The organism is Mesorhizobium sp. INR15 (assembly GCF_015500075.1).
In the GTDB taxonomy this organism is placed as follows: domain Bacteria; phylum Pseudomonadota; class Alphaproteobacteria; order Rhizobiales; family Rhizobiaceae; genus Mesorhizobium.
The window spans coordinates 6482312-6537223 of record NZ_CP045496.1 but is presented as its reverse complement, the minus strand read 5'-3'; the positions used below and the strand labels follow the sequence as shown (position 1 = coordinate 6537223).

Here is a 54912-nt window from a genome sequence, read left to right as displayed (position 1 = left end):
TGCGGGATATCTCATTCTTGCTCGTCCCCATCTGCGATCATGCTTTTTTTGAGCAGGCGGTTTTCCAGCGTCAGGTCGGCAACGCATTCCTTCAACGCGCTGGCTTCGCGGCGCAGGTCCTTGACCTCATCGCTGGTGGCAGCACGCGCCGTATCGCCAGCCAGGCGGCGCTTGCCGGCCTCCATGAACTCTTTCGACCAGGTGTAATACAGGCTCTGCGCGATGCCTTCCTTGCGGCACAGCTCGGCGATGCTGTCTTCGCCGCGCAAACCGTCCAGCACGATCCGGATCTTGTCTTCCGCTGAAAAGTGCCGTCGGGTCGCCCGGCGGATGTCCTTCACAACCTGCTCGGCAGGCTTTTTGGCACTTGAGGATCTAGGGTTCATCTTGGTTCCTTCGTCAGCTGACGAGACCAAAACCCTCCTTAATTCACAACCTCAAATCTGGGACACAGGTGCTGACGGGGAACACCTGAAAGCAAACTGCGGGTGGAACGCGTCATCAAGGACTACAGATGTGGTGCATCGCCTGTGCGGGAGGCTCTCAATAGATTGGCTGCCGAAGGACTCCTCGAGCGGTACGACCAACGAGGTTTTTCGATCAGATCGGTTAGTGCCAAGGAACTCGAAGAATTGACGCGCACCCGCTGCTGGCTTGAAGAACGTGCGCTGAGCGAGTCCATAACTAACCGCACAACCGCTTGGGAAGAACGGCTCGTTTTGGCGTTGCATAAATTGTCCCGCGCCTCGCGGCACGTACAAGAAAAACCATCCTCGAGAGACCCAGAATGGGAGAAGGTCCACCTGGACTTCCATCAGGCGCTCATATCGGCATGCAGATCAAATTTTCTGATTACGTTCTGCAATCAAATAGCCGATCAGATGCACCGCTACAGGGTGCTGACTATCTCAGAGGATGCCCAACGTGATTGCATGGAAGAGCACCGGCTTATCGCCGAAGCGGCTTTGGATGGCGACATCGGTAAGGCGGTAGCGGCGTTGATCGCCCACTACAACAAGTCGGCCGAGCTCTGCCAAGCAAAACTCGGATAGCGACCGATCGGCTCAAACTGCCAACAATCGCTCGGTTCGTCTTCATCGCCCCATTCCGCCATGAAGTCGGCCCACCGCTAACTAGAGGATGGGTCAGCCGCCAAAAGTAGCTCAAACATCTTGTCGCGCGTGATCCGTTAAACCGCCATCACATAATCCTCGCGCAATCGATCTACATCCGCAACTCCGGGAATGCCAAATGGTCCTCACCCAACCTTCTGACGCAAGATCAACATGAGCCGATACGATATGACCGACTTCGAGTGGCGTAGAGGCGCCAGCCTCGGTAAGTTGCTCTCGCGCGAACTGGAGCAGTTCCGACAGGCAAGCTAATCGCTTTTGCGATTATCGCCGCTCGGGATCTTCGCAAGCTGCCGTTCAGCCGTCAGACAAGCAACGCTTAGCAGCGTGTCCACCTCCAGCACTTCAAGCGTGTCTCCAGCCTCGGCAATTCGCCTACGTAACGTTTTAAGCGTTCCGACTACCAGCCGCAGCGCCGGGTTCTCAGGAATCATCTGAAAAGGTCTTTGTGGCGAGCCTTTAACAGTTTGGAAGCGAGTGGTTTCCGGGTGGCACGCGTCCCCGGTGGTAGGTAAGCGCAACTACCTCGGCTCGTTTGTCATGCTGAGGTATGTCGGGTCGAACTCGGCAACCGCCGCGAGCCGATCCCAGTCCAGGATCGAGATTGTGTGATTGGCCCAGCTGATGAGGCCTGTCTTACGCAATGCCCCGATAACTCGATTCATATGTACAATCGACAATCCCATGACATCAGCCATTTCCGCCTGCGAAAGAGGAAACCGGAAGCTCGTCCCATCGGTGTGTTTGACGACCTGCAGCCGAATATATAGTTCGCAGATCAGATGGGCGAGATGCGACGTCTTGGACCGGCGTCCCATAGCGACAATCCATTCGCGGTGGATCGCACCGTCGACGAGTGTGTCCAGCCACAAGAGGCGCGTCAGGTGAGGCGCTTTTTCGGTGATGGTACGCAGCTTGCCGTGGTCGGCAAACATGACCCGGCATGGCGAAAGGGCTATTATGCCGTGATCCATGGTCTTGAGCAGAAAGGCATGGAGGTCGACAAAATCGCCAGGCACCTGAAAGGCGGTGAACTGCCTGCCACCGTCCTCCAGCACCTTGTAACGGGCCGCCAGCCCCTCGACGACCACCGTGCTGTAGAGAGGCCGGGAGCCGGCCACGACCAGATCCTGTCCCACGGCAAAATCTTTCCCTGTTACAATCACTTCAGCCAGCATGGCCCGCTCGATGTCAGAGAGAGCGTCATGTTGTAGAAGCTGCAGGTAAAGCGGTTCAAGCATCTCTGGCATCGACCTAGGGCGTCCACCCGTATTGCCGATGCTCACAGGCTGGGCGGATGACGGGTGTGGAACCGCAATTCTTGCGTTGTTCCCTTTTAGTTGTCAGCGGAACTAACGTCAAACCGGCGGATTATGCTCCGAGATAGGACACCGGCCGAGCCATGCATCGTTACTTTTTCGATGTCTACAACACGGAGAGTCAGGTTCTTGACGACGATGGGCAACTCCTGGAATCGCGAGAGCGGGCTCGCCAGGAAGCACTGCGTATCCTTCATGATGTCGCCTACGAGGAAATGCCAGATCGCGAGCTTGTCAAACTCACCGTCAAAGTGCGTGGCGAGACAGGAGCGCAGATGTTCGAGGCATCGCTGATACTAACGTCGGGGTGGAGCGCGTGAGCGATTATGCGTGGGAACCCGCATCGCTGGGAGCAGCCGGCGCGTTGTTCAGTAGGGTCGAGAGGGCTGTAGTGATTTGCGCGACGACAAAAGGCTTCTGGATCATGACGCTGTCCGGCACCCCGCGCGCATGCCATGCCGGGGCGCTGTCGCCACTCATATAAACCACCGGCATCGTGGGACCGGCCTCCCTGACATGTCGGGCAATGTCCCATCCCGACTGGCCCTCGCCCAAGCGAATGTCTGTCACCAACTCCTTGAACCGGCCCGGATCAGTATCGAACTGCGCCAACGCGCCTTCGCCAGTTTTCGCAGTCACGACGTCGAAACCTGCGTCGGTGAGGGCGCTCTCTACGTCGAACAGGATCAGGGCTTCGTCCTCGACGATTAGAATCGACTGTTTAAGCATACCAATGCCCCGGCCAGATTTTCCCTAGCGGGGGGCATAAGTCCGTAGAACGATTTTGGTTCCATCTCAGCGACGACTCAGCGCCTGGGCGCGACCATTCTGTGGTACGGTTGTCTAAAGCCGCGTCAACGAGGCACTGAGAGTGCGCGTGCGCAGCGACGTCATCGGTTGCTCTAGTGCGCGCGGATCAGATCGGCATTGACGCTGTCACTCAGTGAATGACGTATTGTTTTGCGGGAGTGAAGCCATAGAGGCATCGACGTCGAACGGAACAAGTGAAGCAATCGCCCTGACGCAAGGCGCTTGGCAATTGACGGCAGTTGAGAGGCGAGGCGAGGTCAATACTCCGAACACTTTACATGAACAACTACTTTAGCTGCCCACCATCTAATAGTCCCCATTGACCTCAATCCAGTAGCCATCGGGATCCTGTAGATAGACGGATGGCTGCCCGTCCGCCCTCACGTGCTCCTTGCCGATCTCGCCGGCAAGGTTGCAGAACGGAATACCCTTGCTTCTTAAATGCTGCAAAGCCTGCGCGAAATCGGTGGTGGAGATGCAAAAATGCGTCGACATCGTCACGAAGGTCTTGCCGAAATCACCTTCTATCAGATGAAGCGACTGTCCATCGCCAAGGCCGAACCAGCGGATGTTTGGCTTTCCTGCGCCACAAGCAATTTCGGGCAGTTGGAGTGCATTCTGATAGAACTTCGCGCTGGCTGCCAGATCGCGGACGCGGAGGGAAACATGATTTAGGCGCAGTGCCACCGCGACAGTCTCCTTAAGCCACCGAAAGTGGGATCGTGCGTTGGTCGAGCCTTTGCGTCAATAGGGTCATGGAGTCTCGGCACGCCAGACAATCGTGCCGCTGGCGCTTTCGCTCGATGGGATTTCAAGTGTTTGATGTCAATCAGAATGACATAATTATTGTTGCTGACGAATTTAATCAACGCAAGCCGAATGAAGGATTTGATGGCACTTATGGTGGCTCTGCTGATCTTTCCGACATGCTCACTGGTCTCCCGGTTCTAGCTACAATCGGTATTCGCGGGATTCGCAACACTATAAAGCCACCACCCACACTTTGACGCCGTCGCGGGTTTCACAGCCCTTGCAGCAGGTCAGGTAGACTGCTTGGTTGTTATCCACGAAGACCCGGCTCTGGGCCAACAATATTGGCCACTCCAACGCGGCCGTTCGCCGCGACATTCGGGATCGTGATTCTCCTACGCTGCGGTGCGCATCGCCATCGCTTACGGTCTGCGGTTGGCCCAGCGATGTGCGCCATGCGGTGGGCTTGCACGGCGCTTTGGAACAGTACTGTCAGCTCCCGATCTTGTCGTTTTGATCGTTGCGGCGTCGGCCCGATAACGGGAAACGATAGGAATGGGAGGCTTTCGTCACCCTCCCGCCACGGACCCTCTCAGGCGATCGGCGAGTCAAGAACACCAAAATCGACCGATCGCGCCCGCTGCTCTCCGCTGGGACCGCGCACATCTCGACCTAGCCGGAGCAATTCCCTGACAGCGTCCGAGCGGCTCGGTATTCTGTTTTCAAAGCGCCAAGCATCAACGACCGCAACCTCCTGGGCATTGAGCATGATCTGCAAACGGTAGGTGCGCTTTGGAATTGTCATCGTCTTCTGTCATCCCGAAAGGTCCACCGGCTGACATATCTGTGCCAGCCGGTGCGACGAAGTATCAGCAACAAATCAGGCATTAACGAGTTCCGGGCGGGCCATAGCACCGATTCCGCCCGGCGCGCGAGGGCGCGGCGCGATTATTGCCGGACACGGCGGAGGGTCGTCATCATCATCGGGCCTGAAAGACTGCCCCTGCCGCCGCCATGCTCTCAGAATGTCACGGCCGCGCGAATATGGTGGCCGGGATGACGCGCGCGTTGAATGGCCGTGCGCACGGTCGGGCATGTTGTCCAGCGCTTTCAAGGCTTTTAAAGTTTGCTCGACCGGAATTACCTTCCCATTGTCCAGCCGGCGCAGAGCCGGTTGATTTTCCACCGCAAAGGCATCAGACGCCCACGAGGCGAGTAAGGCCCGCTTCTCGTTCCGGCCCAAATGTGGATGTGTGACGACTTCGTCGGGATCGTCCAGCAGGCAAAAAACTGCTTCGAGCTTCGGCGAAGGTCGATGCGTCTTGAAAGGTATCGGATTCTGTTTGCTCATCTCCATTCTCCGCAATCTGGGCCTCCCGGCGAGGAGCCGGGAGGCGGACCGCAGTCAAAGGTGAAATTGGCCCTCAGGCCGCCTTGCGGGTGCGTTCCGTATCCTGCGCGATCTGCTTGCCGACCGCCGCCGCATCGCTAGAGCCGATGCTGATATGGCGCGGCTTCAGCTCCTCGGGGATTTCACGGACGATGTCGATGGTGAGCAGGCCGTTCTCGAGGTTTGCCCCAGCGATCTTCATGTGGTCGGCTAGTTTGAACGTCTGCCGGAAACTGCGGTAGGCAATGCCTTGATGGAGCAGTTGGCCTCCACTCTGATCATCGGCCTTCTGTCCGACGACGACCAGCTCCGGACCATGCTGGGTAAGCTCGACCTCATCTGGGCTGAATCCCGCGATTGCCATGGCAATGCGATAGTCGTTCTCGCCGACTTTTTCGATGTTGTAAGGGGGCCAGTCGGTGCGGGTGCCGCTATCGAGCATATCGAAAAGACGGTCGAAGCCGACGGTGGTGCGAAAAAGAGAGTCGAAGGTTTTCATCGCCATATTCTCCTTGAAGCAACATGGGTAGAAGGCACGCCGCCCCATGCGGCGCCGCCAAGTTTTGCCGAGCGCATTGGCCTCGACGCAAAATGAATTAGGAGGCGTCCAAAATGGGTTCAAGAGCCCGCTTCAAAAAATTTTAGAACGCGCGATGGGTTATTGTGAAACTTCCTCTCGCAGTGCGCTATCCTATTGAACCATATTGGGAAATTCCTACTTTCAATGCGTTAGGTGAGGCGTCTGCAGACGATATTGGATCACGCTCGCTCATCGCCGTTCAATTATAGTTTGTATTGCGGGAACTGTTTATCGTTCTGGTTGTTGTGAATTGTCCCGAGGCGAAGCAGACTTGCCGATGGCGAATTAGGGGCACGGCTGGCGGACGTCCGGGTGACGGCAACGGCGCTCGTCCAGCACGGTGTGATCGTCGCTTTCCAATGCCCATCGCAACCTCCTCGTTGTCCACGAAACCGGCAGCAGGCCAGATCGCCCGCATGGAGGGGAAGGGGGGATCGTCGCGAACGACCGGGTGCCCTGATCTTCCGGATGCGGACCGGTATTCGCACTCTCGTCGGAATCCCGCCGTCCCGCGCGGAGGCTCTATCGCCTCAAGTCTTCGCGCCCCATGGAAGGGGCGTTGCGACGGGACCCGCCACTCCCGGCCTCAAGGTCTTCGATCCCAGCGTGGGCTTCGGCCGACGACGTAGCGTTGCCAAGGCATTCCCGATAGGCAGGCTGGCGAAGCAGGCGGACGGATCGCGACAGTGCGGGAACGGATCCTTCCTTGCTGTCGCGAGGCCATAGGAGGCCGAGAAGCAGATCGACGTTTTTGTCGTCGGGCGCGTTGAACGAAATCGAGTGCGTCAGTGTTAGGATGACCGCTGCCGGCTCCGATATGCCTTCGAGCATTGTGTGGGGAACAGCAACACCGTCACCCGTCGCCGTCGACCAAGCCGCTCGCGGCGCAGGAGCACGTTCAGAACCGCCCCTTCGCTACGTCCCGTTCTGCCGGCGAGCGTCGCCGTGACCGCCTTGAGGGCAGAACGCTTCTCCCTGACGGCACGCCTAGCACGAAACCATTCTCTCCGAGGAGTTCGCTGAGTTTCATGATTGCCTCGGCATCATGTCGCGTCCGCGCAGGTGGCGATGCGGGGCGGGGTGATCGAGCAGCGTCGCCGGCACGAGGACGGAATCGATGCACCACGGGCAACGGGACGCCGCCCGAGGCAGCGGACGGCTGCAGGAAAGGCAAACTCGCTTCGACCGGAATATTCTCATGTCACGCTCCATCGATGCGGCGCGGGAGTGCCGCGGAATGAACCCCATTGTCGAGAGTCCCGGAGCAGGCTTTTTTGCGGGAATAGAGGGTGGGGTGCCTGCGCCGGGAAGGGATTCGGCCTTTCCCGGCAAGCCTCGATATCCTGTTGAACGTTTCAATGCGCATGGTGGCGTCTACCTAACTTAGCCTGGCTCTCGGGACGGCGCGCCATCGCCGGCGGGGCACTTCGTTCAGATCACCAGGAAAGCGATGATCATCATGCTGAGGAGGCCAACGGCCACGATCGTCTTGGTCGTCATATCCATTTCAGTCTCCATCACTGGTATCGGGCGGCCCCAAGGAGCCTTGCGGCATCCGCCGAGATCCGGGAATCCTGTGTTGAGGTCTCGATGTTCGGAGGGGCGAGACCTGCGACGACGTGAGGGATGTCGTTCCGCGAGATGCCGATGTCTTCCAGCTGCCTGTCGTCGAGGCGATGAAGCGCGGCGGCCGCCTGGCTGCGGTGCCGGCGTTCCATCGTGCGGGGGACGATACCCGCAAATGTCGCACGAAAACCCGATCGCGGGCCTGGTGTGGGACGGGTTCCTGATTGTTTGAATTCGGACGTGATTGCCGCTCCATTGACGATGTTGATTGAGCCGCGCGAGCAAGAATGCGCTGGCGGCGTGCATGGCGTCTGGTGCGCTCCCGTTGGGAAGCGCGCGATCGCGTTGTGCATGATTGTCGTGTTGGGATCCCCGAGGCGGCGAACGCGTGCGTTCCAGCCGCTCGGGGCTAGAAGCGGGTCAGGGATGGCGCTACAAAAGCGAACCAGCTATTCTTATGAATGACGTCTAACATAGAATAGATATAACAATTTCAGGAGGATGTTTCAAGCTGAAAAACTTAAGTGCGGCCTTGCGTCGCTGCTTGGGGCGCGCCCATTATGTTTGACTTTATTCTAATCTTGGCCATGATGCATGCCATGAATAGAATTCCATCATACGGACTTTCCTTCCGGCGGCGGCCCAAAGCAGGCCTCTAGCCCTGGTCCGCGGCGAGCGCCCCGGACCAGGGGTGCCCGTTCGATAGTTCGAAGCTTTCCCATCCAGGCGTCTGGCGCGCTCGCACGCGGCCGGCTCGATGGGCATTGGAAGAAGGAAGACCGAAAATGGCCACCAGAAAAGGCAATCGCGAAGGCCGCAAGCCGAAGCAGCCCAAGGAAAAGCAGGTTCAAGCTCCGTCGACAGTGTCGGCGATCGCCAAGCCCGGACTTGGAGGGAAGCGGCGCTGATACCCGCATTCTGCGCGACGGCGTCCCTCTCCTGAGGGCGCCGTCGCTGCTTCCATCCTGCTACAGGGCCTTGCCTGGCACGGCGAGTCTCGTGCGCGAAGGTGCGGTCGCGTCCATCTCCGCACAGTCGGGATAGAGCGCCGCCCGCGCAAGCAACATCAGGGTGACCAGAGTGGTGACGGTGACAAACACACCGATCAGGAGTTCATGAGCGGCCAGCCTGGAATCCAGCGCCGAAAAGAAGACGATCGCGGCGAAAACGGTCGCGCCCGTCCCCAGCTGGTCCCGAGGGTCGGTGCGTGGATATGCCCTATGATCAGAACACCCCCGAGAAGCGCCAGACCGCCGACGCCCGGTACGGTCAGCGACATACGCGCACCGTCGCGCGCCGTTTGGTTGTGGTGCCAATAGCCGATGAGCAAGAAGGAGGTGATGCTGGTCAATTCCCAGAACACGACCAGGACGATGAGGTTGCCTGACAGGATGACGCCCAGCATCGAGCCCGTGAATAGCAAGAAGAACAGTAGAATCGCCGCACCGGATCTTCGGGCGAAATAGAGCAGCGGGTGTATATGACGACAAGGAAACCGATGGCGCTTACCAGAAAGGCGAAGATCCAGGCGAACCATCCATCCTAAGGGTTAATTCGACCCCCAGCGATAGCATCCATGCAGTCGTGTGATGGACGGTGCCGCCATCGCTGACTGATGGATAGAGCGACAGCGTCAACGCGAGACATGCGAAGGTCGTCGCCCCGGCAAGCCATGTGGCAGGAGCGCTCGAATCTGACGGAAGGAGCAACGCCGCGAGCCCTGCCAGAAAGGGCAGGGCTACGATCAGAAGTAGCTGACAGTTCTCCATTTCGCCCCTTGAAACAGATCAATTGCGGCACTCTACGTGATCCGCCTGTCGCCGCCAACGACCGCGCTCGACTACAGGCGCCCGAACACTTGTTCATTGTCTGCCTTCGTTGAGCGCGGCGCTGCCGTCAAGCAGCCGAAGGGCCGGGATCGTCGAAACCGACGGGGGAGACTGGGACGAGCGGCGCTCGGTCGTAAAACGCGCCGCGTATCAATTTCAGTGAAGGTTTGCCGGGAGCTTGTCCCATTGAGTATCTCTCCAGAGCTTCCTTTTCACGCCTCGCGGACTCCGGCTGGTAGTGGACCTTCTCGAGCAGGATCCGCTCCTCCACGCCGTCGCTGTTCGTAAAGATGAAGTGCTCACCCTCAGCAAGGCCGAGAAGCGCCAGCCCGCGCAAGGTAGTGACGGGCAGGAACATGCCGATCGGAGACGTCATCCGGTCGTGCGAGATGATCCTGGTATTGGGATCGCGACCGTCCACGCTGAAAGTGACACGGCTGCTCATGGTGGCGACATCGTCCGGAACGTCATCGCGGAACATAACGATGGCGGATTCGATCTTCCGTTTGAGGATCGGAGCGAGCAGATAGTCCTGGCCAAGGCAACGGTCGCGCATGACTTCGACGATCGTGAAGTCCTTTGTGGTGAGGATGCAGGTTTCTTTTGACATCGTAGTTCTCCATTGCTCCGCCTGGGAGCGGTGAGTCGGGTCGAGGTGGAGAACCCCTGGCCGCATGTGTGCGGCACAGGGGGCTACGATCCTGCGATGATGAATCCTCCGTAAATCGAGAGGCGGCTGGGGGCATCGACATGGTCATGCCGTCCGCAGTTCGGGCTGCGGCCGAGCAGGCCGTGCGACATCGTTCTGTTCGACGTGCTCGACGGTTAGCCTGTGGACGCGGCCATCGCGCGACGTCCAATCGATCGACTGCGAGGCGGACAGGCCGATCAACGCCGCGCCGATAGGCGTCAGGACCGACACCTTGCCCCTTGCGATGTCAGCCTCTCCGGGGAATACCAGCGTGACGGTCCGGTCCTCGCCCGCGTCGGTAGTGAACCGCAGCGTCGAGCCCATGCGTACAACATCGGCCGCGATGCGCCTGTCTTCCACGACGCGAGCGCGGTCGAGTTCGGTAAGCAACTGCTCGGACATATCCGGATCCCTCGCAGCGCGGGATTCGGCAAGCCGCGACAGGCTGTAATGGTCGGAGCGGGTTATGGTGATGGCAGGCTTGCGCCCGCCCGTGGTGGTGGCCATTTTCAAAACTCTTCCAAATTGATCAAACCGCGGGCGCGACAAGGGCGCCAACGGCTGAAGGACTGTCTGTGTGGATTGGTTTGTCGCCGGTCCTACAGAGCCGCGTATCGCAGGGCGTGTAGGCATATGCCCCGCGGCCGGGACGCGACGCGACCGAGCCGGGGGTTAGGTGCCCGCGATGGGGAACGCCCGTTCAAGCGGGACGATGCAGCGATCAGTCGACATGCCGCAGAACGTGGGATACCCCAGACGCAAAGTCAAGCCGGGCGAATTTTTGCTCCAGCATCCGACGGGGAGGATGCCCGACGCTGCCGCCACGGCTGCTTGACAAGCATGCCCATAACTCCCACCTGTGGGGGATGACCAGCGTCTTCCCCCTCAACGGAATTCTCTTCAGGGTGTGCCCCATCGCGGGCAACTAGCCCCGGCCGGGACGCGTTGCGCCCGCCGGTGGGGCACAATGCTGGTGGCGGTCGATCGACGCCGCGCAGTCAATCTCCTTTTAAACACGATGATCGGGACCGTCGACGCGCCTTGGGCGCGGGGCGGTCATCCCACGACTTAGGCCGGAAACGGACCCGTCCCGACAAGTGGCTCAAGCCGCTGATCGCGCCGACGCGCGCAGAAAGATTGGACAGTCTCATGAACAACAACGAATGGCCGGTTCACGGCAGGATTACGGGACCCCTCGTCATGATCGGTTTCGGCTCGATCGGCAAAGGCATGGTGCATCTGCTGGAGCGCCATTTCGAGTTCGATCGCTCTCGCTTCGTCGTCATCGATCCGAACGACGCGGACCGCGCGCTCCTGGACGCAAATGGCGTTCGCTTCGTCCATGCGGCGGTTACCCGAGACGGCTACCGTGACCTCCTGACACCGCTCCTCACCGATGGCGGTGGCCAAGGTTTTTGCGTCAACGTGTCGGTCGACGTCTCGTCGCGCGCCGTCATGGAGCTCTGCCGCGAAGTCGGGGCGCTCTACATCGATACCGTCGCCGAGCCCTGGGCAGGCTTCTACCTTGACGAAAGCGCCGGGCCCGAGGCACGCACCAACTACGCCCTGCGCGAGATCATCCTGGAGGCGCAGGCGGAAAACCCCGGTGGCCCGACAGCCGTGAACTGCTGCGGCGCAAATCCTGGCCTGGTGTCATGGCTGGTCAAGCAGGCCCTGCTGAACCTCGCAACGGACACGGGCATCGAAGGTCCGGATCCGAAGACGCGAGAGGAATGGGCCGCGCTGATGCAGCGTGTCGGCGTCAAGGGTATCCATATCGCCGAGCGCGACACCCAGCGTTCGCTGTCGCCGAAAACGATCGGGACATTCGTCAACACCTGGTCCGTCGAAGGATTCATCGCCGAAGGCCTGCAGCCGGCCGAACTCGGCTGGGGCACGCACGAGACCTGGATGCCGGAGAACGGCCGCAGGCATGGGAAGGGCTCCCAGTCCGCGATCTACCTTCTCCAGCCCGGCGCCGACACGCGCGTTCGATCCTGGACCCCGATCGCCGGAGCCCAGCACGCTTTCCTCGTCACCCACAACGAGGCGATCACTTTGTCGGACTATTTCACCGTGCGCGACCAGCACGGAACGGCTGCCTATCGCCCGACGTGCCACTACGCCTATCATCCGTGTGATGACGCCGTGCTGTCGTTGCATGAAATTTTTGGCAAGGCTGGTATGCCGCAGGAGACCTTCCACATCCTCGGCGAGGACGAGATCGCCGATGGCGTCGACGAATTGGGCGTGCTGCTCTACGGCCACGGCAAGAATGCCTATTGGTATGGCTCTACGCTTTCCATTGAAGAGGCGCGCGCGCTTGCCCCTCACCACAATGCCACGGGGCTTCAGGTGACATCCGCGATCCTCGCCGGAATGGTGTGGGCACTCGAAAACCCGTCGGCAGGCATCGTCGAAGTCGAGGAGCTCGACTTCCGCCGCTGCCTCGAAATCCAGACGCCCTATCTCGGGAAGGTTTCCGGGACCTACACCGACTGGACGCCGCTCGACGGTCGGCCCGGGTTCTTCCCGGAAAACATCGACGCATCGCAGCCGTGGCAGTTCCGCAACGTGCTCGTCGGCTGACGGTTGGTTTCCGATGATCGGCTACCGCGGCAAGGGTACTACTCGCCGTAGCCTACAGGCGACCGTCGCCACTGCTGCCTGATCGAGATAGAATAGCCTCGGTCGACACTTTTTTGTGTCGTTGGAGGAAGCAATGGACCGCCTCGAATGCGACCGGATGTTCATCGCGGTGATGGAAACCGGGGGGTTCGCCAGCGCTTCGGCACGGCTGAAGACCAGTTCCGGACAGGCATCAAAACTCGTTTCGAGGTTGGAGGCGAACCTCGGCGTAAGGCTCCTAAACCGGACAACCCGCTCGGTTTCGCCGACCGAAGCCGGGCAGGCCTACTACGAGCGGCTACGCCCTCTAATCGACGATCTCGAGACCCTCGACCTCGACATCCGCAATATCTCCCAGTCACCGCGCGGGCGGCTTCGCCTCACGGCTCCACTTACCTTCGGCACCACCGAACTCGCCCCTGCGCTCAATGAGTTCGCGAGCAGGCATCCCGACATCGAGCTCGACGTCAGCTTCACCGATCGGGTGGTGAACCTGGTGGACGAGGGCTTTGACATGGCAGTGCGTGTCGGGCGCCCCGTTGACTCGAGCCTAACCATCCGCAGGCTGTGCGCCGTCCGCATAGTCGTCGTCGCAGCTCCGGCCTATGTCGAGGACCACAACCCGGTCGAAAAACCCGAGGACCTGACACGCCACGCCTGCATCATCGACACCAACTTCCGCGAACCCGAGAAATGGCCCTTCAGGCATCCCTCCGGAAAGGCTTACACGGCGGGCGTGAGGGGGCGCATCCGCTACTCCAATACGGAAGCCTGTCTGCAGGCAGCGGAAGAGGGCCTGGGCATTGCCTGCCTTCCAGGCTTCGTTGCCGGGGAAGCCATCCGGTCCGGGCGGGTGGTCCGCCTCCTGCGGGATTTCGAGAGCGAACCCTACGACGTTCACGTTCTCTATCCTCACAACCGACATCTCGCAGCCAAGGTACGACTGCTCGTCGACGCCCTCGTCGAGCGCTACCGAGGTGTTCCGGCATGGGAGGCGGGCTGGTGACATTGCTTCCATTCTGGATGCAATCATCTTCCTATGAGCCGGATTATCATACCACGTGATCTCCCCCATCTTCAGGTGACCGCGCCAGGAAGGCGCTTTCGCAAGGAGAACGAAGATGGACATCTCGATCATTGGAGCCGGCAACATGGGCAAGGGCCTTGCCGCCCTCTTCGCTAAGGGCGGACATCGCGTCACACTCGCCGCTCGTGATGTTGCCAAGGCGGAAGCGGCCGCCCGCGATGTCGGCAACGGAGTAGCCTCAGCGGCCGTTTCCGACGCTGCACGAGCCGATATCGTCGTGCTCGCCGTTCCCTATGAACGAGCTGCCGAGGCGATCGACGCCGCAGGCGGACTGTCCGGCAAGGTTTTGGTCGACATCACCAACCCGATGAAAGCCGACTTCTCCGGCCTCAGCATCGGCCACACGACCAGCGCCGCCGAAGAACTCCAGAAGCATGCGCCCCAGGCGCGGGTGGTGAAGGCCTTCAACACGATCTTCGCGCAGGTGCTCCAGAACGGAGGGAAGGCCGGTGGCCGTGCCGCCACTACCTTCGTGGCCTCGGACGATGCCGACGCCCGGTCCGTGGTCATCGAGCTGGCAAGTAGCGCCGGGTTCGAAGCGACCGACACGGGAAGCCTCGTCACGGCTCGTTTTCTGGAGCCTGTCGCGGCGCTGAACATCACGCTCGGCTACGGCCTCGGCCACGGAACCGACATGGCCCCCACCTGGCAGCGCGCTGCCTGATCATCTTAGACACAAGGAACACGACCATGACCTACGCAACTATTCAGAATTCCACCCGGCCGACCCTCATCGATGGTGTGAGCAATGCCGATCTCGCCGCGACGATCCTGCGGGTTTCGATGGGCGTCCTATTTCTCGCCCACGTCTGGCTGAAGCTGATGATCTTCACCCCGGCTGGCACCGTGGGATTCTTCGAAAGCCTCGGCTTTCCAGGTTTCCTCGCTTACATTGTCATCGCGGCGGAACTTGCCGGCGGCATCGCCCTGATCGTTGGCGTCGCCACCCGTTGGGTGTCACTTGCGCTGGTGCCAGTACTGCTCGGCTCGATCTACGCTCCCCATGGCGACGCCGGCTTCTTCTTCACGAATGAAGGCGGCGGTTGGGAATTTCCCGCATTTTGGACGGTCACCCTTATTGTCCAGGCGTTGCTTGGAAACGGCACGTTCTCACTGAATCGTACCAAGGCCTGATCTCGCCTCAATGGCCACGGCATGAGCCGCGGCCCATCTCGCTGGAGCACCATCATGACCGACACATCTGAATTCTTCGACATGAACGCCGCGCCCATGCGCATCGGCACCGTCACCCTCAAGGTGCGCGACCTGGATGCGGTTTCGAGCTTCTACCAACGCGTTCTTGGCCTGACCCCCGTCGCCGAAAGCAAGGGAAGCGCCACGCTGGGCACGAATGGAACGCCGATGGTCACCTTGCACGGCGACCCCGCCCTCAGCCGTGGCGATCCGCGACAGGCAGGGCTGTTTCACACGGCCTTCCTCATGCCCTCCCGTGCGGACCTCGGCCGCTGGCTGTCCTTTGTGAGATCCGCGGGAATACGGCTTCAGGGTGCTTCAGACCATATCGTGAGTGAAGCCCTTTATCTCAGCGATCCAGAAGGGAACGGAATCGAGGTCTACGCGGATCGACCCGTTTCAAGGTGGCGCGATCAGGACGGCAACATCCAGATGACGACGGAACGCCTCGACGTCGAGGACCTGCTGAAGGCATCAGGGGGAACGGACTGGGTGGGCTTCCCAGAAGGCGGCAGCATCGGACACGTCCATCTCCAGGTCGGGGACACGGCTGTGGCGGACCGCTTCTATCGCGATGTGCTCGGGTTCGACGTGGCCGTCGATTATCCCGGCGCAACCTTCTATGGCAGCGGCGGCTACCATCATCAGCTCGCGGGCAACGTCTGGAACAGTCGCGGGGTCGCGGGCCGCCCATCCGGAACGGCCGGGCTAGAGGAGGTGGAGATCATTGCACGGGACGCCGATGTGTTGGCAAGCCTAGTCGCCCGGGCAGAAGGAATGGCAATCGCCCACACGAACGAGAGGAGTGCGGTGAGATTCTCTGACCCTTGGGGCACCGCAATTAAAATCCGGAAGTGAAAAGCGGCCATGCGTTGAGTCTTAAAGGACAGCTCGTGATCGGCTGCCGCCGCATGGCGGCGGCTAAGGATCGCGAGCCGGGCGGGGTGGCCGGCTTCGCGCCTTTCCCTCGGTCAAAACGGAATTCCGAGCGTCGAGCAAAGGACGTACAACGGAGGGACTTCGCTCTGCTTATTGGCAAAATGTAAGAGGTGGAAATCCCTGAGCTGCGGTTCGTCATAAGTGTAAGTGACCGCGAACGGCCTGTTGTCAGGGTACCTGGGATAGTCCGGAAAGTCGGACCACCCTGACCCATCCCCATACCGTCATCTTGCCGGACCGGGAAACGACAGCGCGAACGGTTGAGAACAGTGCGTCCGGGGTCTTCAGCGCGACGAGAAGGTTGGACTTGATCCGATGTTTTTCTGCATCCGAGAGGTCGTGCGGCGTGCTTTTGGCGCGGTGACACATCCAGTCAAGAAGATAAGCAATCCTACCGAAATCAGCATAGTTAAGCGCATTTCCGTCCTTCTAACCTAAGGCCGAGGTGGCTGCAAAAAGGGTGATGTAAGAGCGGTGATGTCCGTAGCCGTTCCATAGTCGTACTCAGACAAGCCGGCAGATTTCGTACCACTTGCCGAGACAGGGGTAGATCGAGCTAAGGGATTGCATTCACACCTGTCTTTGACATCGCTCTCTCCGTTCAAGATTGCACAATGCGACAGACGCCTACGGGTCCACTTCAGTCGGCGGCCCTCTCCTTGCGTTGCCATGCCTTGATTTGGACTTTTCCTTTTTTGCTGGCGATTGTGGGCTGCCCGGTTGTGCTGGAGCGCCGCGATGGTTGCGTTGAGATGCTGGAGCAACTCGCCGGGACCGGCTTTCGAAAAACGTCACACCACGCTTGGCCCATGCCTCACGCTTTGCTGTGTCTTTCGTTTCCGCGATCGCGACCAGCGCTCCGGCCAGTTCGTCTCTGCTGAGCTGATCGGCGCCGGTGGCGATCACCAGCTCGCCAAGTTGCTGAACCTTTCGGTTTTTGAGCTGTCGCGCCTTGTGAGCCCGCTTCCGATTCTATCGAGGAGCAACCACCTTCACCATCCGCCGTCCCGACGGAATAGATCGTGAGTCGCGCCGCGATTAGCCCATGTTTACGCATGGCTGTCTCCATCTGATGTCGATGCGGCAATGATAGGGGAGCGTCTTCCGGAAGGCTTCAGGGTTGCCGAGACAGCCCGGGACGGGCTGGTCCATCCAGAGAATTTTTCGAGGGAGGGCGCGCTTATACGTCGTGCCGACGTGTGGTTTGACGTGCAAATGATCCTGTCGCGATGGCGATCTATCATCTTCACGTCAAGGTCATTGGCCGCAAGGCTGGAAGCAGCGCTGTGGCATCCGCCGCCTACCGCTCGGCCTCGCGACTGCGTGATGAGCGCATCGAACGTGTCCAAGACTTCTCGGCCAAGCGCGGTGTTGTCCATTCCGAGGTCTTGCTTCCAGAGAATGCACCGGAAGCCTGGAGCGACCGCGAACGGCTGTGGAACGATGTCGAGGCGTTCGAGGTGCGCAAGGACGCGCAGCTTGCCCGCGAGGTGGAGTTTGCCCTTCCACGCGAACTGAGCCAGGCGCAAGGCATCGAGTTGGCGCGCGACTTTGTACAAGTCGAGTTTGTCAGCAAAGGCATGGTCGCCGATCTCAATGTTCATTGGGACAGGGCAGAGGATGGCAGTCCCAAACCGCATGCCCATGTCATGCTCACCATGCGGTCGGTGGACGAGAACGGTTTTGGTGCGAAAGTGCGAGACTGGAACCAGACCGAGCTGGTCGAGCGCTGGCGCGAGCGATGGGCGGAGCTTGCCAATGAGCGGCTTGCCGAACTCGACATCGACGCCCGCATCGATCATCGCAGTATGGAAGCGCAAGGCATTGCGCTGGAGCCGCAGACCCAGATTGGAGCGCCGGCGCAACGCATCGAGGGTGCGGGCTTTGACGCTGGCGGCATTGAAGCAGATCGCGCTGAACTGCATCGCGAGATCGCGCGCGACAATGGCGCGCGGATTATCGCGAATCCATCCGTGGCGCTCGATGCCATCACGCATCAGCAATCGACCTTCACCCGAAAGGACATTGCAAAATTCTCGCATCGACACAGCGACGGTATTGAGCAGTTCGATGCGGTCATGGCAGCCATCGGCAACGCGCCCTATCTGGTCGAACTCGGCAAGGACGGACGCGGAGAAGATCGCTTTACCACCCGGCAGATGATCGAGACGGAACAGCGTCTGCATCGCGCGGCGCAACGCATCGATTTGGACGAGCGACATGCGGTGAGTGACGCACATCGTGAGGCAGCGCTGGAGCGGGCTGCGCAACGCGGGCTTGTCCTTTCAGGCGAGCAGACCGATGCGCTGGATCACATCACCGATGGGCGCGGCCTTGGTGTCGTTGTCGGCTTTGCCGGAACAGGCAAGAGTGCAATGCTGGGCGTTGCCCGCCAGGCTTGGGCAGCAGCAGGCTACGACGTTCGAGGCGCGGCACTCTCCGGCATTGCCGCCGAGAATCTGGAAGGCGGATCAGGCATCCCGTCGCGCACTATCGCCAGTATGGAACATGGTTGGGGACAGGGCCGCGATCTGCTCACCGCGAGCGATGTCCTGGTGATCGACGAAGCCGGCATGGTCGGCACGCGCCAGTTGGAGCGCGTGCTTTCCCATGCGGCGGACGTTGGCGCAAAAGTCGTCCTCGTCGGCGATCCGCAGCAGCTACAGGCGATCGAAGCCGGCGCTGCATTCCGCTCCCTCCACGAGCACCACGGCGGCGTCGAGATTGGCCAGGTGCGCCGGCAGCGCGAGGACTGGCAGCGTGATGCGACGCGTGATCTGGCAACTGGCAGGATCGGCGCTGCGATCAGCGCGTATGACGACAAAGGCATGGTGCATCAGGCCGCGACGCGTGACGAGGCGCGCAGCGATCTGGTCGAGCGTTGGGATCGTGACAGGCAGGCGCAGCCAGAGGCAAGCCGGATCATTCTCACCCACACAAACGACGAGGTGCGTGCGCTCAACAAGGCAGCGCGCGACCGGATGCGCGCTGCCGGCGATCTCGGCGACGATGTTCAGATCACAGTCGAACGCGGCGTAAGGAACTTCGCAAGCGGCGACCGCGTCATGTTCCTGCGCAACGAGCGTGGACTCGGCGTCAAGAACGGCACGCTTGGTGTGATTGAGGAGGTCAGCACACAGAGCATGGCCGTGCGCACCGACGACGGCAGGTCGGTGCGCTTCAATCTCAAAGACTATGCCCACATCGACCACGGCTATGCCGCGACCATTCACAAGGCGCAGGGCATGACGGTTGACCGTACCCACGTTCTGGCAACACCGGGTATGGACGTCCATGGCAGCTATGTCGCCCTGTCGCGGCATAGAGATGGCACTGATCTGCACTACGGCAGCGACGACTTTGCCACACGCGACCGGCTCATCCGCACGCTGTCACGCGACCGCGCCAAGGACATGGCATCCGACTATGAACAAGCCGATCCAGCGCGGATCTATGCCGAGCGGCGCGGCATCACGTTCCGCGAGCGCGTGGTCGAGATAGTGCGCCGGATCGTTCCGGAGAAGCTGCGCGACAGGATCGCCCGGTCGCTCGACGGATTGCGCTCGCCCGCAGACGCCGAGCCCAGCCAGGACCGTGGGCACGGGCCGGGAAGAGAAAATGTTGGAGCGCAAATTGCAGAGGCCGGTCCCGCGCCTGAAAGAGAAGCTTCCGCCAGGGGAGCGCAACGCGAAACGGATTTGCAGGTCGACCCAGAAGCGGCGTTGCGCCGCGCGCGCACGAACGCGCTTGTTCGTCACGCGCGCGCACTCGATGTTGTTATCCAAACCGGAAATGCGCACGGTCAGGGCACTCCCGAGCAGATGCGCGAATTGAGGGACGCCCGCGGCGCGTTCGAGAAGGTTCGGCCGCATGGTTGGCGCGATGCCGAAGCGGCCTACGCGAAAAATCCCGAGCTTGTCCGTGAGGCGGCGACCGGTCGGGTCAACCGCATCGTGCTCGCTCTCCAGCTTGAGACGGAAATCCGCACCGGACTGGATACCGACCCGGGCCGCCGCGCCGACCGTTTCGTGGAACGTTGGCAGAAGCTCGACCGCACGGGCCAGCATCAATACCAGGCCGGCGACATGTCCGGCTACAAGTCAACGCGCTCGGCCATGTCCGACATGGCAAAAAGCCTCGAACGCGATCCGCAGCTTGAATCCCTCCTTGCCAACCGCAAGCACGATCTTGGCATTCATACCGATTCCGGCCGTAACCTCGCCTCGGAACTCGCATTCAGCCATGGCATCGGTAGGGGCCGTGGCATTGGGATCTGAACACGTCCGATTTGTCGCCGTTTCCACCCCGCAGGCGGATGGCATGACAAACCTGATTGCGTCCAGCATCAGTCCGTCCTGTCTGTCTCAGCGGATACCAGCAACAACCAGTGAGAAGCAGGTGCGCTATGTCCGGGCCGGATCGCATCTTACGGCTCCGAACCGTCCTTGACCGGACTGGCCTGTCCCGTTCAGCGCTCTATCGCAAGATCGCCGAAGGTACGTTCCCGGCTCAGATCAGGATCAGCATAAACGGCGCTGGCTGGCATAAATCCGATATCAACCGGTGGGTTGAGCGTCCCACCGGCTGGTGGGCTCGGATGGAATAGCACGCCACTACTGTCCGAAGCCGACCACCGCTGGGCGCCAATAGGCTTGATTGCCAAGGCATCGGCGAACTGTCTTGCGTCGGCGTAGCTCTGACAATTGCTGCTTCACGGCGTAGTGACTACGCCAAAACCACAGGCCCCAAAAGCTCAAGTGGAGTTTGCTGGACGTCTACCTTCAAGAATTGGTAGGCGCAGCCAGATCCGAAATCGCGCGTCGAATTACTCCTTCCACCATCGCTCGTTCGTCATCAGTGATCGGGAGGCGTGGCTTTCAGACATGCTCCGGGGCGCCGTACACCAGATGCTCGGCAAGTTTTATGTACTGGACAAACTTGGCGTCGGTATCGAGATGGAACGCCGGCGTCAGCAGCCGGTACAAAGGAAGTGCCGCCGCGAAGTCACCGCCGCGTGCCGTGTTGAACAGGGATACGCACTCGGCTGCCCATGCATTCGTCATGCCGGAGACCCAGCCAATGGCACCCAGCGCCAGGCTTTCAAGGAGCAGATCGTCCACGCCACAAAAGATATCGAAGCGATCGCCGAAGGCGTTAAACAGGTCGGTGACCCTGCGGATGTCACCGGTTTCTTCCTTGACGGCCACGATGCCGGGTACGTCGACCAGTGCCTTCAGCGTTTCGACATCAACGTCAACTTTGTAGGCAATGGGGTTGTTTTAGATCATGACCGGCAGATCGCTCGCCTCGGCCACCGTTTTGCACCAGGCGACGGTCTCCTGGCGGTCGGTGCGACAGGGAAGGTCATCAGGCCTTCGGCTCCAAGCTTCTGGTAGTTGCGAGCCGCAGCCGATGCATTGTCGGTGGACAGCTCCGGAAGGCCCGACAGCAGCGGCTGCGGCTCGCGACGACTTCTTTCGCGGCGCGAACGACTGTGTCGCGTTCCGACTGAGTGAGCGTGGCATTTTCGCCAAGCATCGGCAGCACGATCACGCCGGAGATGCCATTTTCAATGAGCCTATCGATGCTGTTCTGGGTAGCTTCGATATCGATCGCTTCAGATGCCTGCATCTTCGTGGCGACAGCGGGAAATACGCCTGTCCAAGTCATATTCAGATCCCCAGTTTTTGCAGGCACCTTATCCGGCATTGTGTGTTGAACGTCAGGTTGAAGTGTCGTCGCCGTCTGCCTTTGGCTCTGCCTCAAATCCATAGTCGGCCATGGCGCGCGCCGGTGAGATCTTTCCGTTGGCCAGGTCGGTCGCGATGGAGTCTCGGCCGCGACTTGTCGGGTCGCCCCAACCACCGCCGCCAGCCTGTTCATGGCGGATCACGGTGTCCTTGCCTATCTCCAGCGTCACCTTTGCCGGCAGCACGCGCCATTCGCCGTCTTGTTTCAGCAGATTCTTTGAACTCGCCGCTGCCTGTCCGCCGAACAGCCCATAGGGCGAATGCTCGTGACGGTCGGCGCGCAATTGCAGGACCGCCGTGTCCGCCAGCAGGCGATATTGCCGCACCAGTCCTAGCCCGCCACGAAATTGCCCAGCGCCGCCGGAATCTTCTCGCAGCGCATACTCCTCCATCATCACGGGGTAGCGCGCCTCGATCGTCTCGATCGGCAGGTTCGACATGTTCTGGCTGGGATTGGTGATACCTTCGATGCCGTCCTTGTCGGACCGACCGCCCCAGGCACCGTTGATCATATCCACCAGGATAAAAGGTTTGCGCTCAGGCCCGTGATAGCCGCCGATGGCGACCACCGTGTTGCCGCCTTCGCCTGCCGCCATCAGCCGCTTCGGCGCGATCTGTGCCAAAGCCCCCATCACCGTGTCGACGACGCGGTAGCCAGTCAGCGCCCGCGCCGCCACCGGAGCCGGCATGTTCGGATTGAGGATCGATCCCTCCGGCGCCGTCACGGTGATGCAGCGATAGACGCCGGCATTGTTGGGAACGTCGTGGTCGAGGGCGCAGCGTATGGTCAGATAGGTCGAGGACTTGACGAATGAGAGCGTGGAATTGATCGCACCCTTCACCTGTGGCGATGAGCCGGCGAAGTCGACCCACAGATGGTCGCCCTTCACCGTGATCCGACAGACGATCGGGATCGGCGCGGACGAGAAGCCATCGCCATCGATGTAATCGGTGAAGGCGTACTCGCCATCCGGCCAGCCGGCGATCGCCTTGCGCGTCAGTTCCTCGCCGTAGTCGATCAGCCGGTCGAAATAGGCTTCCAGTTCTTCGCCGTACCGCTCGAACAGCCGCAACATCTCGCGCTCGCCGATGTTGCAAGTGGCGTATTGGGCATCGAGATCGCCGAGCACAAGAGCCGGCAGCCGCACGTTCTTCTCGATGATCTTGAACAACGTCCTGTTGGGCAGGCCGCGTTCATAGAGCTTCATCGGCGCGATGCGCAGGCCTTCCTGGAAAATCTCCGTGGAATCCGACGCATTCGAGCCCGGCACCCGGCCACCGACATCGCAATGATGGGCGATCACGACGGAAAATCCGAGCAATCGTTTGCTGGAAAAGATCGGCTTGAACATGAAGATATCTGGCAGGTGCATGCCCCCGTCATAGGGATCGTTGAGCACGATCACGTCGCCGGGGAACATGTCGTCGCGGAAGCGCTCGACGATCACGTCCATCGCGTCCGGCACGGCGCCCAAGTGCAGGGCGACAGTCTTTGCCTGGCTGAGGATCCGCCCGCTGGCATCGCAGAGCGTCACCGAATAATCGAGAACATCACGCACGATCGGCGAGCGGGCAGTGCGCATCACCGCGTAGGCCATGTCGTCGACGATGGTGTCGAGCCCCGACTTGATGACCGCGAACGTGATGGGATCGATGGCTGTCATCAAGCAGACTCCGGCGTCGCGATCAGGCTGCCGGTCGCATTTGGTTCGACCCGCATTCCGGGCGGGATGACAATCGTGGTGTCCGCGCCCTCGATGATCACCGGTCCGGAGAGCGCCGATACCACTGACGCACGTGGTACGATCGTCGTCTCGATCGCCGCGTCGCGGGTGAAGTGCACCATGCGCCTCTCGTCCCGCGCACCGACATCGGTCCGTGCGGCCTTGAGGGCGGTGAAATCGAGCGGCTCCGATATCCGCGCGTGGGCATGTAGCCGCAGCGCCACCGCTTCCACCGCGTCGTTTGGCGTGTAGCCGTAGGTGTCGCGATAGGCCGCGATGAACGCCGGCCGCAGGGATGCTGCGTCGAACGCACCGGAGAACGGTATGGACAGCGACCCGTCCTGTCCCTCGAGGCGCAGATCGATCGCCTCGCTGAAGCCGACCGTCTCGCCCGCATAGCCCTGTCTTGTCAGCGCCATGGTAGCGGCCGCGCGCATCTCGCGCCGCAACCTTTCAACCACTTCATACCCCAGCAGATCGAGCCTCGCTTGCGCCGACCGCAACTCGTGATGTTCGATGCTGCCGGCCAGCATGCCCATTGCCGTGAACACCCCTGGCGACGGCGGAAACACAACCCGTGTGATGCCGAGCGTTCTGGCGAGATCGCAGGCGTGCACCGGACCCGAACCGCCGAAGGCAAGCAGCGTGAGGTCGCGCGGATCGAGACCCCGCTCGACCGTCACGGCACGGATGGCGCGAACCATGTTGGCATTGGCGATCTCCCGGATCCCGCAGGCCGCTGCTGCGGCGGAGAGCCCGAGGGGGCTTCCCAGCATCTTGTCGATCGCTAGGCGCGCCGCCTCGACGTCCAGCCTCAGCGTACCGCCAGCCAGTCGCGGCGGCAGATAGCCAAGCACGACATTGGCGTCCGTTACCGTCGGCCGTGCGCCACCCAGCCCATAGCAGATGGGACCGGGATCGGCGCCCGCCGAAATCGGGCCGACAGTGAGCAGGCCGGCGGCATCGATCGCGGCGATGGAACCGGCGCCGTTGCCAACCTCGGCCACATCCACGGTCGGCACCCGCATCATGTAGCCACCCGCCTTGATGAAGCGCGACGGCACCGACATGCCGGCGCGGAACTCGTATTCGTGCGTGCGGCTCAGCACGCCACGGTGGACGAGTGCCGCTGATGCCGTCGTTCCACCCATGTCGAAGGCAACGAGATTGGGTTCGCCCAGAGCCGCACCGAGGCGTGCGGCGCCGACGGCGCCCGAAGAACGACCTGACGAGATGAAAAAAACCGGCTTGCTCTGCGCGGTGGCGGACGCAGACAGGCCGCCATTGGAATTGCCGATCAACAGCGGCGCGGTGACACCTGCCGACCGCAATTTATGCTCGAGACGGTCGAGATACCCCTTGAGCGGCGGCAGCACGTAAGCGTTCACGGCTACCGTCGAGGTGCGCTCGTATTCTCCCGCCTCAGGCAGCACGTCGACGGAGGCCGTCACCGCGATCCCGGCGAAAGCCTGCGAGAAGATTTGCGCCGCGCTGCGTTCATTCTCTGGGTTCTTGTAGGAATTGAGAAAGCAGATGGCGACGGACTGAATGCCTTCGTCACGAAAGAAGGCGCCTGCCCTGAGCACGTCCCCTGCGTTGACCGGCGTTTGAATGGTGCCGTCCGCCAGGGTCCTCTCGGCCACTTCCAGCCGGTAGCGCCTGGCAACCAGCGGTTCCGGCTTGTCCCAGGTCAGGTCGAACATACCGGGCGTGCGCAGCCGGCCGATTTCCAGCACGTCGCGAAAACCCTTGGTCGTGATCAGCCCCGTGCGGGCGCCAAGTTTCTGCAGCAGCGTGTTCGAACCGACCGTCGTCCCGTGCAAAACCTCAGTGAGGGCCGCGGCAGGGATGTCGGCCGCAGCCAGCACTTCGGCCATGCCCGATATGACGGCGTCCTCGGGGGCAGCCGGCGTCGAGCTGACCTTGGCCGAGAAGGTGAGGCCGTCATTTCTGAGCAGCACCAGATCGGTGAACGTGCCACCGATATCGACGCTGAGCCGGGCAGACTGCATCATCGGCACGCTATTTGTCGGACGAGAGCTTGCCGGCCACTGCCCAATCGTGCTTCTCGACATCCTCGAAAATGATGTCGATCACGTCAGGTCCGCATTTGAGGATGCGCGCCGCCTCGCGCGTCACGACCTCGACGAATTCGCGTTTCTGATCGATGCTGCGTCCCTTGAGCAGCCTGACGCTGATTGTCGGCATGGTGTCCCTCCGAAGTCCTGGCCTATAGCCAGGCGTTGACATGCCATGGCGCGAACTCGTCGTCGCCATAGCCGAGCAGTTCGCTCTTGGTGGCTTTGCCCGAAGCGGTGGCGATCATCTCGCGAAAAATCGCTTCGCCCATCTCGTCGATCGAGCTGTCGCCATCGAGGATCGATCCGCAATTAATGTCCATGTCCTCTTCCATGCGGGCATACATTTCGGAATTGGTCGCGAGCTTGATCGAGGGTGCCGGCCGGCAGCCGAAGCAGGAGCCGCGCCCGGTGGTGAATGCGATCAAATTGGCGCCGCACGCGACCTGGCCGGTCGCCGACATCGGATCGAAACCGGGCGAGTCCATGAACACCAGGCCGCGCTTGTCGATCGGCCGGCCATAGCCGTAGACCTCGACGAGGTTGGTGGTGCCGCCCTTGGCCACCGCGCCCAGCGATTTCTCGAGGATGGTGGTCAATCCGCCTGCCTTGTTGCCTGGCGAAGGGTTGTTGTCGAAACCTTGCGGTTCGCGGCTGGTGTAGTCGTCCCACCATTCGAGCAGCCCGATCAGCCGCTCGCCGACTTCCTTGCTCACGGCGCGTTCCAGCAAGAGGTTCTCGGCACCGTAAATCTCCGGTGTCTCCGCCAGGATCGCCGTACCGCCGCAGGCGACGAGACGGTCCACCGCGGCACCAAGTGCGGGATTGGCGGAAATTCCCGAGAAGCTGTCCGAGCCGCCACATTGCAACCCGACCACGATCTCGCTCGCCGGGACCTTCTGGCGTTGCTTCTTCGCCGCCTTTTCCAGCATGGCTTCGACCATCTCGATGCCACGTGAAATGCTCGAACGGGTTCCGCCGGTTTCCTGCATCACCAGCTTGGCCAGGTCGTCGCCGAGTTCGAGCTGCTCTTCGTCGATCAATTGGTCGATCTGATTGTCCTCGCAGCCAAGCCCGACAAGCAGCACGCCGGAAAAGTTCGGATGCTGTGCGTAACCCGCGAGCGTCCGCCGCAGCATTTTCATCGACATCGAACCATCGGCGACGCTGCAACCTGACTTGTGGGTCAACGCCACGACCCCGTCGACACCGGGATAGGGCAGCAACCGGCTCGGATCACGGAAATGATCGGCGATCATGCGCGCGACCAGCGCCGAGCAATTCACAGAGGTCAGGACGCCGACATAGTTGCGTGTCCCAACCTTGCCATCCGCGCGAACATAGCCATCGAAGGTCGGGATATCCGACGGCGACCGGACTGGCGCATTCGATAGCCGTGTGCCGATCGCACGCCCTGCCATCGATGCCTCGAAACCCATATTGTGAAGGTGGACATGCGCCCCAGCGGGGATAGCGGCCGTCGCCAGACCGATCGGCTGGCCGAGGCGGTGGATCACCTCTCCCTGTTCCAGCGGTCGCAGCGCTACCTTATGGCCGAAGGGGATAGCGGTGGTTGCAAGCAGGCCAAACGGCACCAGGGTCTCGCCGGCATGGATGTCGCGAAGCGCCACGGCCACCTCATCGACGGGCTTTAGCTGCAGAACCACACTTTTCACTTCGGCCATTGCCCACTCCTAGGAAAGCAATCAACCATAGTTTTGCTCGATTGTCAGCAATCAGCAAACATAAATCTGTGTGCCACCTCTAAGGCTCTCTCATCTCCGCTGCTTTGGTGCCAAACAGGATCTCAGCACAGGCGATGAGCCATCGTTAATTGTCAGCAATGCCGGTTGCGTGGGCCAAGGCGCCGGAATATGTAGATGGCACCGTTGGCCATGAGTCGATTGATGACGAAGCTTACAAGTCTCAAGTCTGAAAAGCGTCTGCTCGACCGCAGGGCCGCCGACCAGATACGCTCGCATATACTCGAAGGCGTGCTGCCGGCCGGCGAACGGCTGCTTGAGACCCAACTATCCGAGGAACTTGAAGTCAGCCGCGGCACGGTGCGTTCGGCACTGGCGCAACTGGCCAATGAAGGTCTTGTCCAGCAGGTGGCGTTCACCCGCTGGGAAGTTTCGGGCACCTCTACCGTCGATGCCTGGGAAATCTACACGCTGCGCGGCGCGCTGGAAGGGTTGGGCGCGCGCCTTGCCGCGGCCAACGTTAGCGAGATAGATGGAATGCGCCTGCGTGCCATTGCCGACGACCTGCTGCACGCCATTCGCGAGGGCCGCTTCCAGGATGCCACAGGGATCGATTTCGACCTGCATGCGGCGATTATAGAGCTAGCCAGGCATGAGCGCCTAGCCGAACAACACCGCTTCATCGTCCAGCAGGTCCGCTTCCACATGGTGCAATCGGGCTTTCTGCCCAACGACTATGAAGAGCTGATTGCCGAGCACAAGGCGTTGATCGAGGCGGTGATCGCCGGCGATGCCGACCGGGCCGAGAAGCTGGCGCGCAATCATAACGATGCCGAGGTCAAGCTGCTGGCGAAACTGTTAAAGCAAGGCGGCAGCGCCAAGCCCACCCGCGAAAAGGCGTCCTGAGGGCGCCACCTGCCGTATGACAAGGCCGGCTATCCAGGCGTTTGGAGCGCGGCGCGCAGATTGTCGCTGAGGATAATCTTTTCGCCCTTGAAACCGCCCAAAGCGGTGCGGATCAACGCCAGGTCGATCTCGGCGCTGTGTTCGCGCGAGTAGCCGTCAAACGCGGTGGCATCGCCGGGATAGCGTCCGTCCGGGTGCTGGTAGAGGTCCATCCCGGCTATCACGATCCGTTCGGCTCCAACTGCCGCGGCAACGGCAATCATCAGCGCACCGTTGGTCGGGATCATTGGTCCGGAAAGATCCGCGAGCGTCGGATCGAAGGCATCAAGAAAAATATAGCCAGCCGAAGGAGGACGCATCGCCCTCGTATGGCGCATCAGGATCGGCCGGCCTATCGCAGCGGTCGGAAAGGTGATGATCGGCCGCCGACCAGAACCGGGAAGGTCGGGATCGGCGGTGAAGACGACAGCGGGCTCCGTCATCCAGCCGCGCCCGCGCCAGTTCCAGTTGACGCGAAACAGCGCGGCATCGCGATGGTCCGAAAGTCTCGGATCCTCGGATGATGGACCGTTGCCAAGACAGACAATCGTTCGTGGATTGCCGAGCCGCGTCTTGAGGTCGGCCAGCGAAGCGATACGACGTCCACCCAGCAGGTCGATCAGGAATGTGGAGGTGGAAACCGGACGGGCCGGCAGGTCGCGGGTCGGCAGCATTGTCGCGAGCGTCCCGGCTGTCATGGGCTCGTTGTTGTCGAGGACGCCGGCCTTCCCAAATTCCGCGTTCAGTCTCGCCGGACCGATGATCAGGATCGCTTCCAGGCGACGCCGCCAAAGCTTGGCGCCCGCTGAATAGGGCAACGGCAGCACGAGTTCATGAGGATATCGCCGCCGCAGTTCCGAGAGGTCTTCGGCCGCCGCTGCCAGCACAAGCCGATAGCCGGGTCGCTGCCGGAGCGCTGCATCGACCGTCTCATAGACCCGGCCGATCTCGTCTGGCGTGCCGGCCAGCACCACTGTCGCGCGGCCTTGCGGCAGAAGCAGCCCGAAGCGCTGTAGTTGATCGGCAAAACTCATCGCACCGCCCGTGCCGTTGCGGCCAGCCTTACGGTCCCGGCGGCGAAGGCGCAATGCCTTGCCTATTGGATCGCGCCCCGACGAAACGGCTCAGGCGTAATTGACGTAGATAGTCTTCTTCTGGAAATAGGCGTCCAGCCCGTACTTGCCGTCCTCGCCTCCGATGCCGCTGTCGCGGATGCCGGCGTGGTGGGCATGCACGGCGTCGCCGCCGGGCCGGTTGACATAGATCTCGCCGAACTTCAGCTCTCGCACCAGCCGCATCACCCGCCGCATATCCTTGGTGAAGACGTAGGCCGACAGACCGTAGTTCGATTCATTGGCAAGCCGCAGCCCTTCATCGAAATCACCCACTGTCATCACAGGCACGACCGGGCCGAACACCTCGTCCTGCATGATGCGCATCTGGTTGTCGGTGACGGTCATCACCGTCGGCTCGTACCAGTGTCCGCGCGCGAACTCGCCCTCCGTCAGCCGGCGCCCGCCGGTCAGCACTTCGGCACCGGCGGAGCGTGCCGTCTCGACCATGCGCTCGACCTTGTCGAGTTCCATGCCGCTGAATTTCGGCCCGACATCGACCAGTGTGGTGGGGTCGCCGACCTTTAGTGCCTTTACCGCGCGGGTGAATTTTTCGAGGAATTCGTCGGCGACGCGCCTATGCACATACATGCGCTCGTTGCAGATGCAGATCTGGCCGCAATTCTCGAAGCGCGACAGCACGGCCGCGCGAACGGCGGCACCGATGTCGGCATCCTCGGCGACGACGAAGGGCGCCTTGCCGCCGAGCTCCAGCCGCAGCAGTTTGAGGTCCTCGGCGGCGGCACGGAAGATCTCCTTGCCGGCGCGCACGCTGCCGGTGAGCGTGATGAGACGCGGGATGGGATGGCGCACTAGCGCCGCACCGATGCCTTCGCCGGTGCCGCTGACGACATTGATGACGCCAGGCGGGAAGTCGAGTTGCGAGGAGAGCTGCGCGATCTCCAACGCCGAGATCGGCGTGCCCTCATGCGACTTGATGACGATGGTGTTTCCTGCGAGCAGCGCCGGACCCATCTTGCGGCACATCAGCGCCGCCGGATAGTTCCAGGCGGTTAAGGCGATGACGACGCCATGGGCGACCCGCTGAATCCAGATCTGCTCGTCCGGCACATCGGACGGAATGATGTCACCGGTGATGCGGCGCGCTTCCTCGGCGGCGTAGGTGAGATAGAGCGCCGCCCCCTCGATTTCGCCGCGCGCCTCGTGGATCGGCTTGCCTTGTTCGGCAACGACGATGCGCGCCAGCCGTTCCCGGTTTTCCAGGATCAGGCGTGCCAGATCCTTCAGCAATTGTCCGCGTGCCGCCGGCGGCAGGGCTTCCCAACCCGGCTGGGCGGCGCGAGCCGCGACCAGCGCCCGGTCGGCATCGTCCTCGCCGCCTTTGGGCACCGAGGCGATCACCGCCTGTGTCGCCGGGTTTTCGACCTCGATCCATTCCTTGATGGTGGAATCGACCCACTCGCCATTGATGTAGTGGCGGTAGCGATCGGTGCCTTTGACCAGTTCCTTCATTGCGGGCATGTCACGTCCTCAAGGTATTTCAATGGAATGTTCCTACCGGCACATAGCCCGCCATTTCCGGCAGCCAGAGCGTAATCTGGGGCACGAAGACGAGGACGAGGAGCGCCAGGATCAGGATGAAAAGCAGCAACCAGACCTCGCCAAGAATGGTCGCGACCTTGATGCCGGTAATGCCCGATATGAGGAAGACCAGCTGTCCCATCGGCGGGGTAATCAGCCCGATCATCATATTCACCGTGGAGACGACGCCGAAATAGACGGGATCGATGCCAAGTTCCCGCACCGTCGGCATCAGGATCGGGATGACGATCAGCAGCATCAGCAAGGTGTCGAGCAGTGCGCCGAGGATCAGGAACAGAACCGTCACCAGCAGCATGAACATCAGCGGGCTGAGATCCAGCGAGGCAATCCAGCTCCCGAGCTGATCCGGTATCTGCTCCGCCGCGACGACGTAGTTCATCAGCACGGCACCGGCGATGGTGATCGCCACGATGGCGGTCGAGCGCGACGATTCCATCAACACGTTGAAGAGGACCTTTGGCGACAGGGTGCGGTACCAGAACAGCGCCAGCAGCAAGGCACAGAAAGCCGCCACCGCCGCCGCTTCGGTCGGAGTGACCGCGCCCGAGTAGATGCCGCCGAGCAGGATGACGGGCAAGACCAGGGTCGGTGCCGCGTCGCGTGTCACGGCAATCGCTTCTTGCCGGGTTGGCTTCGGCTGCGTCGGAAAATTCTGCAGCCGCGCCTGTACCGCCACCATGGCCATCATGACCAGCGCCAGGAAGATGCCGGGGCCGACACCCCCCATGAAAAGATAGCCGATCGACGTGTTGGAAACGACGCCGTAGAGCACCATCGGGATGGAGGGTGGAATGATCGGTCCCAGGATCGAGGATGCCGACGTCAGAGCCGCCGCAAAACCGGGGCGGTAGCCGGCCTTGATCATCATGTCGATGGAGATCTTGCCGGGTCCAGCCGCGTCCGCCAGCGCGCTGCCGCTCATGCCGGCAAAGATCACGCTGGCGACGATGTTGACATGGGCGAGCCCACCCCGAAATCGGCCGACGAGGAGGTTGGCGAAGCCGAACATCTTGTCGGTCATCTTGCCGGCATTCATCAACTCGGCGGCAAAGATAAACAATGGCACCGCAAGCATGACGAAGTTGCCGTAGATCCCATTGAGGCTCTGGCTGGCGACCAGGCCCATGTCGCGGCCGGTGATGACGAAGTACACGATGCCGGAGGCAAGCATGGCGTGGCCGAGCGGCATGCCGGCGAACATCCAGACGAAGAACAGAACGAACATCACCTCGACGGCGAAGGACATGAAAAATTCCTAGATATGCTGTTCCCAACCGGGTCGTAACAATTGCCAGAGGCGTCGAAGTGCGCTGACGACTACGGCGACGAGGAAGATCAGGAAACTTCCGAACACGAACTGCATGGGCAGATGCAGCAAGGTCGAGTGACGATTGCGAAGGAACAGGATGTAGTCGAAAGTGCCAGGTAGGGCGGCAAGGAACACCACCGCCAGGGAAAGCGTCACGAAGACAGCCAGGAGCCGTCGGGACCGGGGTGGAAACAGGCCGTAGATAACGTCGAAGACGATGTGCTGCCGCTCTTTGATCAGTATGTCGCTCGTCCAGAACACGATCCACACATAAGCGACCACGCAAAGCTCGTTCGTCCACGATATCGGCGCGTTGAAGACGTAGCGGGCGACGATGCCGATGACGAAGCCGGCGAACATCACGGCAAAAGCCACGACGCTCACCGACTCCGCCAGTCGCTTCCAGACGATGGCCAAGGACTGCATCAACCGAGCTTAGGCAGCGCCGATACGATCAAGCATGCCCTTGGGCCAGTTCTTCGAAAAGTCTGAATTGACGAAAGCATCGAGCACATGTTTTTGGAAAGCCGCCACGTCGGGGGTCGTCACGGTGTTGCCGTGTGCCTCGAGGAACGCCTTGCCATCGTTTTCGGTGGCGATCACGCCGTCGTCGTTGACTTTCTTGGCCACTTCCTCGGCCGCGAGGATCGCCTTCTTCTCGTCATCGCTGAGCCCGTCCCAGAACGCTGTCGGCATTGTGAAGAAGACATTCGCAACCTGGTGGCCGGTCAGCACGACCTGTTTCGACACTTCGTAGAACTTTGACGCGATGGCGTCCGGCAACGGGTTTTCGAGGCCGTCGATCGTGCCGGTCTGCATGGCAAGATAGACTTCCTCGAAGGCCAGCGGCGTGGCGCTGGCGCCAAGCGCGTTGCCGAGGAATTGCCAGGCTGCCGAACCCGGCATGCGCAGCTTCACGCCCTTGAGATCCGCCGGCACGTTGACGGTGCGGGGTGTCCGCAAGATGACATGCCGCGTGCCGAGATACTGGCTCCTGAGGATCTGCAATTTCAGATCGCTCGCCACCTTGTCCTTGAATTCCTTGCCGACGTCGCCGCTGTACACCGCATCCAGGTGTTTGGCATCGCGGAACAGATAGCCGGTGGTGAAGATCGAGAATTCCGGGATCAGTTCCGAAATATCCGAAGGCGAGGTGAGGGCGATTTCGAGATTGCCGCGCTGCATCGCCTCGATCTCCGTGCCCTGCGCGAACAGCGTGCCGTTGTAGTGCAACTGGACGTCGAAAGCACCCGGCATCGACTTGTCGAGTTCCGCCTTGAACGCTTGCAACGCCTTGGATTGCCATTCTGTGTCCGGACCGGGCGTCGAGGCACGGATGACCTTGCCTGCCGCGAAAGCGAACCGCGAGACGAAGGGCGCCGCCAGGACGCCCAAGGCGCCGGCAACCACCGTGCGGCGGCCAACGGCACGATTAAGAAATGAAGACCCCTGTTTGCTCATGCTCTTCCCCTCCTGCGTCGCTGTTGGGGCGCCTTCGATGGCGCGCGACCTGACGAACGGATGGTTTCACCACAGCTACAAATCGTCAAGCTGAATGTTGACAATAGGCAATCAATCATCATTTGTTGCGAGCCGGAGGGCACAAACTGCTCTCAAACAGACCAGCGAGCCCACCTATGAAGACCCAGACGCCAGCCCTGCCGAGGATCGATTGCTTCATGGTCGCGGCGGCGACACCGCTGACGGCCGACCTGCACCCCGACATCAAACTGCTCGTCCGTCACATCGAGATGCTGTTCGGTGCCGGTTGCGACGGCATCGCGCTCTTTGGCACGACGGGCGAGGGCACCGAGTTCTCGGTGGAGGACAGGACAGAAGCCCTGGATGGCGTCATTGCCGCCGGTATCGCGCCAGGTCGGCTCATCGTCTCGGTCGGCGCACTGTCGATCCCGGATATTGCACGGCTGGCTCATCATGCGCTCGACCGTGGCGTTGACAGCCTGCTGCTGATGCCGCCTTGCGTCTATCGCGGCGGCATCACGGAGGACGGCACCTTCCGCTTCTACGCGACTGTCATCGACCGCATCTCGCGTGCCGATCTGAAATTGTGCCTCTATCATTTTCCGGATATTTGCGGCGTCCCGCTGACGCCGCGCGTCATTCGGCGGCTGGACGAGGCCTATCCGGGGATCATCAGTGGCGTGAAGGACAGCGGCGGGGACCTGGATTTCACCGAGGCATTGATCCGCCGCTTCTCGCACTTGTCTATCTATACGGGCTCAGAGACCCATCTCCCGCAAGCGCTCGCGGCGGGCGCGCGCGGCACCATATGCGGTCTCGGCAACGCCATGCCGCGTCTGATGCGGGCGATGTTCGACGCCCCGACCGCCTTCGATCGCCGCAAGCTCGTGCCGCCCTTGCAGGGCGGCGACTCCATCCTTTCGAGGAAACCGTTCCCGGCCTCGGTGAAGGCGGTGCTTGCATCTGCCAGTGGCGAGCCGGGTTGGAACCGGGTTCTACCGCCCATGTCGGAAATAGCCATGCCCGAAAGAGACTGGTTGCTGCGGGACTTCTTCCGTTGGGAGCAAAACCTGACGCCAGCTTGGCGCAGTTTTCAGTCGAGCGAACTGGAGATCGGATCGCATGTGGTCAAGATGCGGCGCGCCTAGCTGGCGCTGTTGCCCAAAGTCGACAGACGCAGTTCCCGTCGGCCGTGGATCATCCGAATTTGGGGCCTCCCATGCATTGCGCGGCTCGGCAGAGCGCGCCTTTTCCGCTGGCCGAGGCGAGGCTGTTGATTGCCACTGAGAACTGACCCGGCAACCCAGGATATTGCCATCGAGACTTGACCCATGTTTGAATCTTGCCCTGCTTTTTCAGCGGGGGCCACGGAGTGATCGACTTGGCACTGAGCGTGATCCGACGCTGGCATTTTCGAGAGCATCTATCGCTCCGTGAGAACCTACTGTCCGGAAATGGTGCAAGGCTGCCTCGGTAGCTCGGTCCGAGGCGGCGGGCGTCTTTAACCGACAACTGCAACGACACTACTGCTCGGTCAATATGCTATGAGTTTCGGAGCTGGATCGCCGGGAACCCCAGCAGTCCGCGAAACTGTTGTGTCTCTGCCCGCGCGTGACCTGAGTTTGAAGTGAAGTCCGAGAACCCGAGCCTGAACGCTAGGTTGCAGCGAAATGAACAGCGTTAGTGCTTATACAGGTGGCAAGCACCGTAAACCGGCAGCAGGCCAACCTGCGCATGCTCAACGACAGGGGCTTCTGGCTCGGAACAGGGCGGGCGACGCCAGGCGCCTAATTTAGCTCCAATGTCGCCCGGCTTGCTGTTCCTGAGCAGTACCGTGAGATGCGCCCAAGACTAACTGTGCGCCTTTAGCGCGTCTAGCAAATCTCCCCACTCGTGCATCAGCGTCACGCGTTGCTCCCAATAGGTCGCGCGGTTGTAGGTACGCCGAATGGCGTTCTTGTCTTGGTGCGCCAGTACCGCCTCAATGACGTCTGGATCGTAGTTGCGCGCGTTGAGGATGGTGCTGGCAGTCACCCGAAAGCCATGGGCGGTTACTTCGTCTTGTCGGTAGCCCATGCGCCGTAGCGCGGCATTCATGGCGTTCTCGGAAAGCGGACGCTTGGTCGAGCGGATCGAAGGAAAGACTAGGCCGCCCCGCTCTGAAAGCGGCCAGACTTCTCCCAGGACCCGGAGCGCCTGCTTGGATAGCGGCACATCGTGCGGGGCACGCATCTTCATGCGCTCGGCTGGTATGCGCCAGACAGCCTTTTCTTGGTCGAATTCGGCGCGGGTCGCCCCCCGTACCTCGCCGGGACGGACGCAGGTAAGGGCGAGGAACTGGAGAGCAGCTTTCAGGGTCGGCCAGCCATCGTACTCATCTATCGCCACGAGGAGCTGACCGAATTTCTTTTCATCGGTGATAGCGGCACGACCATTGGCTTTAGGCGGCTGGAGGGCGCCCCGAAGCGGCAGGGTCGGGTCGCCCTCGGCCCGCAGGGTGACAATCGCCAACCGGAAGACACTGCCGATCACGCCGCGCAGACGCCGCGCCGTTTCCCGTCGGCCGCTCCTTTCGATCTTCTGGAGAAGTTGAAGTATCTCCGCTGGGGTGATCTCTTTGATTGGACGTTTGGCCAGCGGGCAGGCCAAGTCTTCGAGGAGCCACTTGGTTTTGGTGACGGTGGCCGCTGCGGCGCGCCGCTCCTCCATCCGTTTGACGTATTCCTCGGAGATCAAGCCGAAGGTTGTGCGCGCTTCTGTGAGAGCCGTGATCTTCTCCTCCCTGCGTTTTGTGGAGGGGTTAATACCGGCGATAAGCAGCCTCTTGGCCTGGTCGCGCTTCTCTCTCGCGTCGAGTAGCGACACCAATGGGTATTTCCCAAAGGAGAGGATGTTTTCCTTTTCCAGGCTGCGATACCGCAATTGCCAAAGTTTGGAGCCGCTTCTTTGGACGAGGAGATAGAGCCCGTCGCCGTCAGTGAGGCGATACGGTTTGTCTTTGGGCTTGCTGTTCTTGCATGCGAAATCGGAGAGCGACATGGGTAACGGACCTCCCGGGTAATGGGTAACGTCCGGATCGTTACCCAAAAATCGATGCGTTGCAACGGTACGCGGCGGGCCGGCATGAGCAGCTAAGACAAGCTAACTCATTGATTATGTTGATTGGTGGGATGCTGTGAGAAGCTATGGGAAAGGAAGGTGGTGCCCAGACGCGGATTCGAACCACGGACACGCGGATTTTCAATCCGCTGCTCTACCAACTGAGCTATCTGGGCCTGTTCCGGCTGACAAAAACTCGCCTGCCGGATTTCGTGGAAGCGCCGTGCGGCACCCCTTGAAAGCGCGTGGGTTATAGCACGGGAATTTAGCCTGTCCAGCGCTTAGGTGCTGATTTCAGGCAGGAAAAGAAGCGCGGTTTGCCGCGCCAAATCGTCCACTGCGGCGGCTAGCGCGGCATCGCGCCGGATGGTGCCAATTCGCGGGGGCTGCCGGGCCGCTTCGCAATTGTTGCCGTGGACTATCTGACGGCGGTGGTCTTGCGAAAATCGGAAGGCGACATGCCGGCGAGCTTGCGGAACGATTTGTTGAAGGCGCTGAGCGAGCCGAAGCCCGAATCCATGGCGACACGCAGGACGTTGGCGTCCTGATGCATCAGCAACGCCTGTGCGTAGCTCAACCGCAGCAGGCTGACATATTCGTTGAGTGTCATCCCGGTCGACTTCTTGAACAGGTTCATGGCGTATTTGGGATGGATGTCCGCCGCCGCCGCGATGTTCACGCACTCGATGTCGTAGAGGAAATTCTCGGCGATGAAATCGCACATGCGTCCGACATTGCGCGACGACTGCTGATCGAAGGGACCGCCGGCTCCTGCCCCCTTCGAACTCTCCGGCACGAGCCGATAGGGTTCGAATCGCACGCGTTCGAGCCGCAGCAACAATTCCTTGACGGCATGTTCGGCCTTGGCTGGATCGCCCGAGCGGACGTAACGGTTCCAGCGCTCGAAACTGTGGTTGTCGGAAAGGTCGGTGGCGCCTGTCACCAGCGTCGCCCCTGTCATCAGCCGGTGCCGGATATCGTCTGGCAGATGGAGCCGGAAGAAATGCACCAGCGGCAGGTGTGCGCCCGCGTAGATGGCGTCATCAGACAAACGGTCCATGCGGTGCGGCAGACCACCCCAGAACAGGCACATTTCGCCCGCGGAAAGCGCAATCTCATAATCGTTCATGCAATAGTGCACGTCGCCGCGCACGATGAAATTCACCTCGACCTGGGCATGCCAATGCGGTTTGAGCATCACCAGCGGGTGATTGTGGAATATCTCCAGGACCAGCGGAAAACCTTCGACGCCGCTGGCGCCAGGCTGGTAAAACGGCCGTTCTGGCATCTTACTTTCCGCCCATTTCATATTCCCTCTGTCGGGGACATGTCTTCCACGCCGGCTAGTTTAGCCACGCTCGCAGAGAGAGCAAATGAAATGGGAGGATTTCAATGCGCATCACACTGACCTGCGCCGCGCTGACGCTTGCCCTGGGCTCAAGCCCGGCTTTCGCGCAATCGGGCGAACTCACGATCTGGAGCTGGAACGTTGCCGCTTCGTCGTTGAAATCGACGGTTGCCGGCTTCAACAAGCTTCATCCGGACATCAAGGTCACCGTTCAGGATCTCGGCAATCAGCCGACCTATGACAAATCGATAGCCGGCTGCGCCGCTGGCGGCGTCGGACTGCCTGATATCGTCACGATCGAGAATGGCGAGGCCGAGAACTACTGGAGCCAGTTCCCGGACTGTTTCGTCGACCTGCACACGCTGGGCTACACGGCCGATGACCAGGCGAAATTCCCCGATTTCAAGCGCACCGAACTCGAAGTTGGCGACAAGGCCTATGCCATGCCCTGGGATTCGGGGCCGGTGGCCGCGTTTTATCGCCGCGATTTCTATGAGAAGGCTGGCGTCGACCCGGCCTCGATCAAGACCTGGGATGATTTCATCGCGGCGGGCAAGAAGGTCCAGGCCGCCAATCCCGGCGTCACCATGACCAATGCTGATTTCAACGGTGACTCCGAGTTCTTCCGCATGATCTCCAACGAGCAGGGCTGCGCCTATTTCGCCGCCGACGGGCAGTCGATCACGGTCAATCAGCCCAAATGCGTCGACGCCATGACCAAGGTCAAGGAGATGAAGGACGCCGGCATCATTGCCTCCGCCGACTGGGGCACCAAGATCACCAACAACACCGCCGGCACTGTCGCCACCCAGATCTATGGCGGCTGGTATGAGGGCACATTGCGGACCGAATCGCCGGCCGAGAGCGGAAAATGGGGCATTTACCTCATGCCCAGCCTCACCGCCGATGGCCCGCGCGCCGCCAACCTGGGCGGTTCGTCGCTTGCCATCACATCGGCCAGCAAGAACAAGGAAGCCGCCTACGCCTACATGAAGTACACGCTCGAGACCAATGAAGGCCAGATCACGATGCTCAGGGATTTTGGCCTCGTCCCCTCGCTGATCTCGGCGCTCGATGACCCCTACGTCTCGCAAGGACTGCCTTACTGGGGCAATCAGGCCGTCTGGAAGGATATCCTGGCGACCTTGCCGAAGGTCGCGCCTAGCCGCGGCACGCAGTTCCAGAGCGACGCCGAAATCATCATCCGTGCGGTGCAGACCAAGTATCTCGCCGGTGGCTATGCCGATGCCAAGGCCGCACTCGACGACGCCGCTAACCAGATCGCGGCAGCGACCGGACTGCCTGTCAAATCGTAACCTCAGTCAACGATCCGGGCGGTGCATCCGTAACGCCCGGACGTCTCGACCTTGGCGCGGGAACCCGCACACGGTTTTCGCAACAGTTAGAACGGCGCCTCACGGCTGCGGCCCGTCGAAAATGCCATCAGGCGAAGGAGGAGGAAGATGCACACTCGCAATGCCACGGCCTATCGCTTCCTCACGCCTTATCTGCTGGTTTTCGCCGTCTTCTGGGTCTGGCCAATCATCAGCTCGTTCCTGATCTCGTTCCAGGCGACGCGCACCGTGCCGTGGCACTACCAGCCCGGCTTCAACTGGGGCCGGCTGATCGGCGATCCGGCTTTCTACAACGCGCTGAAGAACACGCTGCTCATCCTGGTCATCCAGGTACCGGTGATGATCGCGCTGGCCATGGTGATGGCGGTGCTCTTGAATTCTCCGCTGCTTAAGGCGCGAGGCCTGTATCGCTTTGCTTTTTTTGCCCCGGTGGTGGTTGGCGAGGTCGCCTATTCCGCGGTTTTCCGCCTGATGTTCAGCCTCGATTTCGGCATCATCAACAAGCTGTTGAATAGCATCGGCTTGCCCAAGATCGATTGGTTTTCCAACGTCACCCCGGCGATGGCGCTGATCATGGTCGCGGTCACCTGGCGCTGGGCCGGCTACAACGCCATCATCCTGTTGGCCGGCATGCAGTCCATTCCCGAGGATGTCTATGAGGCCGCGACACTCGACCGTGTCAGCAAGCTCAGGCAGTTCTTCTTCATCACGCTGCCGCTGCTGAAGCCGGTCATCGTGTTCTGCCTCGTGCTGTCGATCATCGGCACCATGCAATTGTTCACCGAGCCCTTCCTGATCACCGAGCGGGGCGGACCAGGCGGCGGCACCGAAACACTCGGCCTGCTGCTTTACCGCCAGGGCTTCCGGTCGCTCAACTTCGGCTACGCCTCGGCCATCGCCTACACCATGGCCGGTCTCGCGATCGCCATCACGCTGGTGCAACTGTGGCTGACGAGGGAACCCGAATGAGCTCGCTCTCCGCCGCTAGGACAAGGCGCAGCATCGCACTGCATCTCTTCCTCACGCCCCTGGCGCTGATCTGGCTGTTTCCGCTGTGGATGATGGTGGTCTTCTCGACCATGCCCGACAACGGCATTTTCAGTCCCGGCATCGAATTGCTGCCGCATGGCAATTTCATCGACAATTTCAACAGTCTGCAGCGCGACACCGATTTCGTCGGCGCCATCGGCATCTCGGTCTCCGTGGCGGTGACCTACACGTTCCTTTCGGTGCTGCTGACCTCGATGGCGGGGTGGGCTTTGGCCCGCTACCAGTTCTTCGGCAAAGGCGTGGTTGTGGCGATCATCCTCGGCACCATCACGCTTCCCTACGCGGTCGTGCTGATCCCGCAATTCATCATGGTGGCGCGCGATTTCAAGCTCGCCAACACCTGGGTCGCGCTGATCGTGCCGCCGCTGTTCAATTCACTTGGCGTGCTGTTCATGCGCCAGAGTTTTTCGATGATGCCCGACGACCTGTTCGACGCCGCCCGTGTCGAAGGCGTGAAAGAGTGGCGCATCTTCGTCTTCATCGCGCTGCCACTGGCGCGGCCGATGCTGGCGGCGCTCTGCATCATCCTGTTCCTGGCGTCATGGAACAACTACCTGTGGCCGCTGCTGATCAACAGCCAGCCGGGATCGATGACAGCCCCCGTCGCGCTCGGCACGCTGATCGGCCTGACCAAGGTTTCATGGGGCGGCATCATGGCGGGCGCCGTGATGCTGACAGTGCCGATGCTCGTCGTCTTCGTGCTCCTGCAGCGCCATTTCATCGCCGGCATCGCCGCCGGCGCCATCAAGTAGGGGGCAGCATGGCAACCGTCACACTCAACAATGTTGTCAAGCGCTATGGTATACTCGAGGTCGTCCATGGCGCCAACATTGACATCAAGGACGGCGAATTCGTCGTCTTTGTCGGCCCTTCCGGCTGCGGCAAGTCCACGCTGCTGAGAATGATCGCTGGCCTTGAGGACATCAGCGGCGGAGAGATCGCCATCGGCGGCAAGCTGGTCAACGACGTCGAGCCGGCCGATCGCGGCATCGCCATGGTGTTCCAGTCCTATGCGCTCTATCCGCACATGACGGTCGAACAGAACCTCTCCTTCGGGCTGAGGATGACCGGCAATCCGAAGGCGGACACCGATCGGCGGGTGAAACGGGCGTCCGAGATCCTGCGCATCAGCGAGCTGATGCAGCGGCGCCCGAGGAAACTGTCTGGCGGCCAGCGCCAGCGCGTCGCCATCGGCCGCGCCATTGTGCGCGAGCCGCAGGTGTTCCTGTTCGACGAGCCGCTCTCAAACCTCGACGCCGAACTGCGCGTCCAGATGCGGGTCGAAATCTCGCGGCTGCACAAGGAGCTTGGCGTCACCATGATCTATGTGACGCACGACCAGACCGAGGCGATGACGCTGGCCGACCGTATCGTCGTGCTCCATGCCGGCAATATCGAGCAGATCGGCGCTCCGCTCGATCTCTATGACGATCCGGCCAACCGCTTCGTCGCCGGCTTTGTCGGCTCGCCGAAGATGAATTTTCTTGCCGCCAAGATGGTTGGCGTCAGCGACGGCGCTGCCCTTGTCGAGCTGGTCAACCATGGCGGTGTTCGGTTGAAGAAGCCGCTTTCGGGTCCCTTGCCGGCGATCGGGGCCGACATCGTGCTTGGCGTGCGGCCGGAGCATTTCTTCAATGCCGGTGAAGGCGATTGCGACATCACGGTCAAGGCCGACGTTGCCGAACACCTGGGATCGGTGAGCTACGTCTACGCCAATGCCGGGCCGGAGGAACTGATTATCGAGCGCGAGGCCTCGCGGCAGCGGGCGAGCGGCGACCATCTGACCGTGTCGATCAAGGCCGAACGCTCGCTTCTCTTCGACAGCGCCGGTGCCCGGCTTCGCTGACCTTTCTTTTCTGTGCCCGACCGCGATGCGTCGAGGCGGCTTCAAGGAGATCTGACTTGACTTCCAAACTTAAAAAAATCCGTTGGGGCATCCTGGGGCCTGGCGACATTGCCAAGGCCTTCGCAGGCGGCGTAGCCGGGTCTCGCAATGGCATGCTTGCCGCTATCGGCGCGCGCAATCCCGGCAAGCCGGGCCTCGCCGACAGCTTTCCCGGGGCGCGTATCGTCGATGGCTATGACGCGTTGCTTACCGATCCGGAAATCGATGCGATCTACATCGCGATCCCGCATCCAGGCCATGCGCAATGGGCGATCAGGGCAGCGGAAGCCGGAAAACATGTGCTCTGCGAAAAGCCGATGGCGCTGACCGCCTTCGAGGCCGACGCCATGATCCACGCCGCGCGCAAGGCCGGCACCTTCCTTGGCGAAGCCTTCATGTACCGCTTGCATCCGCAGACGCTGAAACTGGTCGAATTGATCAGGTCCGGTGCGATCGGCGAGGTCAGGATGATCAAGTCGAGTTTCGGCTTTGCCATGCCTGGTTTCATGCCGGAGCACCGGCTCTATGCCAATGACCTTGCCGGTGGCGGCATTCTCGATGTCGGCGGCTACCCCGTTTCGATGGCGCGGTTGATAGCCGGCGCTGCGGTCGGAGAGCCCTTCGCCGAGCCTGACAAGGTGGTTGGCGCAGCGCATCTCGGCCAGTCCGGCGTCGACGAATGGGCTTCCGCCCTGTTGCAGTTTCCTGGCGGCATTGTCGCCGAAGTTTCCTGCAGCATCTCGCTCAACCAGGACAATGTCCTGCGCATCCTCGGCACCAAGGGCCGGATCGAGGTGCCTGACTTCTGGTTTGCTGGTGGCGACCGCAATGTCGGCCTCGGCAAGATCGATGTCATCGGGTCAGATGGCGCGCGCCAAACGATCAGCGTCAACGAGACACGCCACCTCTATGCGTTCGAGGTCGATGCCGCCGGCGATGCCATCTTGGCGGGGCAGCAGGAATTCGCCTGGCCGGGCATGGCTTGGTCCGACAGCCTTGGCACCTTGCGCGTGCTCGACAAATGGCGCTCCGTCGTTGGCCTCGAATACGAGATAGAGAAGGCTTCGCGACGCGTCAACACGATCTCCGGCCGGCCATTGCGGTCTGGTGGAACAGTCATCGGCAAGCGCGCTATTCCTGGCCTCTCGAAACCCGCCTCGGTCGTGGCGCTCGGCTTCGAGGATTTCCGCTCCTTCTCTTCAGGCTCGATCCTGCTCGATGCGTTTTTCGAGGCAGGCGGCAATCTCTTCGACACCGGCTTTATCTATGGCGCCGGCTATACCGAGACGCTGCTCGGCGAGTGGCTGAAGAACCGTGGCGTGCGCGAACAGTCGGTGATCATCGGCAAGGGCGCCCATACCCCGCTCTGCTATCCCGATGTGATCGGCAAGCAATTGAGCCAGACGCTGGAGCGGCTGCAAACCGATCATGTCGATGTCTATTTCATGCACCGCGACAATCCGGATGTGCCGGTCGGCGAATTCGTCGACGCCATGGACCGCGAGGTCAAGGCGGGCCGTATCCGTGGCCCGTTCGGCGGCTCGAACTGGACGATGCAGCGCATGGATGAGGCGATTGCCTATGCCGAACGGACCGGCAAACAGCGGCCCGGTGCGCTGTCCAACAACTTCTCGCTGGCCGAGATGCTGGAGCCGATATGGACCGGCTGCGTTGCCTCAGCCACGGACGCGTGGAAGGCCTGGCTGACATCGAGGCAGATGCCGAACTTCGCCTGGTCAAGCCAGGGCCGCGGCTTCTTCACCGATCGGGCCGGGCGCGACAGGCGTGACAATGAGGAACTGGTGCGTGTCTGGTACTCGGAGAAGAATTTCGGCCGCCGCGACCGTGCGATCGAGCTTGCCGGCAGATTGGGCAAGAGCCCGATCCATGTCGCGCTTGCCTATGTGCTCAAACAGCCGTTCCCGTCGGTGCCGCTGATCGGGCCGCGCACGCTGGCAGAACTCGACGACAGTCTGCGCGCGCTCGACATCCAACTGACGCTGGCCGATCTCAAATGGCTGGACGGGGGAGCCTGATTGCGTGAGGCGTGGCGGATGCCTGCATCAGAGCGGCCTCATTTGGGGCCGTCGGCATCCGTCTCTTCCTCGTCGTCGCGAGCGCGAATGACATAGACGCCCTTCAGCCAGCGGTTGAGGTCCATGTCCTTGCAGCGCGTCGAGCAGAATGGATAGGTTTCACGCGCCGACGGCTTGTTGCATTCAGGGCAAGGGCGTTTGGGCCGCAGCGGTGTCACGTTGGTGTCGGAATTCATGGCCGCGGCGACCGCCAGTTGAAATGCACCTTGAACCCTTCGCCGGTCAAAAGCGCCACGGTCTCATAGAGCGGCAGGCCGACGATGTTGGTGTAGGAGCCGACCAGCTTGACGACGAAGGAGCCGGCAAGGCCTTGCACGGCGTAGCCGCCGGCCTTGCCGCGCCATTCTCCCGAGGCGATGTAGGCTTCCATCTCCTCGCGCGGCAGCCGCTTGAAGCGCACCCGCGTTTCGACCAGCCGCTGGCGCAGCTTGCCGCCCGGCGTGATCAGGCAGATGCCGGAATAGACGCGGTGCGAACGGCCGGACAGCAGGCCGAGACAATTGGAGGCGTCGTCGATGGTTTCGGCCTTGGGCAGGATGCGCCGTCCGACCGCAACCACGGTGTCGGCCGCGAGCACGAAGCTTGGCGCATAGTCGGCCTCGGTTTTCAGCGATGCCAGCGCCTTCTCGGCCTTTTCCTTCGACAGCCGTTTGGCCAGCGAGCGCGGATGCTCGGCCCGCAGCGGCGTTTCGTCGATGTCTGCGGGCAGCACACGGTCCGGCTCGATGCCGGCCTGCTGCAACAGCTCGATCCGGCGCGGCGAACCCGAGGCAAGCACCAGCTTCTGCAAAAGGCTCATCGCGATTCCAGCCGGCTGTAACGGTGCTCTACTTGAAACGATAAGTGATGCGGCCCTTGGTCAGGTCGTAGGGCGTCATCTCGACCAGGACCTTGTCGCCGGTCAGCACGCGGATTCGGTTCTTGCGCATGCGGCCGGCTGTATGGGCGATGATCTCGTGTTCGTTTTCGAGTTTCACCCTGAACATCGCGTTGGGCAACAATTCCGTCACGACACCCGGAAACTCGAGGACTTCTTCCTTCGGCATTCGATACCTTTGCTTGGATTGCAGTTCCAGCGCCTGGCTGGAATTTCGGCGGAACCTATATGATATTGGTCCGCTTGTGAACACGCTTAATCCGCCGCGTTTTCCACGTCATTTGGCGGAAAACGCTTGGATATGCGCGCCTTCAGTCGCTCGCGCACGTCACGATAGGCAGCCATGATCTGTTCGCGGGTGCCGCCTGCATCGGTTGGGTCCGGCGTCGGCCAGTATTCCACCTCGACGGCAAGCGAGCGGGTCAGTTCCAGCGCGGCATGGTGTGCTTCGGGCGCCAGCGTGACGATCAGGTCGAAATAGTCGTCCTCGAGATCATCCATCGTCCTTGGCAGACGCTCACCCAGCGACAGGCCGTCCTCAGCCAGCACGGCGTCGACGAACGGGTCACGTTCGCCGCCGCGCACCCCTGCGGAGGCGACGAAAGTTGCTGGCGGAAGCATGCGGCGCGCCAGTTGCTCCGCCATGGGCGAGCGCACGGCGTTCATGCCGCACAGGAACAGGATGGAGCGAGGCAGCGAAGCCAGTTCAGCCTCGCCAGTGCAGCACGCAGACCAGCGTGAACAGCCGGCGCGCCGTGTCGAAGTCTATGTCGATCTTGCCGGCAAGCCGGTCCATCAACGTCTGCGAGCCTTCGTTGTGCAGGCCGCGGCGGCCCATGTCGATCGCCTCGATATGGCTGGGTGTCGAGGAGCGGATGGCCTCATAATAGCTTTCGCAGATCATGTAATAGTCCTTGACGATGCGCCTGAGCGGCGTCAGCGACAGGATATGGGTGACGACGGCAGCGCCATCCTCGCGCGCCACGGCAAAGACCAGGCGCGATTCGGCCAGAGACAGTTTCAGCCGGTAAGGCCCGGCGCCACCGTCGTTGATCGGTTGAAAACTGTTCTCTTCGATCAGGTCGAAGATCGCGACCGCCCGTTCGTGCTCGACATCGGGCGTAGAACGGCCGATCGATTCATCGAGTTCGACATCGATCAGCCTCGCGCGGGTTTGATCGGAGCCAGACATATCGCCCTACATGTTCAGCCGTATGGCGACGGAACGTCCATGCGCGTCAAGGCCTTCCGCCTTGGCAAGCGCGATCGCCGCAGGCGCCAACGCCCGCAACTGCTCCGGCCCGAGCTTGAGGATTGACGTACGCTTGACGAAGTCGAGCACTGAAAGTCCGGACGAAAAGCGCGCCGAGCGGGCGGTAGGCAGCACGTGATTGGAGCCGCCGACATAGTCGCCGATGACCTCCGGTGTGTGACGGCCGAGAAACACAGCACCCGCATTGCGCATCCTGGTCAGAAACGCCTCGGCGTCATCAATGGCCAGCTCGACATGTTCGGCGGCGATCCGGTCGACCAGCGGCAGCGACGCTTCGATATCAGGAACCACGATGACCGCGCCGAAGTCGCGCCAGCTTTGTGCCGCCGTCTCGGCGCGCGACAGGCTCTGCAACTGGCGTTCGACCGCATGCTCGACCGCTTTGCCAAAGGCCGGGTCGTCGGTGATCAGGATCGACTGCGCCGACACATCATGCTCGGCCTGGGCAAGTAGGTCGGCGGCGATCCAGTCCGGATCATTGCTGCCGTCAGCCACCACGAGCACTTCCGACGGACCGGCGATCATGTCGATGCCGACGGTGCCGAACACCCGACGCTTGGCCGCCGCGACATAGGCGTTGCCGGGGCCGACGATCTTGGCCACCGGCTTGATCGTCTCGGTGCCATAGGCAAGGGCGGCGATCGCCTGCGCGCCGCCAACGCGGTAGATCTCTTCGATGCCGGCCAGATCCGCCGCCACCAGCACCAGCGGATTGATGACCCCGCCAGTGGCCGGCACCACCATGACGATACGCTCGACACCGGCGACCAGCGCCGGCACCGCGTTCATCAGCACCGAACTTGGATAGCTTGCTGTGCCCCCTGGCACATAAAGTCCCACGGCTTCGACGGCTGTCCAGCGCGAGCCGAGCTCGACACCCGCTGCATCGGTATAGCGATCGTCCTTCGGCCGCTGTCGCTCGTGATGCGAGCGGATACGGTCGCGCGCGAATTTCAGCGCCTCGACCGTCTGCGGGTCGGCGGCTTCATAGGCACGGGCGATGTCGTCCTTCGTCACCGCGATGCCGAGTTTTGTAAGATCGGCGCGGTCGAATTTCAAAGTGTAGTCGATCAGCGCCGCGTCGCCCTCGGCGCGCACCCGTGCGATGATGTCGCGCACGACCGTGTCGACGTCATCGGACACTTCCCGCTTGGTCGAGAGGAAGGCGGTGAAGCGCTGCTCGAAATCGGCGTCGGACTGGCGAAGCGTGATGGCCATCGTTCAACCCTTGTGAAGGGGACGCGACGTCGCTTCCCAGGCGCCGCCGATATCGGCCAGCCGCGCCTCGATGCATTCGACATCAAGCATGATCGCGCCGCCGCCCGAAAAGACCAATTCGACGATGCCCGCCGGCTTGCTGATTTCGATGAAGCTGATGGCCAGCAGCGACAGCACTTCAGCCGGTTTGTCGCGGGCAATGCCGCTGGTCTTGGCGCCGAGCACACGGTCGAAATGCAGCACCGCCTGCCGGCGCTCGTTGTGCTGGCGCAAGAAGCCTGATTTCGCCTCCCAGACGAAACGGTTCATGGTCAGCACAAAACGCTTGGCCGACGGCAGGAATTCAAGATCGCTGACCTTCATCACGGCGTCCTGGACATGGGCCGAAACAATGCTCAGATCCTGGTCGTCGAGCGCGATAAGCTTAAGGGCCATGCGGAATTTGTGCCTAACGTTGGTTTCAGCCTCTGTTATGCGGTCTTGGCGATCCGTGCAACCGCGCCAATAGCTTCGGTTTGCGCCGCCCCTCATCGCCCTGCCGGGCACTTCTCCCCGTATAGTGACGGGGAGAAGGAAGTTGCCGCAAAGGATTTTCGCCAATCTCCTGCGGTGCAAAAGAGCAACCGAGGTTGCTGCAGATAAGAGGGGCGCCGAGATCGACGATTCGCCGACGCCTTGAATCTTGCTGTAGGCCTATGCCGAAATCCGTTCGATCACCGCGCCGCAATTGGAAAGCTTTTCTTCGAGCCGCTCGAAGCCGCGGTCGAGGTGATAGACGCGGTTGACCGTCGTTTCGCCTTCCGCCGCAAGGCCGGCAATGACCAGCGACACCGAGGCGCGCAGATCGGTCGCCATGACCGGTGCACCCTTGAGCTTCGATACACCATCGACGATTGCCGTCTGGCCGGAAAGCGTGATGTGGGCGCCAAGCCGTGCCAGTTCCTGCACATGCATGAAGCGGTTCTCGAAGATCGTCTCGGTGATGCGCGACTTGCCCTTGGCCATGGTCATCAGGCCCATGAACTGCGCCTGCAGGTCGGTCGGGAAGGCCGGGAAGGGGGCTGTCGTCACATCGACCGGGGAAATACCCGCGCCGTTGCGCCGGACGCGAATGCCGGAATTGGTCGGCGTGATCTCGGCGCCGGTCTGGGCGATGATGTCGAGCGCGGTCTGCAAAAGCTCAGGCCGTGCACCTTCGAGCACGACGTCGCCGCCGGTCATGGCAACCGCCATGGCATAAGTGCCGGTCTCGATGCGGTCGGGGATAACCCGGACGCGCGCGCCGGAGAGCGATTCGACGCCGTCGATGGTGATGGTCGGCGTGCCGGCGCCGGAAATCTTCGCGCCCATGGCGTTGAGGCATTCAGCCAGGTTGACGATCTCGGGTTCGCAGGCGGCGTTTTCAAGCACGGTCTCGCCCTTGGCCAGCGCTGCCGCCATCATCAGCACATGGGTGGCGCCGACGGACACTTTCGGGAAGGCATAGCGATTGCCGACAAGGCGGCCGTTGCGGGTCTTGGCAATGACATAGCCGGTGTCGACATCGATATCAGCGCCCAGAGCCTGCAGGCCTTCGAGGAACAGATCGACCGGCCGCGTGCCGATGGCGCAACCGCCCGGCAGCGACACCTTGGCTTCGCCCATGCGGGCGAGCAGGGGGCCGATCACCCAGAAAGATGCGCGCATCTTCGACACCAGCTCATAGGGCGCGGTCGTGTCGACGATGTTGCGAGCGGAGAAATTGATGGTGCGCGAATAGCCTTCGTTCTGCTTTTCGCGGCGGCCATTGACCGAATAGTCGACGCCATGATTGCCGAGAATGCGGATCAGCTGCTCGACATCGGCCAGGTGCGGCACGTTTTCCAGTGTCAGCGTGTCGTCGGTCAAAAGCGAGGCGATCATCAGCGGCAGCGCGGCATTTTTTGCGCCGGAAATCGGAATGCTTCCGGCAAGCTTGTTGCCGCCGACAATTCTGATGCGATCCATGGAAGAACGTCCCTCTCGACCCAAAAGGCCGTTTCAATCGTTTGAGTATCGGCCCGTCTAGACCATTGGCCGGCCCGGTTCAAGAAATAGGATTTCACCCGACCCAGGCCAAGAGTGGCCGATTTGAGTTAATCTTTCCGCATTTCCTTCGCCGCGCCGAGGCCATCCGGCCGCTCGTCCGCGTCACCGGTCCGCCGTGAGCGCGACTGCGCCTTGCGCTTCTGCAGATTGGCGCGCAACTGCTCGGCAAGCCGGGCCTTGCGATCGCCACCAGCCTTTTTCTGTGGAATTGTCTTTTCGCCCATCATTCCGTCCCGGCGGCCGGTCAGCCGACGCCCCATCAAGGCATAGCTAACATTGTGGCACAGCCATGTCCGCAAATTCGTTTGCCACGAGCGCTCACAGATGCCTTGCGCTTGTGGATTTGATATGGCAGAAGCCCCGCCATCGGCTGCGGTAGCTCAGTGGTAGAGCACTCCCTTGGTAAGGGAGAGGTCGAGAGTTCAATCCTCTCTCGCAGCACCATCCCATCTCCTTGATTGGCAACAAGTTTCTGTATTTGTTGGTCTATTCGCCGCCCGTCTGGTACACAGGGGTGGTACACATGAGCTTGCGAATGCCCGGACCTTGGAAGCATCCCGACACTGGCGTCTATTACCTTCGACAGCGTGTCCCATCCGATCTGGCATCGCGTCCCATTGAAGTGACGGTTGCAATCCCGGTCGGCGATGCCACAAAACTTGTCAAAGTTGGACCAGTGGTCAAGGTCAGTCTTGCAACAAAAGACCCCGCTGAAGCCAAGGCCCGGCACCGTCAGGCCGATACTGCGCTCCAAGAGTTCTGGCAAAGACAGCGGGGAGGACCACAGCCCCTTACTCAGCGGCAAGTGCAGGCATTGGCCGGATTGCTTTATTCCAACCTCGTGGAAATGTTGGACAGCGAACCGGGAGAAGAAGGCATCTGGAAGGAAGTGCTTCGGCTGAACCAAGCCAAGCAGGACAGCGGGGAACTGGAGCGGTGGTTCGGTCCAACGGTGGACGAGCTGTTCGCGAAGCAGGGCGTCAACACCGATCAACTGAGCCGGACGCGCGTCGTCCATGCGACCTTCAAGGCGATCCAACTCGCCGCCCAAGCGAACCTTCGGAAGGCCCAAGGCGACTATTCGCCCAACGATGCGGCCAAGCGGTTTCCGCCTTGGGAGCCAGCACGGGAAGGCACCTCACAACGCGCGCCGGTTGCCGCTGGCAAGTTTGACCTGTTCAATCTGCTGGATCACAAGTTCGCGACGCAGTCCCTCAAGGCCAAGACCAGAGAGGACTATCGGAGCTACCTCAAGAAATTCGTCGCGGTGGTCGGCCATGCCGATGCGCGCAGCGTCACGAAGGACGACGTCAGAGAATGGCGTGACAAGCTCATGGCGGAAGGCCTCACGCCGAAGACAATCAACGACAAGTATCGTGCGGCTTTGAGCGCCGTTTTGAGCCACGCTGTGAAGGAGTTCGGCCTTCCGGACAACGCAGCCAAGGGCATACGTGACCAGAGGACCGGTCCGGCGCCCACCGGGTCGAAAGGGTACAGCCCCGAACAGGCCAAGGTGATCCTGTCGGCGACCTTCAAAGGCACGTTCAAAGCAATCTCAGCGCTGTCAATCGGCCCGCAATTGGGACCCTGGATCGGCTCGCAAAAGGGACCCCCTTTTTGAGGCACAATGGTCAGCGCTCGCCGGGCGGAGCTGGTCTGGGTTGCGCAGCCCGGCGAGTGCGGATCGGCGTGATGGGGTGATCAGGCGCGGTTCTTGAAGCGCCAGGATTCGTTTCCGGTCTCGATGATCTCGCAGTGATGGGTGAGACGGTCGAGCAGCGCGGTGGTCATCTTTGGGTCGCCGAAGACGGCGGGCCATTCGCCGAATGCCAGGTTGGTGGTGACGATGATCGAGGTGCGCTCGTAGAGCCGGCTGATCAGATGGAAGAGCAACTGCCCACCGGCTTGTGCGAACGGCAGATAGCCGAGTTCATCGAGCACGACGAAGTCGAGCCGGGTCAGGTAGTCGGCGATGCGGCCCTGCTTGCCGCTGCGGTGCTCAGTCTCGAGCCGGTTGACGAGATCGACGACGTTGAAGAAGCGGCCACGTGAGCCGTTGCGGATCACGGCGCGGGCAATGGCGATTGCCAGATGCGACTTGCCGGTTCCTGTGCCGCCGATGAGCACGGCGTTGCGCTGGTCGGCGACGAAGGTGCCGTTGGCAAGGTCGCGGACCAGCACCTCATTGACCGGCGTGCCGTCGAAGTCGAACTCCTCGATGTCCTTGGCGATCGGCAGCTTGGCGACAGTGAGCTGGTATTTGATGGAGCGGGCCTGCTTCTCGGCGATCTCGGCCGACAGCAGATCACCGACGATCCTCGGCGGCTCGTGCTGGCGCTTGATACCCGTTGCCATGACCTCGTCATAGGCGCTGCGCATGCCATAGAGCTTCAGCGTCCCCATCAGTTCCAGAACCTGCGTGCGTTCCATCAGCTTGCCCTCCTGAGGCGGTCGTAGCGGGCGCAGTCGGCAACCGGCTCATGCGCCAGGCGGAGTGCGTCCGGGGTAAGAATGGTGATTGCCGGCGCCGGATCGCGCTGCCGTGCCAGGATGTTGATGATGACGGCTGATGAGCAGACGTTCTGGTCGAGCGCCTCCTGGCAGGCCGCCTCGACCGCGTCGAGGCCGTCACTGAGAACGGCAGCCAGGATCGCCACCATCTGCCGGTCGCCATCGTCCGCGGACTTCAATCTGCGCCGGACCCGTTCCATTGCCGATGGCAGAACCCAGTCCTGGAACGGCGCTCCGTTGCGCAGCGCTCCGGGCTTGCGGGCGAGCACGGGGACGTAATGCCACGGGTTGTAGATCGTGTCGCCGCGCCCGAATGAGCGCACATGTTCGGCAACAACCACGCCATCCTGGCGAATGACGATGCGATCGGCATAGGCCTGAATCTCGACCGGCCGGCCAACGGCGGTCGACAGCACCGAGTATTTGTTGTTGTCGAAGCGCACCGTGCAGGTCTTCGACACCGAGGCCGGCACCGTATGGAATCCGTCGAAGGGGCCGCGATATTCGACCAGTTTGCCGCGCTCGTCCTCGAACACGTTCCAGATCGTTCGTTCCGGCTGTTCGATGTGACGGTGCGCCTTGGTGTAGGCGATGCATTTGTCGAGCAGCCAGGCGTTGAGTTCCTCATAGGATTTGAAGCGCAGCCGCGGCGTGAAGAAGCGCTCGCGCACCAGCCCGACCTGGTTCTCGACCTGACCCTTCTCCCAGCCAGACGCCGGCGTGCAGGCGACCGGCTGCACCAGATAATGGCTGCACATCTGCAGGAAGCGGCGATTGTATTGCCGGTCCTTGCCGACGAACACCGTCTCCACCGCCGTCTTCATGTTGTCGTAGATGCCGCGCGTGCAGGCGCCACCGAAGAAGGCAAAAGCGCGGTCGTGCGCGTCGAACACCATCTCCTGCGTCTCGCGCGGATAGGCCCTGACGAACATCATGCGGCTGTGGCAGAGCCGGACATGGGCGACCTTCACGGTCACTGTCACGCCGTTGATCAGGACGATCTCGTGGCTCCAGTCGAACTGGTAGGCCTCGCCCGGCGCGAAGAACAATGGCACATAGGCTTCCGCCGTTGCCGATCCTTGCTCCTTCGCCCAGCCCTTCGCGTATCGACGGACCGCATCGTAGCTGCCTTCATAGCCGAGCCCGCGAAGCTCCTCGTAAATCCGGATCAGAGTCAGCCGCTCGCGCCCCGCCTTGCCGTGGTTGCCATCCAAAAGCCCGTCGAGCTGATCCTGCCAAGGGCCGATCTTTGGCATCGGCTGCCGTTCGCGCTCGTAGCGGAACTCCGTCGCGTCTGACCGCAGCACCTTCCGGACAACCTTCCGCGATATCCTCAACTCGCGGCAGATCTCCTTGATCGACTTCCCCTGGACCAGCGAAAGCCGGCGTATCTTCGCTATCGTCTCCACAACCAACATCCAAAACAAATGCCTCCGATGAAACCGAAGGCAGTGTGACAACCCTGCGTTACAGGGGTCCTTTTTGGACGCCGATCACCCCTGAAACGGGGTCCTTATTCCACGCCGAAACACACTCAGCGCCCCACCTCCGCGCCATCTTCTGGGTGCCGTGGATTTGCGCCTACACCGGCCTCAGGGTCACAGAGGTCACACAGTTGCGCGGCACAAGCCTCCGAGAGCAAGACGGGGTCCCGTTCCTCTTTATTACTCCGGAGGACGGTTCAACCAAGAGCGGAAAGGGGTGGATTACCGCCGTTCATCCGCACCTCGTGCAACTTGGCATTCTCGACATGTTCAGAGACATCGGCGACGGCCCTGCCTTCTACGCCCCCTATCCGTCCGACACCGACCTCGCCGCGCTACCGGGCAAGCTGCGGTCCAAAGAGGCGGGTAACCGGGTTGGGAGATGGATCACGAAAGAACTTGGTATCCAGGCGCCAGGTGGGAAGCCGAGCCATGCTTGGCGACACCTGTTCACAACACTCTCGCGTGACCATGACATGGACAAGCAGGCGCGAGACCACATGTTGGGAAGCGGCCCGCAAGACGCACGAGAAGGCTATGGCGACTGGTCGCCGGGGGCACTTGATCGAGAGATCAGCAAGTTGCCGAATTTCGAGGTGGAACTGGCCGAGTACCGTCCATCAAACCAACGACTGACCGCGCGACCGATCAGGATGCTACGCGAAAGACCGGAAGCGAACCAACGTGCGAAGAGACGCTGAAGGTTACCTCGGCAGGAAGTAGCGGCGCTGTCCGTCAAGCTCACCTGTGCGGGCGATGCCAGTGGCGACGAGCGTTTCTAAGACCTGCCCCACTCTGTCCTTCCGCTTCGCTGTCGACCTGCCGTCGAATGCTGCTGCTATGGCTTCAGGCGGCGCAGGCGTAGGAGCCTTGGCGAGAATGTCTCTCACTACCCTGATTTGTTCCAGCCCATCGGCGGGCCAGTGTGGCCGCTCGGTGGTGTCCGGAAGAACCACGTCGAGTGTCCCAACATGTTCGTCCAGTGGCCGGGGAGCCTTGCCTCCGAGCTTTGGGGTTTGGAAGTCGGGCCTCAGCCACCGGACGATGCCTCGCTTCTCTTCCTCTGC

The 54912-nt window shown here is 61.4% G+C and carries 57 protein-coding genes, 2 tRNA genes and 3 pseudogenes (2 of these 62 only partly in view); 22 read left to right on the top strand and 40 right to left on the bottom strand.

The genetic code is table 11. The features are described from left to right. Positions 1–386 (bottom strand): IS3 family transposase gene (locus tag GA829_RS31720; protein ID WP_195176347.1). Its coding sequence is split into 2 segments (ribosomal slippage): positions 1–50 and positions 50–386, totalling 1353 coding nucleotides (it extends 966 nt beyond the left edge of the window); the frame shifts between segments, so codons are not numbered across the junction. 102 nt (positions 387–488) lie between these two features. Here GA829_RS31720 and GA829_RS37405 point away from each other — a divergent pair. Together GA829_RS37405 and GA829_RS31715 are read left to right on the top strand one after the other, a co-directional pair. Continuing rightward, a pseudogene (locus tag GA829_RS37405) lies at positions 489–539 on the top strand (hypothetical protein); the annotation flags it as partial. A 12-nt stretch (positions 540–551) separates the two neighbouring features. Then, a complete protein-coding gene (locus GA829_RS31715) occupies positions 552–1052 on the top strand; it encodes a GntR family transcriptional regulator (RefSeq protein WP_308462350.1) in 501 nt (166 codons plus the stop codon). Between the two features lie 329 nt (positions 1053–1381). Here the strand turns inward: GA829_RS31715 and GA829_RS31710 are convergent, their stop codons facing one another. After that, positions 1382–1567 carry a hypothetical protein gene (locus GA829_RS31710; RefSeq protein ID WP_195176462.1) on the bottom strand — a complete coding sequence of 62 codons (186 nt, stop codon included), beginning with the start codon at positions 1565–1567 and terminating at the stop codon, positions 1382–1384. An 87-nt stretch (positions 1568–1654) separates the two neighbouring features. Continuing rightward, positions 1655–2374, bottom strand: a complete 720-nt coding sequence (locus GA829_RS31705) for a Crp/Fnr family transcriptional regulator (protein ID WP_195176461.1) — start codon at positions 2372–2374, stop codon at positions 1655–1657. A gap of 161 nt (positions 2375–2535) precedes the next feature. Here GA829_RS31705 and GA829_RS31700 point away from each other — a divergent pair, with 161 nt between their 5' ends. Next, complete coding sequence (locus GA829_RS31700) at positions 2536–2772, top strand: DUF6894 family protein (protein ID WP_195176460.1); 237 nt, start codon at positions 2536–2538, stop codon at positions 2770–2772. Between the two features lie 4 nt (positions 2773–2776). Here the strand turns inward: GA829_RS31700 and GA829_RS31695 are convergent, their stop codons facing one another. Beyond that, positions 2777–3181 (bottom strand): response regulator, encoded by a 405-nt coding sequence (locus tag GA829_RS31695; RefSeq protein ID WP_195176459.1) that lies wholly within the window; start codon positions 3179–3181, stop codon positions 2777–2779. 387 nt (positions 3182–3568) lie between these two features. Beyond that, positions 3569–3949 carry a VOC family protein gene (locus GA829_RS31690; RefSeq protein WP_195176458.1) on the bottom strand — a complete coding sequence of 127 codons (381 nt, stop codon included), beginning with the start codon at positions 3947–3949 and terminating at the stop codon, positions 3569–3571. A 128-nt stretch (positions 3950–4077) separates the two neighbouring features. On the opposite strand from GA829_RS31690, the gene GA829_RS31685 reads away from it, so the two are divergent. Next, complete coding sequence (locus GA829_RS31685) at positions 4078–4269, top strand: hypothetical protein (protein WP_195176457.1); 192 nt, start codon at positions 4078–4080, stop codon at positions 4267–4269. A 335-nt stretch (positions 4270–4604) separates the two neighbouring features. Here the strand turns inward: GA829_RS31685 and GA829_RS31680 are convergent, their stop codons facing one another. The 5 genes from GA829_RS31680 to GA829_RS37645 form a co-directional block, all read right to left on the bottom strand. Continuing rightward, complete coding sequence (locus GA829_RS31680; RefSeq protein ID WP_195176456.1) at positions 4605–4817, bottom strand: hypothetical protein; 213 nt, start codon at positions 4815–4817, stop codon at positions 4605–4607. 75 nt (positions 4818–4892) lie between these two features. Beyond that, positions 4893–5363: a hypothetical protein gene (locus GA829_RS31675; RefSeq protein ID WP_195176455.1), complete on the bottom strand. Its 471-nt coding sequence runs from the start codon at positions 5361–5363 to the stop codon at positions 4893–4895. Between the two features lie 73 nt (positions 5364–5436). Then, on the bottom strand, positions 5437–5901 hold the full coding sequence (locus GA829_RS31670) for an Hsp20 family protein (protein WP_195176454.1): 465 nt from the start codon (positions 5899–5901) through the stop codon (positions 5437–5439). Positions 5902–6504: 603 nt separating this feature from the next. Continuing rightward, the gene (locus GA829_RS37650) at positions 6505–6813 is read right to left on the bottom strand and encodes a PTS sugar transporter subunit IIA (protein ID WP_195179886.1); all 309 of its coding nucleotides are present in this window, start codon (positions 6811–6813) and stop codon (positions 6505–6507) included. A gap of 686 nt (positions 6814–7499) precedes the next feature. After that, positions 7500–7700, bottom strand: a complete 201-nt coding sequence (locus GA829_RS37645) for a YjiS-like domain-containing protein (protein ID WP_374940440.1) — start codon at positions 7698–7700, stop codon at positions 7500–7502. A 633-nt stretch (positions 7701–8333) separates the two neighbouring features. On the opposite strand from GA829_RS37645, the gene GA829_RS36965 reads away from it, so the two are divergent. Further along, the gene (locus GA829_RS36965) at positions 8334–8456 is read left to right on the top strand and encodes a hypothetical protein (RefSeq protein ID WP_258052052.1); all 123 of its coding nucleotides are present in this window, start codon (positions 8334–8336) and stop codon (positions 8454–8456) included. A gap of 197 nt (positions 8457–8653) precedes the next feature. Here the strand turns inward: GA829_RS36965 and GA829_RS37640 are convergent, their stop codons facing one another. The 3 genes from GA829_RS37640 to rnk all read right to left on the bottom strand — a co-directional run bounded on the left by GA829_RS37640 (position 8654) and on the right by rnk (position 10575). Further along, positions 8654–9085 (bottom strand): proton-conducting transporter transmembrane domain-containing protein, encoded by a 432-nt coding sequence (locus GA829_RS37640; RefSeq protein WP_374940372.1) that lies wholly within the window; start codon positions 9083–9085, stop codon positions 8654–8656. A 359-nt stretch (positions 9086–9444) separates the two neighbouring features. After that, positions 9445–9987, bottom strand: coding sequence for a nucleoside-diphosphate kinase (locus GA829_RS31650; RefSeq protein WP_195176452.1), 543 nt, complete (start codon positions 9985–9987; stop codon positions 9445–9447). 144 nt (positions 9988–10131) lie between these two features. Continuing rightward, positions 10132–10575, bottom strand: coding sequence for a nucleoside diphosphate kinase regulator (gene rnk / locus GA829_RS31645; RefSeq protein WP_195176451.1), 444 nt, complete (start codon positions 10573–10575; stop codon positions 10132–10134). Positions 10576–11217: 642 nt separating this feature from the next. On the opposite strand from rnk, the gene GA829_RS31640 reads away from it, so the two are divergent. The 5 genes from GA829_RS31640 (at position 11218) to GA829_RS31620 (ending at position 15835) form a co-directional block, all read left to right on the top strand. Then, positions 11218–12657: a homospermidine synthase gene (locus GA829_RS31640; protein WP_195176450.1), complete on the top strand. Its 1440-nt coding sequence runs from the start codon at positions 11218–11220 to the stop codon at positions 12655–12657. 133 nt (positions 12658–12790) lie between these two features. Next, positions 12791–13702 carry a LysR family transcriptional regulator gene (locus tag GA829_RS31635; RefSeq protein ID WP_195176449.1) on the top strand — a complete coding sequence of 304 codons (912 nt, stop codon included), beginning with the start codon at positions 12791–12793 and terminating at the stop codon, positions 13700–13702. Between the two features lie 115 nt (positions 13703–13817). Then, positions 13818–14447 (top strand): NADPH-dependent F420 reductase, encoded by a 630-nt coding sequence (locus GA829_RS31630; RefSeq protein ID WP_195176448.1) that lies wholly within the window; start codon positions 13818–13820, stop codon positions 14445–14447. A gap of 26 nt (positions 14448–14473) precedes the next feature. Further along, the gene (locus GA829_RS31625) at positions 14474–14917 is read left to right on the top strand and encodes a DoxX family protein (RefSeq protein ID WP_195176447.1); all 444 of its coding nucleotides are present in this window, start codon (positions 14474–14476) and stop codon (positions 14915–14917) included. 54 nt (positions 14918–14971) lie between these two features. After that, positions 14972–15835, top strand: coding sequence for a VOC family protein (locus GA829_RS31620; RefSeq protein WP_195176446.1), 864 nt, complete (start codon positions 14972–14974; stop codon positions 15833–15835). 708 nt (positions 15836–16543) lie between these two features. Here GA829_RS31620 and GA829_RS31615 read toward each other — a convergent pair. Then, a pseudogene (locus GA829_RS31615) lies at positions 16544–16870 on the bottom strand (conjugal transfer protein TraD); the annotation flags it as partial. A 275-nt stretch (positions 16871–17145) separates the two neighbouring features. Between GA829_RS31615 and traA the strand changes: the two are divergent. Next, positions 17146–20193, top strand: a complete 3048-nt coding sequence (gene traA / locus GA829_RS31610) for a Ti-type conjugative transfer relaxase TraA (RefSeq protein ID WP_195176445.1) — start codon at positions 17146–17148, stop codon at positions 20191–20193. Positions 20194–20321: 128 nt separating this feature from the next. Next, positions 20322–20522, top strand: coding sequence for a helix-turn-helix transcriptional regulator (locus GA829_RS31605; RefSeq protein WP_195176444.1), 201 nt, complete (start codon positions 20322–20324; stop codon positions 20520–20522). A 271-nt stretch (positions 20523–20793) separates the two neighbouring features. Here the strand turns inward: GA829_RS31605 and GA829_RS37400 are convergent, their stop codons facing one another. The 6 genes from GA829_RS37400 to GA829_RS31580 form a co-directional block, all read right to left on the bottom strand. After that, on the bottom strand, positions 20794–21123 hold the full coding sequence (locus GA829_RS37400) for a dihydrodipicolinate synthase family protein (protein ID WP_308462311.1): 330 nt from the start codon (positions 21121–21123) through the stop codon (positions 20794–20796). 160 nt (positions 21124–21283) lie between these two features. Next, entirely contained in the window at positions 21284–21586 is a 303-nt protein-coding gene (locus tag GA829_RS37395) for a dihydrodipicolinate synthase family protein (protein ID WP_308462310.1), read from the bottom strand. A gap of 52 nt (positions 21587–21638) precedes the next feature. After that, positions 21639–23330, bottom strand: a complete 1692-nt coding sequence (locus GA829_RS31595) for a hydantoinase B/oxoprolinase family protein (RefSeq protein ID WP_195176443.1) — start codon at positions 23328–23330, stop codon at positions 21639–21641. After that, positions 23330–25405, bottom strand: coding sequence for a hydantoinase/oxoprolinase family protein (locus GA829_RS31590; RefSeq protein WP_258052051.1), 2076 nt, complete (start codon positions 25403–25405; stop codon positions 23330–23332). The genes GA829_RS31595 and GA829_RS31590 overlap by 1 nt, the downstream gene beginning before the upstream one ends. A gap of 7 nt (positions 25406–25412) precedes the next feature. Continuing rightward, the gene (locus GA829_RS31585) at positions 25413–25598 is read right to left on the bottom strand and encodes a 4-oxalocrotonate tautomerase (RefSeq protein ID WP_195176442.1); all 186 of its coding nucleotides are present in this window, start codon (positions 25596–25598) and stop codon (positions 25413–25415) included. 22 nt (positions 25599–25620) lie between these two features. Further along, positions 25621–27153: a UxaA family hydrolase gene (locus tag GA829_RS31580; RefSeq protein ID WP_195176441.1), complete on the bottom strand. Its 1533-nt coding sequence runs from the start codon at positions 27151–27153 to the stop codon at positions 25621–25623. Between the two features lie 222 nt (positions 27154–27375). On the opposite strand from GA829_RS31580, the gene GA829_RS31575 reads away from it, so the two are divergent. Next, complete coding sequence (locus GA829_RS31575) at positions 27376–28077, top strand: GntR family transcriptional regulator (RefSeq protein ID WP_195176440.1); 702 nt, start codon at positions 27376–27378, stop codon at positions 28075–28077. Between the two features lie 29 nt (positions 28078–28106). Here GA829_RS31575 and GA829_RS31570 read toward each other — a convergent pair whose 3' ends face one another. The 5 genes from GA829_RS31570 to GA829_RS31550 all read right to left on the bottom strand — a co-directional run bounded on the left by GA829_RS31570 (position 28107) and on the right by GA829_RS31550 (position 33561). Then, positions 28107–29150: a hypothetical protein gene (locus GA829_RS31570; protein ID WP_195176439.1), complete on the bottom strand. Its 1044-nt coding sequence runs from the start codon at positions 29148–29150 to the stop codon at positions 28107–28109. Between the two features lie 90 nt (positions 29151–29240). Continuing rightward, on the bottom strand, positions 29241–30710 hold the full coding sequence (gene aldA / locus GA829_RS31565; RefSeq protein WP_210337722.1) for an aldehyde dehydrogenase: 1470 nt from the start codon (positions 30708–30710) through the stop codon (positions 29241–29243). 19 nt (positions 30711–30729) lie between these two features. Then, entirely contained in the window at positions 30730–32037 is a 1308-nt protein-coding gene (locus GA829_RS31560) for a TRAP transporter large permease (RefSeq protein WP_195176438.1), read from the bottom strand. Positions 32038–32046: 9 nt separating this feature from the next. Next, entirely contained in the window at positions 32047–32526 is a 480-nt protein-coding gene (locus GA829_RS31555; RefSeq protein WP_195176437.1) for a TRAP transporter small permease, read from the bottom strand. Between the two features lie 9 nt (positions 32527–32535). Then, the gene (locus GA829_RS31550) at positions 32536–33561 is read right to left on the bottom strand and encodes a DctP family TRAP transporter solute-binding subunit (protein WP_195176436.1); all 1026 of its coding nucleotides are present in this window, start codon (positions 33559–33561) and stop codon (positions 32536–32538) included. Positions 33562–33737: 176 nt separating this feature from the next. On the opposite strand from GA829_RS31550, the gene GA829_RS31545 reads away from it, so the two are divergent. Continuing rightward, positions 33738–34730 (top strand): dihydrodipicolinate synthase family protein, encoded by a 993-nt coding sequence (locus GA829_RS31545; protein ID WP_195176435.1) that lies wholly within the window; start codon positions 33738–33740, stop codon positions 34728–34730. A 703-nt stretch (positions 34731–35433) separates the two neighbouring features. Here GA829_RS31545 and GA829_RS31540 read toward each other — a convergent pair. The 3 genes from GA829_RS31540 to GA829_RS31530 all read right to left on the bottom strand — a co-directional run bounded on the left by GA829_RS31540 (position 35434) and on the right by GA829_RS31530 (position 37969). Continuing rightward, the gene (locus tag GA829_RS31540) at positions 35434–36621 is read right to left on the bottom strand and encodes a tyrosine-type recombinase/integrase (protein WP_195176434.1); all 1188 of its coding nucleotides are present in this window, start codon (positions 36619–36621) and stop codon (positions 35434–35436) included. 160 nt (positions 36622–36781) lie between these two features. After that, positions 36782–36857 (bottom strand) — tRNA-Phe (locus GA829_RS31535). Positions 36858–37099: 242 nt separating this feature from the next. Then, the gene (locus tag GA829_RS31530) at positions 37100–37969 is read right to left on the bottom strand and encodes a helix-turn-helix domain-containing protein (RefSeq protein WP_195176433.1); all 870 of its coding nucleotides are present in this window, start codon (positions 37967–37969) and stop codon (positions 37100–37102) included. A gap of 104 nt (positions 37970–38073) precedes the next feature. On the opposite strand from GA829_RS31530, the gene GA829_RS31525 reads away from it, so the two are divergent. The 5 genes from GA829_RS31525 (at position 38074) to GA829_RS31505 (ending at position 44355) form a co-directional block, all read left to right on the top strand. Continuing rightward, positions 38074–39345 carry an ABC transporter substrate-binding protein gene (locus GA829_RS31525; RefSeq protein ID WP_195176432.1) on the top strand — a complete coding sequence of 424 codons (1272 nt, stop codon included), beginning with the start codon at positions 38074–38076 and terminating at the stop codon, positions 39343–39345. 147 nt (positions 39346–39492) lie between these two features. Further along, positions 39493–40353 carry a carbohydrate ABC transporter permease gene (locus GA829_RS31520; protein WP_195176431.1) on the top strand — a complete coding sequence of 287 codons (861 nt, stop codon included), beginning with the start codon at positions 39493–39495 and terminating at the stop codon, positions 40351–40353. After that, positions 40350–41186, top strand: coding sequence for a carbohydrate ABC transporter permease (locus GA829_RS31515; protein WP_195176430.1), 837 nt, complete (start codon positions 40350–40352; stop codon positions 41184–41186). Before GA829_RS31520 ends, GA829_RS31515 begins: the two co-directional genes overlap by 4 nt. Before the next feature lie 8 nt (positions 41187–41194). Further along, the gene (locus tag GA829_RS31510; RefSeq protein WP_195176429.1) at positions 41195–42280 is read left to right on the top strand and encodes an ABC transporter ATP-binding protein; all 1086 of its coding nucleotides are present in this window, start codon (positions 41195–41197) and stop codon (positions 42278–42280) included. A 56-nt stretch (positions 42281–42336) separates the two neighbouring features. Further along, a complete protein-coding gene (locus tag GA829_RS31505; RefSeq protein WP_195176428.1) occupies positions 42337–44355 on the top strand; it encodes an aldo/keto reductase in 2019 nt (672 codons plus the stop codon). Between the two features lie 38 nt (positions 44356–44393). Here GA829_RS31505 and yacG read toward each other — a convergent pair whose 3' ends face one another. The 9 genes from yacG to GA829_RS31460 form a co-directional block, all read right to left on the bottom strand. Continuing rightward, positions 44394–44591: a DNA gyrase inhibitor YacG gene (yacG, locus tag GA829_RS31500; RefSeq protein ID WP_195176427.1), complete on the bottom strand. Its 198-nt coding sequence runs from the start codon at positions 44589–44591 to the stop codon at positions 44394–44396. Continuing rightward, positions 44588–45214 carry a Maf-like protein gene (locus GA829_RS31495; RefSeq protein ID WP_195176426.1) on the bottom strand — a complete coding sequence of 209 codons (627 nt, stop codon included), beginning with the start codon at positions 45212–45214 and terminating at the stop codon, positions 44588–44590. Before GA829_RS31495 ends, yacG begins: the two co-directional genes overlap by 4 nt. A gap of 28 nt (positions 45215–45242) precedes the next feature. Then, a complete protein-coding gene (infA, locus tag GA829_RS31490) occupies positions 45243–45461 on the bottom strand; it encodes a translation initiation factor IF-1 (protein ID WP_006200926.1) in 219 nt (72 codons plus the stop codon). A gap of 86 nt (positions 45462–45547) precedes the next feature. Further along, positions 45548–45958, bottom strand: coding sequence for an arsenate-mycothiol transferase ArsC (locus GA829_RS31485; RefSeq protein WP_258052029.1), 411 nt, complete (start codon positions 45956–45958; stop codon positions 45548–45550). A gap of 40 nt (positions 45959–45998) precedes the next feature. Beyond that, positions 45999–46484 (bottom strand): UPF0262 family protein, encoded by a 486-nt coding sequence (locus GA829_RS31480; protein ID WP_195176425.1) that lies wholly within the window; start codon positions 46482–46484, stop codon positions 45999–46001. Between the two features lie 6 nt (positions 46485–46490). Continuing rightward, on the bottom strand, positions 46491–47783 hold the full coding sequence (hisD, locus tag GA829_RS31475; protein ID WP_195176424.1) for a histidinol dehydrogenase: 1293 nt from the start codon (positions 47781–47783) through the stop codon (positions 46491–46493). 3 nt (positions 47784–47786) lie between these two features. Continuing rightward, positions 47787–48218: a DUF2948 family protein gene (locus tag GA829_RS31470; RefSeq protein ID WP_195176423.1), complete on the bottom strand. Its 432-nt coding sequence runs from the start codon at positions 48216–48218 to the stop codon at positions 47787–47789. 258 nt (positions 48219–48476) lie between these two features. Then, the gene (gene murA, locus GA829_RS31465) at positions 48477–49769 is read right to left on the bottom strand and encodes a UDP-N-acetylglucosamine 1-carboxyvinyltransferase (protein WP_195176422.1); all 1293 of its coding nucleotides are present in this window, start codon (positions 49767–49769) and stop codon (positions 48477–48479) included. A gap of 128 nt (positions 49770–49897) precedes the next feature. Beyond that, entirely contained in the window at positions 49898–50074 is a 177-nt protein-coding gene (locus GA829_RS31460; protein WP_195176421.1) for a hypothetical protein, read from the bottom strand. A 145-nt stretch (positions 50075–50219) separates the two neighbouring features. On the opposite strand from GA829_RS31460, the gene GA829_RS31455 reads away from it, so the two are divergent. Beyond that, positions 50220–50294, top strand: a tRNA-Thr gene (locus tag GA829_RS31455). Positions 50295–50304: 10 nt separating this feature from the next. Next, positions 50305–51471 carry a DUF6538 domain-containing protein gene (locus GA829_RS31450; protein ID WP_195176420.1) on the top strand — a complete coding sequence of 389 codons (1167 nt, stop codon included), beginning with the start codon at positions 50305–50307 and terminating at the stop codon, positions 51469–51471. Positions 51472–51551: 80 nt separating this feature from the next. On the opposite strand, the gene istB is transcribed toward GA829_RS31450, so the two are convergent. Continuing rightward, positions 51552–52280, bottom strand: a complete 729-nt coding sequence (gene istB, locus GA829_RS31445; protein WP_195174663.1) for an IS21-like element helper ATPase IstB — start codon at positions 52278–52280, stop codon at positions 51552–51554. Further along, positions 52213–53779, bottom strand: a pseudogene (gene istA / locus GA829_RS31440) (IS21 family transposase). Before istA ends, istB begins: the two are co-directional and overlap by 68 nt. A 197-nt stretch (positions 53780–53976) precedes the next feature. Between istA and GA829_RS31435 the strand changes: the two are divergent. Then, positions 53977–54546 carry a hypothetical protein gene (locus GA829_RS31435; protein WP_195176419.1) on the top strand — a complete coding sequence of 190 codons (570 nt, stop codon included), beginning with the start codon at positions 53977–53979 and terminating at the stop codon, positions 54544–54546. Positions 54547–54691: 145 nt separating this feature from the next. On the opposite strand, the gene GA829_RS31430 is transcribed toward GA829_RS31435, so the two are convergent. After that, positions 54692–54912 carry the end of a class I SAM-dependent DNA methyltransferase gene (locus tag GA829_RS31430; RefSeq protein ID WP_258052028.1) on the bottom strand. The gene runs 3265 nt beyond the window's last position, so 221 of the gene's 3486 nt are visible here — the last part of the coding sequence; its start codon lies off the right edge, out of view; it ends in the stop codon at positions 54692–54694.

What these genes read in the sequence shown, in the direction of transcription:
- GA829_RS31710 (WP_195176462.1), bottom strand. Translation starts at nt 1,567, where the DNA reads ATGATTCCTGAGAACCCGGCGCTGCGGCTGGTAGTCGGAACGCTTAAA.
- GA829_RS31705 (WP_195176461.1), bottom strand. Translation starts at nt 2,374, where the DNA reads ATGCTTGAACCGCTTTACCTGCAGCTTCTACAACATGACGCTCTCTCT.
- GA829_RS31700 (WP_195176460.1), top strand. Translation starts at nt 2,536, where the DNA reads ATGCATCGTTACTTTTTCGATGTCTACAACACGGAGAGTCAGGTTCTT.
- GA829_RS31695 (WP_195176459.1), bottom strand. Translation starts at nt 3,181, where the DNA reads ATGCTTAAACAGTCGATTCTAATCGTCGAGGACGAAGCCCTGATCCTG.
- GA829_RS31680 (WP_195176456.1), bottom strand. Translation starts at nt 4,817, where the DNA reads ATGACAATTCCAAAGCGCACCTACCGTTTGCAGATCATGCTCAATGCC.
- GA829_RS31675 (WP_195176455.1), bottom strand. Translation starts at nt 5,363, where the DNA reads ATGAGCAAACAGAATCCGATACCTTTCAAGACGCATCGACCTTCGCCG.
- GA829_RS31670 (WP_195176454.1), bottom strand. Translation starts at nt 5,901, where the DNA reads ATGAAAACCTTCGACTCTCTTTTTCGCACCACCGTCGGCTTCGACCGT.
- GA829_RS37650 (WP_195179886.1), bottom strand. Translation starts at nt 6,813, where the DNA reads ATGCTCGAAGGCATATCGGAGCCGGCAGCGGTCATCCTAACACTGACG.
- GA829_RS37645 (WP_374940440.1), bottom strand. Translation starts at nt 7,700, where the DNA reads ATGGAACGCCGGCACCGCAGCCAGGCGGCCGCCGCGCTTCATCGCCTC.
- GA829_RS36965 (WP_258052052.1), top strand. Translation starts at nt 8,334, where the DNA reads ATGGCCACCAGAAAAGGCAATCGCGAAGGCCGCAAGCCGAAGCAGCCC.
- GA829_RS37640 (WP_374940372.1), bottom strand. Translation starts at nt 9,085, where the DNA reads ATGGTTCGCCTGGATCTTCGCCTTTCTGGTAAGCGCCATCGGTTTCCT.
- GA829_RS31650 (WP_195176452.1), bottom strand. Translation starts at nt 9,987, where the DNA reads ATGTCAAAAGAAACCTGCATCCTCACCACAAAGGACTTCACGATCGTC.
- rnk (WP_195176451.1), bottom strand. Translation starts at nt 10,575, where the DNA reads ATGGCCACCACCACGGGCGGGCGCAAGCCTGCCATCACCATAACCCGC.
- GA829_RS31640 (WP_195176450.1), top strand. Translation starts at nt 11,218, where the DNA reads ATGAACAACAACGAATGGCCGGTTCACGGCAGGATTACGGGACCCCTC.
- GA829_RS31635 (WP_195176449.1), top strand. Translation starts at nt 12,791, where the DNA reads ATGGACCGCCTCGAATGCGACCGGATGTTCATCGCGGTGATGGAAACC.
- GA829_RS31630 (WP_195176448.1), top strand. Translation starts at nt 13,818, where the DNA reads ATGGACATCTCGATCATTGGAGCCGGCAACATGGGCAAGGGCCTTGCC.
- GA829_RS31625 (WP_195176447.1), top strand. Translation starts at nt 14,474, where the DNA reads ATGACCTACGCAACTATTCAGAATTCCACCCGGCCGACCCTCATCGAT.
- GA829_RS31620 (WP_195176446.1), top strand. Translation starts at nt 14,972, where the DNA reads ATGACCGACACATCTGAATTCTTCGACATGAACGCCGCGCCCATGCGC.
- traA (WP_195176445.1), top strand. Translation starts at nt 17,146, where the DNA reads ATGGCGATCTATCATCTTCACGTCAAGGTCATTGGCCGCAAGGCTGGA.
- GA829_RS31605 (WP_195176444.1), top strand. Translation starts at nt 20,322, where the DNA reads ATGTCCGGGCCGGATCGCATCTTACGGCTCCGAACCGTCCTTGACCGG.
- GA829_RS37395 (WP_308462310.1), bottom strand. Translation starts at nt 21,586, where the DNA reads ATGACTTGGACAGGCGTATTTCCCGCTGTCGCCACGAAGATGCAGGCA.
- GA829_RS31595 (WP_195176443.1), bottom strand. Translation starts at nt 23,330, where the DNA reads ATGACAGCCATCGATCCCATCACGTTCGCGGTCATCAAGTCGGGGCTC.
- GA829_RS31590 (WP_258052051.1), bottom strand. Translation starts at nt 25,405, where the DNA reads ATGATGCAGTCTGCCCGGCTCAGCGTCGATATCGGTGGCACGTTCACC.
- GA829_RS31585 (WP_195176442.1), bottom strand. Translation starts at nt 25,598, where the DNA reads ATGCCGACAATCAGCGTCAGGCTGCTCAAGGGACGCAGCATCGATCAG.
- GA829_RS31580 (WP_195176441.1), bottom strand. Translation starts at nt 27,153, where the DNA reads ATGGCCGAAGTGAAAAGTGTGGTTCTGCAGCTAAAGCCCGTCGATGAG.
- GA829_RS31575 (WP_195176440.1), top strand. Translation starts at nt 27,376, where the DNA reads ATGACGAAGCTTACAAGTCTCAAGTCTGAAAAGCGTCTGCTCGACCGC.
- GA829_RS31570 (WP_195176439.1), bottom strand. Translation starts at nt 29,150, where the DNA reads ATGAGTTTTGCCGATCAACTACAGCGCTTCGGGCTGCTTCTGCCGCAA.
- aldA (WP_210337722.1), bottom strand. Translation starts at nt 30,710, where the DNA reads ATGCCCGCAATGAAGGAACTGGTCAAAGGCACCGATCGCTACCGCCAC.
- GA829_RS31560 (WP_195176438.1), bottom strand. Translation starts at nt 32,037, where the DNA reads ATGTCCTTCGCCGTCGAGGTGATGTTCGTTCTGTTCTTCGTCTGGATG.
- GA829_RS31555 (WP_195176437.1), bottom strand. Translation starts at nt 32,526, where the DNA reads ATGCAGTCCTTGGCCATCGTCTGGAAGCGACTGGCGGAGTCGGTGAGC.
- GA829_RS31550 (WP_195176436.1), bottom strand. Translation starts at nt 33,561, where the DNA reads ATGAGCAAACAGGGGTCTTCATTTCTTAATCGTGCCGTTGGCCGCCGC.
- GA829_RS31545 (WP_195176435.1), top strand. Translation starts at nt 33,738, where the DNA reads ATGAAGACCCAGACGCCAGCCCTGCCGAGGATCGATTGCTTCATGGTC.
- GA829_RS31540 (WP_195176434.1), bottom strand. Translation starts at nt 36,621, where the DNA reads ATGTCGCTCTCCGATTTCGCATGCAAGAACAGCAAGCCCAAAGACAAA.
- GA829_RS31530 (WP_195176433.1), bottom strand. Translation starts at nt 37,969, where the DNA reads ATGCCAGAACGGCCGTTTTACCAGCCTGGCGCCAGCGGCGTCGAAGGT.
- GA829_RS31525 (WP_195176432.1), top strand. Translation starts at nt 38,074, where the DNA reads ATGCGCATCACACTGACCTGCGCCGCGCTGACGCTTGCCCTGGGCTCA.
- GA829_RS31520 (WP_195176431.1), top strand. Translation starts at nt 39,493, where the DNA reads ATGCACACTCGCAATGCCACGGCCTATCGCTTCCTCACGCCTTATCTG.
- GA829_RS31515 (WP_195176430.1), top strand. Translation starts at nt 40,350, where the DNA reads ATGAGCTCGCTCTCCGCCGCTAGGACAAGGCGCAGCATCGCACTGCAT.
- GA829_RS31510 (WP_195176429.1), top strand. Translation starts at nt 41,195, where the DNA reads ATGGCAACCGTCACACTCAACAATGTTGTCAAGCGCTATGGTATACTC.
- yacG (WP_195176427.1), bottom strand. Translation starts at nt 44,591, where the DNA reads ATGAATTCCGACACCAACGTGACACCGCTGCGGCCCAAACGCCCTTGC.
- GA829_RS31495 (WP_195176426.1), bottom strand. Translation starts at nt 45,214, where the DNA reads ATGAGCCTTTTGCAGAAGCTGGTGCTTGCCTCGGGTTCGCCGCGCCGG.
- infA (WP_006200926.1), bottom strand. Translation starts at nt 45,461, where the DNA reads ATGCCGAAGGAAGAAGTCCTCGAGTTTCCGGGTGTCGTGACGGAATTG.
- GA829_RS31485 (WP_258052029.1), bottom strand. Translation starts at nt 45,958, where the DNA reads ATGAACGCCGTGCGCTCGCCCATGGCGGAGCAACTGGCGCGCCGCATG.
- GA829_RS31480 (WP_195176425.1), bottom strand. Translation starts at nt 46,484, where the DNA reads ATGTCTGGCTCCGATCAAACCCGCGCGAGGCTGATCGATGTCGAACTC.
- hisD (WP_195176424.1), bottom strand. Translation starts at nt 47,783, where the DNA reads ATGGCCATCACGCTTCGCCAGTCCGACGCCGATTTCGAGCAGCGCTTC.
- GA829_RS31470 (WP_195176423.1), bottom strand. Translation starts at nt 48,218, where the DNA reads ATGGCCCTTAAGCTTATCGCGCTCGACGACCAGGATCTGAGCATTGTT.
- murA (WP_195176422.1), bottom strand. Translation starts at nt 49,769, where the DNA reads ATGGATCGCATCAGAATTGTCGGCGGCAACAAGCTTGCCGGAAGCATT.
- GA829_RS31460 (WP_195176421.1), bottom strand. Translation starts at nt 50,074, where the DNA reads ATGGGCGAAAAGACAATTCCACAGAAAAAGGCTGGTGGCGATCGCAAG.
- istB (WP_195174663.1), bottom strand. Translation starts at nt 52,280, where the DNA reads ATGGAACGCACGCAGGTTCTGGAACTGATGGGGACGCTGAAGCTCTAT.